Raw genomic sequence first — 55,846 nt, 5'->3', positions numbered from 1 at the left:
GTGGCGCGCGACACCATCAAGCGCATCGGCTACGACAACACCGAATACGGCATCGACTACAAAGGCTGCGCGGTGCTGGTGGCCTACGACAAGCAAAGCAACGACATCGCCCAGGGCGTGGACCACGCGAGCGACGACTACCTGAACACCGGCGCTGGCGACCAGGGCCTGATGTTCGGCTACGCCTGCGACGAAACGCCCGAACTGATGCCCGCGCCCATCTACTACGCGCACCGCATCGTGGAACGCCAGGCCCAATTGCGCAAAGACGGCCGCCTGCCCTTCCTGCGCCCGGACGCCAAGAGCCAGGTCACCATGCGCTACGTGGACGGCCGCCCGCACAGCATCGACACCATCGTGCTGAGCAGCCAGCACAGCCCCGAAATGAGCGACGGCAAGCACATGACGCCGGCCTTCATCGAGGCGTGCATTGAAGAGATCATCAAGCCGGTGCTGCCCAAAGAGTGGCTGCAAGACACCAAGTACCTGATCAACCCCACCGGGCGCTTCGTGATTGGCGGCCCGCAGGGCGATTGCGGCCTGACTGGGCGCAAGATCATCGTGGACACCTACGGCGGCGCCTGCCCGCACGGCGGTGGCGCCTTCAGCGGCAAAGACCCAACCAAGGTGGACCGTTCCGCCGCCTACGCCGCGCGCTACGTGGCCAAGAACATCGTGGCCGCCGGCCTGGCCAAGCAGTGCCAGATTCAGGTGGCGTACGCCATTGGCGTGGCCCGCCCGATGAACGTGACGGTGTACACCGAAGGCACCGGCGTGGTTCCCGACGAGCAGATCGCAAAAATAGTGAACGAGGTGTTCGACCTGCGCCCGCGCGGCATCATCCAGATGCTGGACCTGCTGCGCCCGATTTACAGCAAGACCGCCGCCTACGGCCACTTCGGCCGCGACGAACCCGAGTTCACCTGGGAGCGGACCGACAAGGTGCAGATGCTGCGGGACTTGGCGGGGCTGAAGTAAATCAATTCAGGCCGATATTGCTTTGGCGATGATCGGCCTGAACTGCTCGAAGATGTCGTGTAACGTTTGAACGGCAGCCACCGCATCGTTCAGGTACGCGGCTTTCAACGCATCGTCTTCGGGGTAGTCGTGGGCAAAATGGTTGCGTATGGCACGTACACGCTGCCAATCTGCCACGCTGGTCAACAGGCCAAGCTGTTCTAGACGATGCAGTTTGTCCAGCATGGGGCGGTCGTCGCACGGTTCCTGCAAATATGTCAACGTTGCGGGAAAAAGTCGCGTGCCCATGGTGTCCTGCCACTTGGTAAAACGCAGCAAAAATTGGTCCCAATCCTGTATCGTTTCATCATCCAGCTTTGCGATGGAGACAGCCGTTACAGGAAGGCTTGGACTCAGCGCCGCCAGCGCATGGTTCAGGTGGTGTCGGTGCTTTTCACACTGTTGCCAAGCTTCCGTCAAACGCAACATGGCAAGGCCTTGAGTCACAGCACCACCCCTTGCTCGCGGGCAATTTTCCAAATCGGTGACTGGTGGGTTCGCCCAGGAAAGTCGATCAACACGTCGATTTTTTGTTCACCCAGGCGGGCGTAAACAGCCGCCAAAAAACGGGTGTGCGCCGCAGCGATCGCCGCCGGATCGGTCATGTGTGTTTCCACCAGCAAATCGATGTCACCACCACGCCGGGCATCGTCAACGCGGGAGCCGAACAGGCGCAGCACGGCGTCATGGCCAAAAGCCGATGCAGCCGTGGTCGTGAGTACATTGCGCTCAGCTTGTGAAAGTCTCATAGGGCTTTACCGTTTACTGCTTGTTGCAGTGATGGTAATCACTTCACCGAAGTTGGGGAGCGGCTGGCCCAGGCGCTGCTGGCCAGCAGCGCGGCCATGAGGGTGAAGAAGTGGCTCTCGCGCGCGCTCCACAGCGGGGAGTTGAACAGGCTGTTCACGGCCAGCAGTGCGGTCAGGCCCAGGAGCAGGGTGCGGGCCTGCGGGTCGGTGGATCGCAACGCCACCCACGCCATGCTGACCAACAGGGCCAGGTACAGGCCCAAACCCACCATGCCGTGTTCGGCCGCCAAAAACAGGTACTGGTTGTGGGGGTGCCAACTGAAGGTGGGGCACTGCTCGGGCTTGTCCAGCACATGGCAAATTTGTGTGTGGTAGGCACCCGTGCCCCAGCCCAGCAGCGGTTTTTCGGCCACCAGTTTGGGGGTGGTCTTGTAGTTGTACAGCCGGTGGCCAATGGATGAGGTGTTGTCGCTGTCGTGTTGCTGCGCCTCGGCCACGGCTTTGTCAAAGCGCGCATGCATGGTGTCGGACGTGGCCAGCAACCCACCCAGCCCCAACAAGCCCGCCAACATGGCGGCCACCGCCACCCTGCCCTTCAGTTGCGTGAGAACGAACACGCCCACCGCCACGGCCAACAGCACATAGCCGGTGCGGCCATCGGACAAGTGGGTGATGCTCACGGCTGCCAGCACAGCCGTGGCGGCCCAGCCCCATCGCACCCAGTCCCGCCCAGCGCGCGCACGAAACAGCGCCAGCAACACGAACAGGGCCATCATCACGTTCTGGGTGATGTAGTCGCCAAACACGTGGTGGCTCACGCCCCAACCCTGGTTCTGGCTTTGCGACCACGGCAGCTGAAACCACACATTCAGCCAGGTGGATACGGCGGTGAAGGCCATGGCCGCAGCAAACGCATTCAGCGCGTGCTGGCGAATGCTGGCCACCTGCCACAACAGCGCCAGCCACACCACCATCATGGGCAGCTTGACGTATTTCTTCAAGTGCAGTTGCCAGTCGTCAGCCGGCGCGGGGGTGTAGAGCACCCCCAGCAGCATCAGCCCGTACAGGGCCAGCGCCAGCCAAGCCACGGGGTTGCGGCTGACGGCCTGCCAGCGCTCGGCCCAGTGGCCGCCCAGGCACCACAGCAACACGGCCAGCAGCATCAAGGCGTTGGCCAAACCCAAGGCTATGGGGAAGGCGCCAAAGGCGCCTACCAGGGTCCACTGGGCGGCGGCGTTGCAACGATTGGAAATGGCTGTCAATGTCATTGTTGGTTGTGGCTTTTCCGAAGGGGGTGGTCACAACGCCCACTAGCGGCGCAGCCAGGCCGGGGTCTTGAAGCGCACGATCATGAGGTACAAGCCCACGTAACCCACCACGAACAGCAGGCAAAAAGCCATCAACACCCAGGTGGATTGCCAAAACAGCACCGCCGGCACGATGGAGAAGGTGGCCAACGACACCAAGTACGGCGCCGTGCGGTTGTTGCGTGCCAGCAATGCCGCGGCTTCGTCGGGTTCCAGGATGGCGCGCACCAGGCGCCGGTACACCAGCTGGTGCAGGTGCAAGGCGTCGGCGGCGCCGGCGGAGCGCCCCCTGGCCCAGCGGCGGTAACTGGAAAACACCGTTTCCCACACCGGGTACAGCAACAGCAACAGCGCAAACCAGGGCGATACCTCGGGGTGCCGCTGCACCAACAAAATGCTGATGACCGCCACCACCGCTCCCCACAGGTAGGCCCCCCCGTCTCCGGCAAACACCAAACCACTGGGGTAGTTCCACACCAGAAAGCCCAGCGTGGCCGCGGCCAGGCACAAAGACAGCGCTGCCAGTTGCCGGTCCCCCACCTGAATGGACACATGGGCCAACGCCAACGCAATCAGCACCGTCACCGCACCGGCCAGGCCGTTGTAACCGTCGATCAGGTTGAACGCATGCGGCAACCCGGCAATGGCCAACACGGCCAGCGCCATCCCCACCAGCGGCCAATGGGCCAACACTGCGTCCACGCTGGGTATACCCAGCCGCGGCACTTGGGCACCCAGCAAAGCCACGGCCAGCACACCCGCCAACAGGCTGAGGGCCAAGCGCCAACGCACCGGCACGCGTTGCGACACGTCTTCGTACACCCCTACGCCCAGCACAATCCCTGCCACGGCCGTATAGCCCAGGGCCTCGGCCCAATTCAAGGGCACGCCCACGTTTCGGCCGAGCAAAGGCAACACGGGTATCAGCCACAAGCCCACCAACCAGCCTAAGCCTACTCCCATACCGCCCACGCGCGGCACACTGCCATGGTGGAAGCGCTGTGGCATGTTGGCCGGGTAGTGGGCCGCATGTCTCTTGAACTGCCGGCGCACCCACAGCACCGACACCAAGGCCACCAAAAAACTGAAAAAAGCCAACAAGAGCACGAATTACTTCCCTGCCAATGAACGGAACCAGTAGCGCCAGAATGTAGCCGAACACCAAAACTTCAACAGACTGGTCATGTGCCACCGCAGGTGCTTGCCTGGGCGCAAGGAATTGCGCTGCGCGTCGTGCACCACGTTAAAGGGAGCCGTCTGCATGCGCCATCCTGCCAGTTGCAGACGCAAGCACAGGTCTGCATCTTCGCAATACATGAAGTACCGCTCATCAAACCCTCCCAGGGCCTGGTACACCTGGCGCGGAAACCACATCAAGGCGCCGTTAACCCAGTCGGCGGCTTCCGCTGTGGGTGCCACTCCCGGCAAGCTTTTGGCTCCGCCCAACCGCATGGCCACGCGCGCCAGCAAACCCCAAGGGGTGATCAGTGCACGGCAATGGTCCTGCACCTTACCCGTGCGGTCCACCTGCCTGGGTACCCACACACCCACGCCAGGCGGCATGACCAAGGCTTCAGGACCTGTGTTGGCATCCAAGGGCAGAAAAGCAATGTCCGGGTTGACCACCGCAAACACATCCCCGCGCGCTTTCGCGAACGCCTGGTTGTGGTTGGCGCCAAAACCCAGCGGGGCAGCGTTCTCTGTCACCACCAGCCGAAATGGCCAATCTCGCTGCTTTACCTGCGCCTTCAGTTCTGGCTCGGGCACGTTCAGGGTCAGCAGCACTTCGGCATTGCCGCAGGCGGTGGGCAAGCCAGACGACACCAAGGACTCCAGCAGCGTCATGATGTGGGGCCCATGCCCATGGCTGACGACCGAAAAACTGATCAACATCGTATTTGCACTCACTTCGCACGTTGCAGCCAGCGCCCCCAGTGGCGGCGCTCCGTCCAAGCCCACCAGGCCATGTTCAACGCCATCAACACGCCTCCCACCAACCACACATAGGCAAACGTTTCTCGGCGTGACTGCGGCTCCCACCCCAACAGGGAAAACAACAGCATACCGAGCAAGACGGGCCAGTTCATGGCCAACACATCGCGCCAAAGCCAAGCCCAATGCACCCGCGGCATGTAGCGGGCGTGCACCAGCCACGCCCACAGCAACAGGTAGGCACCGGTCAATACGGCCCAGCCCATGGCCACGGCCAACACTCCACCCCATTCGCTCAACCACCACACCATGAGGGACCACACAACCAGGGTAATCGCGTTGCCCCATGCATGCCACTTCAGCTCACCGTGTGCGTACTGCAGGTAGTATACGAAGCCACCCATGGCCCAAAAGCCATAGCCCAAGGCATACAAGGCAAGCACTGGCCAGTATTGCATGGCCCAGTCGGCCTCTCCAGTCCAGGCTGTCAGCAGCGGTTTGGCGCAAAACGCCAAGGTCAATGCGCCGCCCATGGCCAACGCACTGGCCAAACGGCTGCCCATGCGGTAAATCTGCAAAAAATCCGTTGCATGGCCCTCTGCATGCAAACGGGCCAGGCGGGGCATCAATACGGTACTGATGGGGGCGCTCAACACCATGACCATGGTGGCCACCAGCACCGCCATGGAAAAATGCCCAAAATCGCCCAGTGGCAACCGACCCGACAGCAGCGCCCGGTCCACCTGCATCAACAACGCCCCGGTCGCGGCCGCCACAGCACCCGCCACACCCAAACGCCACATGGGCCGCAATGGCGCCAGCGACCACCCCAGTCTTTCTTCAACCTGGGGCAGCAATGTGTGGGCCTTGGCTGCCAGCCATGCCCACTCCAACAGCGCCACGCCCAGCTGAAACACAAAAAAAGTGGTCACGTTGTAGCCCCACAGGTGCATGCACAGCAAGGCACCAGGAAACCGCAGTGTGGCCATCAACGCATTGAACACCGGCAACCAGACCATGTGCTCCCCACCACTCACCGCACCCCGGTGAAAGCCACTCCACCAGCGCAGTGCCACGGCAAGACCCATCAGGGCCACTGCACGGCTTGCCGTCTCGTGCGGCAGCTCCAACACGTTCAACCAACGCCGCACCAGTGCATCAGCCAGCAGCACCACCGCCAAGGCCCCCGCTGTGGCGAGCCCCGCAAACACCATGGCAAACGCCCGCCAAATGCGCCGAAAGTCCAAAGGGGACAGCGCCTGCGCCCGCATCCGCGCAAACTCTCTTTGCACCATGGGGGTCAGGCCCAGATCGAGCACATAAAACGCCGCAAACAGCATGGAAAAAAAGGCCACCAGGCCATAGGCCTCGGCGCCCATCCGGCGCTCCAGCACCGGCACCAGCGCCACGGCCAGCAGCGTCACGTACAGCTGGCTCGCGTAGTTCAGCGCGATGCTGGTGCGCAATTGCATCAGCAATGCGCTCCAGACATCAGGCTGCCATTCGGCGGCCGTGCCACGGCCAGCAAAACATCCATCGTCTGGCTCGCTGTGTGCGCCCAAGAAAACGCCGCCGCCCGCTGACGGCCCTTCTCCGCCAATGAGGCCCGCAGGCTGTTGTCGGTCAACAACTGCACCAGCCCGGCACGGATCGAGTCCACGCTGCCTGGGTCCACCAACAGCGCCGCGTCGCCAGCCACTTCTTTGGTAGCCCCCACGTCACTGGTCAGCACCGGCAGGCCCTGGGCCATGGCCTCCACCACAGGCAAACCGAACCCCTCGTACAGCGAGGGGTACAGAAAGGCCAGTGCCCCAGCCATCCAATGCCCCAACTCCTTGTCGGTCACAGAACCCTTGAAATCCACGGTATCGGTGGTGTTGAGCCGGGCCATCCACTCGTCCACCAACCAGCCGGTGGCGCCAATCACCACCAGCCGTGTCTGGCCTCGAATGGCAGGCGGCACCGCCTGCCACGCCTGCACCAGGCGCTCCAGGTTTTTGCGGGGCTCCACCGTTCCCACAAACAACAGGTAGGGGTATTCCGGGCCGTCATGGCCATGGGCTGCTAGTGATGCTTGGTCGCCCTTCAACTGGCGCCCTGCCAAGAGCGTCACGTGCGTCTTGCCTGCACTCGCCGGCAGCAGCCGGTGCAAATCGGCCTGGGTTGAGCGAGAAATGGCCAACACCGCCTTGGCCTTGCCCACCGACGCACGAATGATGGCGGGAAAATAGTAGCGCTTGATGCGCTCATGCAACTGAGGAAACAACTGAAACGTCAGGTCGTGCACCGTGAGCACCATGGGGCACCGCGCCAACACGGGCAACACAAAACCAGTCCCCCAATGCACGTCCACCCTGTGTTGCGCCAAGCGCCAGGGCAGCACCAGCTGTTGCCACAACACCCGCCAATGGCGGTGATCCGGTGCCCTTACCCAGGTAAAGCGTTCATCCAAGCCCAAGCCCACCAGGTGCGCGCGCGCCTTGTCGGTTGCAAACACCACAAACTCATGCTTCAGGGTTTTGTCTTGCGACCAGGCAGACAAGATCTCGGCCACATACACCGCCGTGCCTGTCTTTGGGCCACCCAGGCCCGTGGCATCGATGCCGATTCTCATTTCAGGCTCCGGAACACTTCTGCCATGCGCTGGCCCTCTTCTGCCCAAGACCAGGCGGGCCCTGTAACATTGTGGTTCAGTTCACTTCCCCTGGATTGCAAGGCCTGCAAAATGCCGCTGGCAATGCCGGCCGCTTTGGGCTGCACATAAGTGGGCACGTCCCCGCCGGCCTCCCTCATTTCCGGCACGTCCGAAGCGACCACGGTGGCGCCACAGCGCACGGCCTCCAGCACCGGAATGCCAAAACCCTCGTACAGCGACGGCATCACCACCACATCGGCGGCTGCGTACAGCATCGGCAAATCGGCGTCTGGCATATGGCCCAGCTGCACAATGGGCAAGCCATGGCGCTGTGCGTCTTCCAGGTGCTTGTTCAAACCCGCATTGCGCCATCCATTCTGCCCCACCAGCACCAGGGCATGGTCCAGCAAATGGCCAGCCGCGCGCAACTGGAGCAACGCCTGGATCAAGGCCGTGAGGTTTTTTCTGGGTTCCAGCGTAGAAACCGACAGGACGAATGGCCGCTCCATGCCCGCAGGGCGCTGCCATGCTGCCCACTGCCTGGGTTGGGGTGGTGCAAACCAGGGGGCAGCGGCTGGGCGCACCACCGCGTCAGCGGTCCGCCCGTACCACTGCTGCAAGCGGTGTGCCGTGCCCTGGGAAATGGTCACCACCCGTGTGGCGCGTTGCACCGTGGGCTTGAACAAGCACTGCAACGCGAAACGGTTGTTCCGCGTCAGTGTTTCAGGGAACAAGCGGAACACGAAGTCGTACACGGTCAGCACCGAAGGCACTGCCGCAGGCAAGTCCAGTGGCAGAAAGTTGGCAGCCCCCCAGAAGACTCTTACACCGTCTTTGGCCGCCAAACGCCCTGCCCGCAGCCAGTACCACACCGAAGCGGGTAAACGGCGCCCCCACAGCGTGCGGTCCTCGCACACACTCCAACGGTTGTTGTGCACCGGCATGCGCACGGGTCGGTTGGCATAAACCCGAAAACGGGCGTCGGGCATGGCCTCGTCCAGTTGCCGGCACAGCTCGGTCACGTACCGGCCGGTACCCGCCGTCTGCCCATAAAACGGACGCCCGTCAATTCCGATCAGCATGCGCTTGATCCAGCATCCACTGCAACATTTCGCGCAGGCTGGGCTGCTTCAGCGTGATGTTTGCAGCGGCACACAACTGCTGCAGCCTGGCTGGGTTGCCACACAGGCTGTGCACTTCGTTGGCACGCACAAAGGCAGGGTTCACCTGGGCTTCTACCGCATGGCCCGCCAACTCGGCCAACGTGTCCATCACCTGCTGCAAGGTGTAGGGCTGGCCACTGCACACGTTGTATACCTCGCCGGGCTGGCCGTGGGCCAGCAAGGCCAGGTAGGCGTCGCACACCATGCGCACGTCGTTGAATTCGCGCTCCACCTGCACATTGCCCAGTTCCACCACCGGCGCGCGGCGGGCGTAATGGCTCACCAGCTTGGGAATCACGAAGTTGGGTGCCTGGCCCGGGCCGGTGTAGTTGAAGGGCCGGGTGATGACGATGGGCAGCCTGTCCATGTACGTGCGGGCCATGTGCTCCATGGCCAGCTTGCTCATGGCGTAGTGGTTGACGGGGGCTGGGGCTTGTGTCTCGGTAATGGGCGAAGACTCGCAATTGCCATAGATGTTGGCGCTGCTGGCCAGCAGCACCTTGGCGGGCCTCACCTGCAGTGCCGCCAACGCCTGCAGCAAATGGCAGGTGCCCACGGTGTTGACGGCGTAAAAGGCCGCTTCGTCGGCATGGCCGACGAAGCTGATGGCCGCCAGGTGCACCACCGCGTCGGGCTGCAGGGCAGCCACCTCTTGCATCACTGCGTTCTTGTCGGTAAGGTTGGCTTGCAGAACCGCAATGTGGTGCCCTGCAGCCAATGCTGCCTCTTTAAAAAAACGGCCGGTAAAGCCGGCCGCCCCCGTCAGCAGGATATTCATCAGAATGAGAACCCGACCTGGTTTCTGCGAAGGTCGGCCTCCACCATCATCTGGCAGAGCTGCTCCAGCGTGGTGGTGGGCTCCCAACCCAGTTTGGCCTTGGCCTTGGCGGGGTTGCCAATCAGCAACTCCACCTCTGCGGGGCGGTAGAACTTGGGGTTGATGCGCATGACCGTTTTACCGGTGGCGGTGTCCACCGCGGTTTCGTGCTCGGCGGTGCCTTTGAAGTCCACCACAATGCCCGCGCCCTTGAAGGCCATGCGCACAAAGTCGCGTACGGTCTCGGTGCGGTTGGTGGCCAGCACGTAGGTATCGGGCGTGTCCACCTGCAGCATGCGCCACATACCCTCGACGTACTCTTTGGCAAAACCCCAGTCGCGTTTGGCGTCCAGATTGCCCAGCTCCAGGCAATCGAGCTGGCCCAGCTTGATTTTGGCCACGCTGTCGGTGATTTTGCGGGTGACGAACTCACGCCCGCGCAGCGGGCTTTCGTGGTTAAAGAGGATGCCACTGCAACCGAATATGTCGTAGCTCTCGCGGTAGTTCACCGTCATCCAGTGGGCGTAGAGCTTTGCCACGCCGTAAGGGCTGCGGGGGTAGAAGGGCGTGTCTTCCACCTGCGGAATGGCTTGCACCTTGCCAAACATCTCGCTGGTGCTGGCCTGGTAGAAGCGTATCTTGGGGTTGACCAAACGAATGGCTTCCAGCAGGTTCAATGCGCCAATCCCGGTGATCTGCGCCGTGGTGGTGGGCTGGTCAAAACTGACACCCACGAAGCTCTGCGCCGCCAGGTTGTAAATCTCGGTGGGCTGGACTTTCTGCACCAGGGCAATGCTGGCACCCAGGTCGGTCAAGTCGTACTCCACCAAACGCAGGTTGGGGTGGTTCTGGATGCCCAACTCCTCAATGCGCCAGAAGTTGACCGAGCTGGTACGGCGGTAGGTGCCGTAAACAGTGTAGCCCTTGTCGAGCAGCAGCTGCGCTAGGTAAGCGCCGTCTTGACCGGTGATGCCGGTGATTATTGCTGATTTCATTTTATGCAACTTCCTTAGTTTGATCTTTAGTGGTAGACATTTGTAAGTCTGCCTGCGCGAACTCGATGGAAGCCAGCAACTGTTGTACGCTCTGTTTCCAGGTCAGGGAGGGCATGTCATCCGACTTGGGGTGCGCGTTGTTTCTGTAGAGTCCCAACCAAGATTTAATAGCTTGCGCTAGCTGCTCGGGTTTATCTGCGGTGAAGTAACAGGCATGCTCACCGGCTACCTCGCGGAACACGGCAATGTCACGCGCAAGTATCGGCAGTTTGTGTTGGGCCGCTTCGATCAGCGGCAGGCCAAAACCTTCGCATTCCGAGGCGGCAATCAGACAATCGGCCCGAGCATAGATTTTTTCAAGATACTCGTCACTGGCGCCTTCCAGCCATAGGAGATTTTTGCCGGCTTGCGGATGCTGGCGCAGCTGCTGGGCGAATTCGTCCATCTTCCAGCCCTGCTTACCCACCAGCACCAGCAGGCTGTCGTCGCCGTCGGCCCACAGCTGTTCGAACGCGGCCAGCGTCTGCGCGTGACCCTTGCGCGGCTCGATGGTGCTCACCATCAAAAAGCTCACCCTGCCGTCCATGCGGGCCAGCGTGGCCTCGGCGTCGGCCGGCAGGCCGCGCGTGGGGGTGGAGCTGTCGAGGTCGGCGCCCAGATGAAAGTGGCCAATCATCGGCAGCGGCGCGCTGGGGGCTTGCTCCCGCAGCCAAGCGGCCACGTCCTGCGCCACCGCGTCAGAAATACAAATCAGCCCGTCGGCGCAACGCGCCAGGCTGCGCAGCCAAACATCAAAAGCCTGGGTGATGCCAGCCACGGTGAACCGGGCATGGCGCAGCGGAATTATGTCGTACACCACGTAATACACCCGCGCGCCGGCCAGACGGAAAGCCGCTAGCTGTTGCTCGGCTTCGGGGAACAGGTGGGCGGCCAGGTCCAGGCCCAGAAACACATCGCTCGGCCCGACCTGCACCGGCTGGCCTTCGCGAGGCTCACCGGCACCCTTAAGGTGGAATTTGCCGGTGTAACGGAAGCCTTCGGTCTTGTCGCCGTAGACCGGGCAGATGTCGTAACCGGTCGGCGGCTGGAGAAACAGCTCGTTAAGGATGCTGCGCACCACCCGCTGAATGCCGGTGCGGGCGTCACGGTGATACAGCTCGGAGACGTCCACCAGCAATTGCTTGCGGCGCTGGGCGGTCCAACCGGCCTGCCAAGCACGCCGCGCCGGAGCGATGACGTCGGCCAGGCGGCGCTCGCGGCGCAAGGCGCCCATCACCGTTAGCAGGCGGGCTGACAGGCTATCCCAGTCACGCGCGCTCAGCCAGTCCCGCTGGCGGGCAATCTGCGCAGCAGCGGCCTCGGGCTGAGCGCTCAGCGCCTGCACTGCGCGCACGATATCGTCGGCCTCGTGGCCGTCCATCTTCCAGGTGACGTCCGGCAGGTCGGAGAAAATCTCCAGCGGGCTGACCAGCACCGGCTTGAGGGTGGAAAGACCAATGGTGACCGCGCCGCTGGCGCTTTCGCGGGTGTGCTTGTACGGAAAAACAATATAGTCGGCCGCGCCCAACAGACGCTGGCAGGTTTCAATCGGCCGGTAGTCGGTAATCCAGTGAATCTGACCGTCCACACCCAGCTGACGGGCGCGCTGCTGGTATTGCTCGATCATGCGCTCGCTGCGCTCGTCCAGAATCGAGTTAAGGGCCAGCAAGTGTACGGCGCGGCCGCTGGCCCCAGCCAGCGGCTTGATGGTTTCCACCAAGGTGTCGATGCCCTTGTGCTCCAAGGCAAAGCCGAAACAGCCCAGCACCAGCGCATCGACCGGAATGCCCAGCTCGGCGCGCACGGCTTCGGGCTGCGGGTCGGCCAGCGGCTGCACCACACCGTGATGCAGCAGCATAACATTGTCGGCCAGGCCCAGCGCCAGCATGTGATTGAGATCTTCCGGCTTGTGCACGATGATGCGGTCGATCTGCGCCAGCGCGCTTACGGCGGCGGCCGATACCCGGCATTCCACCAGCAGCGGCAGGGTGGAGTGCAGCTCCAACATCACCACGCGGCCTTGCTGGCTCAACGCGGCCAGTTGGGTGCAACAAGCGTCAGACAAGGGGAACAAGCTGGGCTGATGCTGCACCAGCACCACTTGCGCGTCGCTCTGGCCGATGCGCTCAAGCACGCCGGGCACGCTGTCGTTATGGCCCAGCGTCCAGCTGGATAGGGCATTGGCCGGCGGGATGTCGGTGCGGTCGTCGCAATACACGGTAAGCGCCACCTCGGGGGCGTCCACCATGGCGCGCAGCAGCTTGTGGCTGTATTCTGCAATGCCGCAGCGGATGGCCCAGGGGCTGAGCAGAGCCAAGCGCAGCGGGCCGGGCTCAGCCTTGGGCTGGCGCGCCAGCCAGTCGGCGCTGGCCAGCAGGCCGCGCGCGCCATTGTCCCAGCGGTAGGTGTCGCGCACATGGCGCATACCGGAGTCGCGCTGCGCTTGCAAGGCCGGGTCATCGGCCAGGATGCGCTGGCGCACCAGTTGCAGCTTGGCGGCCAGGTCGGCGCGGTCGGGCTCCAGCCAGCAGGCGTCGCTGGCGCGCACATGGCTGCGCGAAGCGGCAAAGTGGAAGTTCACCAGCGTGGCGGTGGCGTGGCTGCAAAAATCCGCCTGGGCGCTGTGGCCAGTGGTGACCACCGGCAGGGCCATGGCCAAGGCCTCGGCCGCCGGCAGGTTAAAGCCTTCGCCACGGGTGGGCAGCACCATGGCGTGGGCGCTGCGGTACAGTGCCAGCATGCCCGCGTCGTCCAGCGGCGCTTCGTCAATGATTACCCGCGCCGGTTTGTCGCGCCCGGCCGACAGCGCTTGCAGCTGCTGGTGAATCTGGTTGTGCGGGTTGGGGAAGGTCTTGATGTACAGCTCGACGGCGTCGTCGGAGCTGAAGGCGTCCAGATAGGCGGCCAGCAGCACATCGGCGCCCTTGCGTTCGAACACCGAAGACACATGCAAAAAGCGCAGGCGCTGGCCATCGGCCACGCGCAGCGCGCCCAGCGGTTCGGCATCAGCAGGAATCAGGTGATCGATGCCCATCGGAATCACGAACACCGGCGGACGGCATCCCGAGTTGAGCAAAGCGCGCTTGACTGACTCCGCTGCCACCCACACCACGTCAAAATGGGCGTTCATATGGGCAATGGTGTCGGCCGGGACGGAGGTTTCTTCCCAGAAAAACACAACGCCGCGCTGGCCGGCCGGCCGGGCGTCGGTGATGAAGGGATAGTGGTGCACCACGGAAATTGCCTCACCGACGGCATCATTCGGCACGGCACGGCGCAGCGCGGCGTGCAGCTGCGCGTCTTGCTCGGCCGGCAGCTTGGGCGCTTCGGCGTAGGGCTGGCCGTGGTAAGGCACAAAGCTCAAGCGCTGCTGGTTGATGCGCTCCAACGCGCCAGCCAGGCCACGGTTGACAATGGCCAGGCTGTAATGGCCTTCCACATGGCCGGTCAGCCGCACCCAGCGCGAGGCGGCCTTGGCGGGCTTAGCAAGCAGCAGGGTTTCCGGCAGGGTGGGAAAGGCTGGCAAAACCCGCGGATGCGGGCGCAGCTCGCCTGTAGCGGTGTACAGCTGCAATTCGCGCCGGGTCAGCGCCTTCGATTTGAGCGCCTGCAAAAAACTGTACACGCCCAGCCGTTTGGCCACTGCAATCAGCGCCTGCTTCAGCGCCGGGTGGCACTCCAGCACGGCCAGCACCGCGCCGCTGGGGCGCGACAGCCTGGCCATCAGCCTGGCGCGGGCCTGTTGCTTGTGGCGCGGCGCTTCGTCGCGCAGTTGGCGCAGCAGGCCCATCACCGCGCGCAAGGGACGGGTGAGCCGCCAGGATTTGCTGCTGTACACGCGATCCAGCTCGGCTTGCAGAGTGGCGCGGGTCTGCTCGGCCAGCGCCTGCGCCTTCTTGGCGCGCAGCCATTCGCGTTCGGTCGCCTTGTGCGCGGCGGCCAGCTCCTGGGCCAGCCGGTGCTGTTCAGCGGGGATATGGCCGTCAAACACATTGGGCGGCGCGCGAAAGGCGTCGGCCAGCCCGGCGTGTTCGCCGGCGACGTAATAGCGGTTCAGACCGTCGAAATAAACCCAGCGATAGCCGGCACCAATGATCATCGGCTCCCAATCGGCGTTGATCTGCTGCGAGTTGGGCAGGGTGGCTTCCACCAGCACGATCCACGGCCGAAAGCGCTGAAAATCCATGCCCTTGAGCACGTCGGCTTCAAAGCCTTCGACGTCGATCTTGAGAAAATGAATCTCCCGGCCGGCGGCATATTCGGCGCAGATATCGCTCAGTGGGCGCATCGGCACCACGCTGACGTGGGTGGTCAGGCCCTGGCTGGCGTGGCGTTCGGCCACTTCGGCCGAAGCGGTGGCTAGGCCACGCACCTCGGTGTTGTACAGGGTGATCTCGCCCACGCTAGCGCCAACCGCCACTTGCAGATTGATGTCGCGCAGCCGCTCGGCGCGTAGCTGTGAGATGTGCTCGTCCAGCGGTTCGATGTTCAGGCCGTGCCAGCCCAGGTCGTAAAACGCCTTGGTGACCGAATCGTCAGACGGGTGATTGGCGCCGACGTCGATATAAAAGCCGCGCTCGACGTGCTTGAGCGCGCGCCAAAGCATCACGTCTTCGCCGTTTTGGGCGTAGGAAATGAAGGTCATGAGCGAGAGATCCCGATGACCGGGTCTAGCCACGCACAACCGGCAAAGTGCGGTTTACTGAAATTGACCACGTCAAAAACCAGCGCCAGATCACGCCATTCATAGTTCTTGTCCAAGTGCGTATCCGAGCTGACCAACGCCGTTTGTACGGAGTAAGTACCAGACCCCAGATTGGCAGGAAAGGCAATCTCAAAAACATAACGTTCGCCTTGTTTTACATCCAACAAGGGCTGCTGTTTAAGGTCGGTATTCGTGCCATAAATGACCTGCCCAAGTCGATCTTTGATGCCATAGCCCAGCACAAGACGTTGCATGGCTGCATTGGCGGTCACTTCTACGCGCAAGCGGACGGGTTGGCCCACATCCACCACTTCCAATGGCTTGCCGTTGCTATCGACCAGGGAGATCGCCGAAACACAGGCTTCGCCGGTGCCGGAAATGGTCTGCACCCGGCCATTCTCGGTGGCCACTTGTTGAACGGTTTGATTCTGATGGTCAGCCAACAGGGCGTTGTAGTAGTCCATCACCGCTTCGGGCTCGCCTTGCATGGCGAGTTGTCCGGCACGGAGCAAGATGGCCCGGTCGCAAATGCTGATGATGGCCTGCTTGTCGTGGCTGACGATGAGCAGCGTTGTGCCCTGCTTGCGGAATTCGCGGATGCGGTCAAAGCTCTTGTGTTGGAAGTAGGCATCGCCTACCGAGAGGGCTTCGTCCACGATGAGAATGTCCGGCCGGATGGCCGTGGCCACGCTGAAGGCCAGGCGCATCTGCATGCCGCTGCTGTACACGCGCACCGGCTGGTCAATGTACTCGCCAATCTCAGCAAACGCTTCAATGTCCGGCATCAGGCGGGCAATGGTTTCGCTGTCCATGCCCAGCAATTGCCCCGCCATGAACGCGTTTTGCCGCCCGGTAAAGTCCGGGTGGAAGCCCATGCCCAGTTCCAACAGGGCGGCCACGCGGCCCGTCATGTGCACGCGGCCGGTGGTGGGCTGGGTGGTGCCGGTAATGAGCTTGAGCAGGGTGCTCTTGCCCGCCCCGTTGATGCCGATGATGCCCACCGCCTCACCAGGCTGAACGGTGAAGTTGATGTCTTTCAGCACCCAGTGCAGGTGGTGGCGGGGTTTGTTGCGGGGGTCCACCCATTCGGCCAGCCGCGCCCAGCGGGTGGGGTACTGCTTGTAGGCTTTGCCCAAGTTAGAAACGGTGATGGTGCCCATTACAGTTCATCCACCATTTCGCCCGCACGTTGGCGAAACACGCGCAGGCCCAGCCCACACAGCAACAGCGCCAGAGCCAACGGGTACAGCAACGAGCTCCACTGCGGCCAATCGCCCCGCACCAGCACGCCTTGTACGGCAGCCATGACACTGGCCATGGGGTTGAGTGCCATGAGGGGCTGCAGCCGCTCGGGGAGGATGGTGGGTGGGTACACGATGGGCGTGAGCCAGAACCAGAACGTGACGAAGATGCCGAAGAACTGCCCCACGTCGCGAAAAAACACGTTAAGCACGCCCAGCACCATGCCCAGCCCAATGGCAAACAGCACCAACACGGCCAGCACTGGGGCCAGCGCCAAGTAAGCCCAGCCCGGGAAGTTGCCGGTGAGCAGCAAAAAGGCTGTAAACAGCCCAAACACAATACCGAAGTTGAGCAAACCGGTGGCCACTACCGTGACGGGCAGACACAACCTTGGGAAGGTGAGTTTTTTGAGCAGGTTGGCGTTGTCCAGAAACATGTTCTGGCTGCGGGTGGTGATTTCGGCAAACAACCCCCATGTGAGGATGCCTGCGCACAGGTAAATGCTGTAGCCAAAGGTGCTGTCCACCCCCGGCAACTTGGCCCGCATGATTTGCGAGAAGATGACGGTGTACACCAGAATCATGGCCAAGGGCTGCAACACCGTCCACGCCGCGCCCAACAGGGAGTTGCGGTACTTGAGCTGGAACTCGCGCTTGACGTTGCCCAGCACAAAGCCGCGGTAGGCCCACACGGGGCGCAGCATACCCAGCATCACACCCGCCCGTAGTAGTCCTGGAAGCGGACGATGTCGTCCTCTCCCAGGTATTCGCCGCTTTGCACCTCGATCATCACCAGGTCGAGCACGCCAGGGTTTTCGAGCCGGTGCTTGTGCCCCGCCGGAATGTAGGTGGATTCGTTGGTGCCTACCATGATTTCACGCTCACCGTTGACGACCCTGGCCATGCCGCTGACGACGATCCAGTGCTCGCTACGGTGGTGGTGCATTTGCAGGCTGAGACTGGCGCCGGGCTTGACTTCGATGCGCTTGATTTTAAAGCGGGGCCCCTCTTCCAGCACGGTGTAGGTGCCCCAGGGGCGTGCCACGGTGCGATGCAACTTGTAGGCTTCGTGCCCATTGGTTTTGAGCTGGGCCACCACCTTTTTCACGTCTTGCGCCTTGTCGGGATGGGCCACCAGCAGGGCGTCTGGCGTGTCGATGATCATGAGGTCGTTCACCCCCACGGTGGCCACCAGCCGGTCTTCACTCTGCACGAAGGTGTTGCGGCTGTCGACGAAAATGGCTTCGCCCACAACACGGTTATCTGCGCCATCAGGCACCACGAGATCCTTGACCGCATTCCAGGAACCAATGTCGCTCCAGCCGAAATCGGAAGGCACCACGGCCACGCGGTTGGAGCGTTCCATGACGGCGTAGTCGATGGAGATGTCGGGCACCTGAGCAAACGCCTGGGCCGGAATGTCGAGCATGTGGCCAGTGGCGTTGGGCTGGGCATTGAGGGCTTGCCAGCAGGCTTGCACCGCAGTGGCCACGTCGGGGGCGTGCTCAGCCATTTCTTCCAGCAAGCGGCCCGCCTGGAAGCAGAACATGCCCGAATTCCAGTAGAAGTTCCCGCTGGCCAGGTAGGCCTGCGCTTTGTCGAGCGAGGGTTTTTCGACAAACCGAACCGCTTTGCGGCCTTGGACAAGGGCTTCACCGGCTTCTATGTAGCCAAACCCGGTTTCGGGCCCGGTGGGCACGATGCCGAAGGTGACCAGATAGCCTTGCTGGGCCAGGGCAGCGGCATCGGCCACGGCAGAAGTGAAGCGGGCCTGATCTTGAATGAGATGGTCCGCCGCAAGGACCAGCATCAAGGCGTCTGGGCCATGCTGTTCGGCCACCTGGTGGGCGGCCAGTGCCACGGCAGGCGCCGTATTGCGGCCAACGGGCTCAAGCAAAAACACGCCGGGATGGCGCTCGCCCAGTTGGGCGGCGGCCAGCTCGTCTTTGCTCATGAAGTAGTAGTCGCGATTGGTGACGGTGAGCACTTCACCGGCGCTGCTGCTCAAAGCATCTGCCACCGCCGCGGCACGGCGGTAAGTTTTGAAGAGCAGCGACTCCCCGTCGGCGAGCTTCATAAACGGTTTGGGGTGGCCTTCGCGAGATACGGGCCACAAGCGGGTTCCGGCACCGCCGGAGAGAATAACCGGGATGAGCATTTTTCCCTGATGTGTCTGTTAATCGCCGTATTTTGCCAGAAGGGTGGCACAGAATTGGCAGCCAGCAAAGGCTGGCTACCGGTGTTACACGTCAGGGAAACAATTCGGCTTGCCGAAATGTCAACGCTGCAACATCTTTCGCAGCCAATAGGGGCTCGCCTTGCAACGGCCAATGTATGTCCAACTGCGAGTCGCTCCACAACAGGCTGCGCTCGTGCTCCGAGTACCAGTAGTCGGTAGTTTTGTACAGGAACTCGGCCGACTCACTCAAGGTGAGAAAGCCATGCGCAAAGCCCGGGGGAATCCACATCTGCTTGTGGTTGCTGGCACTGAGCACCTCGCCCACCCACTGGCCAAAGGTGGGGCTGCTTTGGCGCAGGTCGACCGCCACGTCGAACACCTCGCCCTGCACCACCCGCACAAGCTTGCCCTGAGGGTGCTGGATTTGGTAATGCAGCCCGCGCAGCACACCCCGGGCGGATTTGCTGTGGTTGTCTTGTACGAATTGCACGCCCTGCAGGCCGGTGGCCTGTTCAAAGTCGCGCTGGTTGAAACTTTCGAAGAAGAAGCCGCGTGCATCGCCGAACACTTTGGGTTCAAGCACCAGGACTTCGGGGATGGCGGTGGGGGTGACGGTGTAGGGCATGGCTACCTTTACTTGAGCAAACCCAGCAGGTATTGCCCATAACCGCTCTTGGCCAGGGGCTGCGCGAGCTGCTGCAGTTGCTCGGCACCGATCCAGCCGTTGCGCCAGGCGATTTCTTCCGGGCAGGCAATCTTCAGGCCCTGGCGCCGCTCCAGCGTGGCGATGAACTGCCCCGCGTCGAGCAGACTGTCGTGGGTACCGGTGTCCAGCCAGGCGTAGCCCCGGCCCATGGTCTGCACGTTCAGTTGGCCTTGCTGCAGGTACGTCTGGTTGACGGTGGTAATTTCCAATTCGCCCCGCGCGCTGGGCTGGACGGCCTTGGCAATGTCCACCACCTGCGGGTCGTAAAAGTACAGGCCGGTGACGGCGTAGTTGCTCTTGGGGGCCTTGGGCTTTTCTTGAATGCTGATGGCCTGGCCCTGGGCGTTGAACTCCACCACGCCGTAGCGTTCCGGGTCTTGCACGTGGTAGGCGAACACGGTGGCGCCGGTGGTTTGCGCGTCGGCCGCTTTGAGCAGGGGCTGAAAGTCGTGCCCGTAGTAGATGTTGTCGCCCAGCACCAGAGCGCTGGGAGCGTTGCCTATGAAGGGCTCGCCAATGATGAAAGCTTGGGCCAGCCCATCGGGGCTGGGCTGCACTGCGTACTGCAGGTTCATGCCCCACTGGCTGCCGTCGCCCAGCAGTTGCTGGAAGCGCGGCGTGTCTTGCGGGGTGCTGATGACGAGCACGTCGCGCATGCCGGCCAGCATGAGGGTGCTGAGCGGGTAATAGATCATGGGCTTGTCGTACACCGGCAGCAGCTGTTTGCTGATGGCCAGTGTGGCCGGGTGCAGCCGCGTGCCGGAGCCGCCGGCGAGGATGAGGCCTTTGCGTGGGGTCATGGTGCGTGAATGGGGTTCTGCAAAAAATCAATCAGGAAAGCGTATCGATCATCCTGCACGATGGCGGCAATTTGTGCCATGTCGACGTTCATGTAGTCGTGAACGATGCGATTGCGCAAACCCACGATGGCATTCCACTGCGGCAGGTCATTCTGAGAAATCAGCTTGTGGTGAGCCATCGCTGCAAACGCGTCGTAAGCAGAGACAGGTACATCTGCTCCAGCGGCTTTGAGGCTATGCTTGGCTTTACCTATGGCGTTTTCGATCAGGATCTGCAAGGCATGCAATACGCCGCCTTGTTCAAGTGGCGTCAAGACCCGGCCCGGGGTCGCAAACAAAGCCTTGGCCTCGTTGAGCATGGCGCCGCACTCTTGCGCAATGCGCTGGCACTCCGCCTCGTAAAGCTCAAGCCGCATGTTGCCGCCTCCAATGAAAATCTTCTATTTCAGCCCACGTGGTTTGCAGGAATCGCATCCAGGGCAAGCCATTCTCGCCGGCGAGCACACGCCCTTCCTCTGCCACCAATGCACGCATGGCCAGCCGCGCCTGCACCAGATCGATCAGGTCGATCGCTTCAGGGGGACTGGCGATGGCCTGTGACAGTTGCAAGCGCAGCGACTCGGTGGCTTCCAGCCGTTGCACGGGATTCAACCCGCGCTGCCAACGGATGGCAATGTCCCAATCGCTGCCTGCCGTGGCGGTACCGTTCGCACGGCTGCCCACAAGGACAGCAAATTCCAGTTCGGGCTGGCGTTGAAGCACTTCCGCCAGCGCGGCCAAGTTGGCCTCGGCCGGTGCCTGATCGTTCATGGCAACACCTCGGCCAGCATGCGGTCCACACCTTGCTGCCAAGGCGGCAGGGTAAGCCCAAAGATGCTTTGCAGCAGCGCCGTGTTGAGCCGCGAGTTGTGCGGCCGGCGCGCGGGGGTGGGGAAGGCGGTGGTGGGCACCGGGTCGATGGACTGGACCTGCCAGCCGCCCTGGGGCTGCAGGTGCTGCGCCTGGGCGACGACGTGCCGGGCATAGCCGTGCCACGTGGTTTCGCCAGCCGCCGCCAGGTGGTAGGTGCCCTGCCCTTCGCCGGTGCGCAGCAGGTGGCGTATGCAGTGGGCGGTAACGTCGGCAATCAGCTCGGCCCCGGTAGGCGCGCCAAACTGGTCGTCGATGACGGTGAGACGTTCGCGCTCGCGCGCCAGGCGCAGCATGGTTTTGGCGAAGTTGCCGCCGCGCGCGGCGTACACCCAACTGGTGCGCAGGATGAGGTGCTGGCGGCTGGCCTGCAGGATGCGCTGCTCACCCTCGAGCTTGGTGAGGCCGTAGGCATTGAGCGGGCCGGTGGCGTCGCCTTCCTGCCAGGGGGTGTGGCCGCCGCCGTTAAAAACGTAGTCGGTGCTGTAATGCACCAGCCAGGCCCCCACGGCGTGCGCGGCCTGGGCCAGCACGCCCGGGGCCTCGGCGTTGATGCGGCGGGCCAGGGCCACGTCGGACTCGGCTTTGTCCACGGCGGTGTAGGCGGCCGCGTTGACGATGACCTGCGGGCGCACGGCATGGACCGTGCGGGCCAGGCCCGCCAGGTCGGACAGATCGCCGCACAAGGGCTGGTCCAGCGGGGGCAGGCCCTGCCACGCGGGCAGTTGGGCGGCTTGCTGGGGCGTCAAGCCGTCGCGGTCCAGCGCGATGAGCTGGCCCAGCGGTGCCAGGCTGCGTTGCAGCTCCCAACCCACCTGGCCGTTTTTGCCCAGCAGCAAAATGCGCAGCGGGCTCATGCGGCGTGGGCGGCGGCAGCGGCGCCGTACTGTTGGCTCACCCAGTCCCGGTAGCTGCCGCTTTGCACGTGCTGCACCCACTCCGGGTGATCCAGGTACCACTGCACCGTCTTGCGGATGCCGGTCTCGAAGGTTTCGGCCGGCTTCCAGCCCAGTTCGCGCTCGATCTTGCGCGCGTCGATGGCGTAGCGCCGGTCGTGGCCGGGACGGTCTTGCACATGGGTGATTTGCGCTTGGTAGCTGCTGCCGTCGGCCTTGGGGCGCAACTCATCCAGCAGCGCGCAGACGGTGTGCACGATGTCGATGTTGGGCTTTTCGTTCCAGCCGCCGACGTTGTAGGTTTCGCCCAGTTGGCCAGCCTCCAGCACGCGGCGGATGGCGCTGCAGTGGTCTTTCACGTAGAGCCAGTCGCGCACCTGCAGGCCGTCGCCATAGACCGGCAGGGGCTTGCCGGCCAGGGCGTTGACGATCATCAGCGGGATGAGCTTTTCGGGGAAGTGGTAGGGCCCGTAGTTGTTGCTGCAGTTGGTGGTGAGCACCGGCAGGCCGTAGGTGTGGTGCCAGGCACGCACCAGGTGGTCAGACGCGGCTTTGCTGGCGCTGTAGGGGCTGTTGGGTTCGTAGGGGTGGGTTTCCGCAAACGGCGGATCGTCCTTGGCCAGGGTGCCGTAGACCTCGTCGGTGCTGACGTGCAGGAAACGGAAGGCGGTTTTCTCGGCCTCGGGCAAGGCGGACCAGTAGGCGCGCACGGCTTCGAGCAGGCGGAAGGTGCCGACGATGTTGGTCTGGATGAAGTCTTCGGGGCCGTGGATGGAGCGGTCCACGTGGCTTTCGGCGGCGAAGTGCAGCACGGCGCGCGGACGGTGCTGGGCCAGCAGGGCATCCACCAGGGTGCGGTCGCCCAGGTCGCCTTGGACGAAGAAGTGGCGCGCGTCGCCCTGCAGGCTGGCCAGGTTTTCCAGGTTGCCGGCGTAGGTCAGCTTGTCGAGGTTGACGACGGGCTCGTCGCACTGGGCCAGCCAGTCGAGCACGAAGTTGCTGCCAATGAAGCCGGCGCCGCCGGTGACGAGAATCATGCCCTGGTGCTCCTACTGAAGTGAACACCCAATTATCGATGCAGCGACACCTGCGGGGCTGACCGAGCCTGCGACCGTGCGGACGCGTTGCACAATGCACGCTCGACGCAACCCATTGACGAAGGAACCCCCCCGTGTCTGACCTGAAAGCCGCTTTTGAAGCTTCTGTGGCCGCAACCAAAGACCTGACCCAGCGCCCCGACAACCAGACGCTGCTGAAGCTCTACGCGCTGTACAAGCAGGCCACCGAGGGCGACAACGCCGCCACCAAGCCCGGCTTCGGCGACCTGGTGGGCCGCGCCAAGTGGGACGCCTGGGCCGCCTTGAAAGGCACCAGCGCCGACGACGCGATGCAGCGCTACATCGACCTGATGGACACGCTGGAGTGACCCCGCGGCCGGTCGCTCAGGCCGGCGCCACCTCCACCAAACAGTCGTAAAACGTGGGCGCCCGGCCCAGGTCGGTCAGGCGCTGGCTGGTGAGTTCGTTCACGTTGGTGCCATTGAGCCCGAGCTTGCGCCACCAGATGCCCAGCCCGTTGACCACGCCGGGGCGGGCGCGCTCGGTCACCCGGGCGGCGCAAACATAGTGGCCGCGGTCGTTGAACACGCGCACGGTGCTGCCGTCGGCGATGCCGCGCGGGACGGCGTCTTGCGGGTGGATTTCCAGCAGCGGCTGGCCTTCGGCGTCGCGCAACGAGCGCACGTTGACGAAGGTGGAGTTGAGAAAGTTGCGTGCCGGCGGCGAGATCATGGCCAGCGGGTGGCGCGGGTCGCTGCCCGGAGCCTCGTGGTTGGGCAGCACCTCGGGCAGGCCGTCCAGCCCCTGCGCGGCCAGGCGTTCGCTGAAGAACTCGCACTTGCCCGACGGCGTGGGGAAGCCGCCTTGGGCGAACGGCGCCTCGGGCAGCGGCAGGGTGACGAAGCCGTCGCGCAGCAGCGCGTCGAAATCCACCGCATCGCCAAAGGCCTGGCGGCACAGGGTTTCGTCGTCGTCCTGGAAGCAGGGGTCGGTGTAACCCATGCGGCGCGCCAGTTCGCGGAAGATGTGCGTGTTGGGCCGTGCCTGCCCCACCGGAGCGATGGCCGGGCGGTTCAGCAGCACGTCGGTGTGGCCGTAGCTGGCGTGCACGTCCCAGTGTTCCAGCTGGGTGGTGGCGGGCAGCAGGTAGTCGGCGTAGTCGGCGGTGTCGGTCTGGAAGTGCTCCAGCACCACGGTGAACAGGTCGTCGCGGGCAAAGCCCTGCACCACCTGGGACGAGTCTGGCGCCACCGCCACCGGGTTGCTGTTGTACACCACCAGCGCCTCGATGCGCGGGCCCCATTCGGCCGAGGTGGGCCGCAGCAGGTCGTCGCCGATGGTGCTCATGTTGACCACGCGGGGCTGCGCTTGACCCGAGGCGGCGAACAGATCGGGCCGCTGCAACACCTGGCGCTGCACCGGAAACGCGCCGGAACTGCTGAGCAGCAGCCCCCCGGCCCGGTGGCGCCAGGCCCCCAGCACGACCGGCAGGCAGGCCACCGCCCGCACCGCATTGCCGCCGCCGCGCACCCGCTGCATGCCGTAGTTCAGCCGGATGGCCACCGGCGCCCGTTGCTCAAAGCAGGTGCCGATGTCGCGCGCCAGCGCCTCGATCTGCGCCACCGGCACGCCACAGACCTCGGCGGCGCGCGCCGGGGGCCACTGCAGCGCCCGTTCGCGCAGCTGCGGCCAGCCCACCGTGTGCTGCGCCAGGTAGGCGTGATCCACCCAGCCGTGCTGGACGCAGGCGTGGATGAGCGCGTAGGCGAGCGCCGCGTCGGTGCCCGGCCGCAGGGCGATATGTTCGTGGCACTTGTCGGCGGTTTCGCTGCGGCGCGGGTCGATGCAGACCAGCCGGGCGCCGCGGCGCTTGGCCTCCTGCGCGTGGCGCCAGAAATGCAGGTTGCTGCCCACCGAGTTGCTGCCCCAGATGAGGATGAGGCGCGATTCGGCGAAATGCTCGACCCGCATGCCCTGTTTGGTGCCCAGGGTGTACTCCAGCCCGGCCGCGCCGGCCGAGGCACAGATAGTGCGGTCCAGCCACGAGGCACCCAGGCGGTGGAAAAAGCGCGCGGCGATGCTCTCGCCTTGCACCAGCCCCATGGTGCCGGCGTAGCTGTAGGGCAGGATGGCACGCGGGTCGCGCGCGGCGATGGCCTGCAGGCGGGCGGCGATGTCGTCCAGCGCTGCGTCCCACGACACCGGCTCGAACTGCCCACTGCCCTTGGGCCCCACCCGCTTGAGCGGCGTCAGCAGCCGTTCGGGGTGGTGGGTGCGCTCGTGGTAGCGCGACACCTTGGCGCAGAGCACGCCACCGGTTTGCGGGTGATGCGGGTTGCCCTGCACCTTGACGGCCACACCGTTCTGCACGGTGGTGACGAAGGAACAGGTGTCGGGGCAGTCGTGCGGGCAGGCACCGACGACGGTGCGGACACCGGTTTCAGGGGCGGCGGGGGTGGCGGTGAAATCCATGCGGCCATTGTGCGACACGCGCGCCCACGCGAACAAAGCGGCGGGTTTTCGTTAACATGGCCGTTCCACGCGAGAGAGACCGGCCATGACCCTGAACGACTCCATCCTGGCGCACGCCGCCGAGCTGACGCAGCTGCGCCGCGACCTGCACGCCCACCCCGAGCTGTGCTTTCAGGAAGTGCGCACCGCCGACCTGGTGGCCGGCAAGCTGGCGGAATGGGGCATCGAGGTGCACCGGGGCCTGGGCCGCACCGGCGTGGTGGGCGTGGTGCACGGCCGCGACGGCGGTGCCTGCGGCCGCGCCGTGGGCCTGCGCGCCGACATGGACGCCCTGCCCATGACCGAGCTCAACACCTTCGCCCACGCCAGCCGCCACGCCGGGCGCATGCACGCCTGCGGCCACGACGGCCACACCGCCATGCTGCTGGCCGCGGCCCAGCACCTGGCCCAGCACCGCGACTTCGACGGCACCGTGGTGCTGATCTTCCAGCCGGCCGAAGAAGGCGGCGGCGGCGCTCGCGAGATGATCAAGGACGGCCTGTTCGAACGCTTCCCCGTGGAAGCGGTGTTCGGCATGCACAACTGGCCCGGCTACCCGGCCGGCAGCTTCGCCGTCAGCCCCGGGCCGGTGATGGCCTCCAGCAACGAGTTCAAGATCGTCATCCGCGGCAAGGGCAGCCACGCCGCCCTGCCGCACAACGGCATCGACCCGGTGCCCATCGCCTGCCAGATGGTGCAGGCCTTCCAGACCGTCATCACCCGCAACAAGAAGCCGGTGGACGCGGGCGTGATCAGCGTGACCATGATCCACACCGGCGAAGCCACCAACGTGGTACCCGACCACTGCGAGATCCAGGGCACGGTGCGCACCTTCACGCTGGACGTGCTGGACTTGATCGAGCGGCGCATGCGCGAGATCGCCCAGCACACCTGTGCGGCTTTCGGTGCCAGTTGCGACTTCGAGTTCGAGCGCAACTACCCACCCACGGTGAACAGCCCGGCCGAGGCCGAATTCGCCCGCCGGGTGATGTGCGACGTGGTGGGCGACGCGATGGTGCTGGCGCAGGAGCCCACCATGGGTGCGGAAGACTTTGCCTACATGCTGCAGGCCCGGCCTGGGGCCTACCTGTTCATTGGCAACGGCGACGGTGCGCACCGCGCCGGCTACGAAGGCGGCGGCCACGACGCCGGGCCCTGCACCCTGCACAACCCGCGCTACGACTTCAACGACGACCTGATCCCCCTGGGCGGCACTTACTGGGTGGAGCTGGCCACGCGCTGGCTGGCGTCGGCAAAACGGTGATGGGCGATGGCCAGCAGGCCATCGAAGATCAAGGGTTCCACCAGCTCGAACGGCACCGTCATGCTCGGGGCCATTTTCCAGCCGGCGCCGCCGGTCATGACGCACACCGGGTCCACGCCGGTGTGCTGGCGCAGGTTGTCCACCATGCGCTGCACCGCCCCGGCAATGGCAAAGGTGCCGCCGCTGGTGAGCGCGTCGCTGGTGTTGGTGGGAAAGTTGCGCACCTCGCCGGTGGGCACGTGCAGCCCGGCGGTGCCGGACTCCAGCGCCCGCAGCATGATGCCGTGCCCCGGCAAGATGATGCCGCCCAGGAACTTGCCGTCGGCGTCGATGGCCTCGACCGTGACCGCCGTGCCCACCATGACCAGCACGCAGGGCACCCGCTGGCCCCGCGCCAGCAGGCGCTGGCGCGCGCCGATCATGGCGACCCAGCGGTCGGAGCCCAGCCGCGCCGGGTGGTCGTAGCCATTGGTCAGGCCGGCCTCGGCGGCGCTGGACACCACCCATTGCGGGGCCACGTCCCACAGCTCCAGCTGCTCCTGCACCCGGCGCTTGACCGCGTCGCCGGCCACCACACAGCCCAGCACATGGGTGGGCGCGCGCAGCGTGGCCCAGTCGCCTTCGGCCAGGGCCTCGATGTTTTCCAGAAACTGCACGCCGTGCGCCAGCATGCGCGCGCCCACGCCAGGGGCCTCGTACAAGGCCCATTTCAGGCGCGTGTTACCCACATCCAGTGCCAGCAAAGTCATGGGCAGATGATAGCCGGCGCGGCGTGGGTAGAAACCCGGTGGCGGTTTGAGCAGACGCTCAGTTCTGGCGCCACGGCAGGCCATGGAAGCGCCAGCCGCCGCGCTGGCCGCGGTGGGCCTGCCCGTCGGGGTCGCCCTCGAAGCCCTCCAGGATGTTGTACGCCTCCAGCCCGAGTTCGGTGGCGCGCTTGGCCGCGGCGATGGAGCGCACCCCGCTGCGGCACAGCAGCACCAGCTTGCGCCCACCGGCGGCGGCCTGCACCCCGGCGTCAAAGCCCGGGTTCATGGCCATGCCGGGCCACTGCTTCCAGGCCAACGGCACCGCGTCGGGCACGTAGCCCACCCACTCGCGCTCGGCGTCGGTGCGCACGTCCACCAGCACCGCCTCGCCGGCCTGCACCCACTGCCAGGCCAACAGCGGCGACACGTCGCCGGCGTAACCGGCGGCCGGCCGGGGCACCTGCAGCAGCGCGCCGTCGGCGTCGTGGCGCTGGCCCGAGGTCAGGTTGGCGGGCACGGCCTCGTCGATGCGCTTGGGCCGTGGCAGGTTAAGACCGCTCATCAAGGCCACGAATTCGTCGCGCGTTTTGCCCGCCACCCGGGCGTTGCCGGCCTTTTCCTGGCCAATGCTGCTGTGGGTGCGGCCCTGGTAGTCGTGGCCGGGCCAGACGGTGGTGTCGTCGGGCAGGCGGAACAGCACCTCGGTCAGGCTGTGGTACAGCGCCTCGGCGCTGCCGGACTGGAAATCGGTGCGGCCGCAGCCGTTGATCAACAAGGTGTCGCCGGTGAACACGTGGCGCTCGCCCGCGGCCTCCCACAGGTAGGAGACGCTGCCGGCGGTGTGGCCGGGCGTGGCCAGCACGCGCAGGGTGTGGCCGCCAAAGGCCAGGGTGTCGCCGTCGTGCAGCTGGCGCAGCGCGGTGGTGATGCCGCAGCCGGCCGGCGCGGCGGTTTTGGCGCCGGCGTGCTCGGCCAGCTTGCCGGCGCTGGTGATGTGGTCGGCGTGGGCGTGGGTTTCCACCGTCCAGACCAGGCGCAAGCCGTAATCGCGCAGCACCGCCAGGTCGCGTTCCAGTTGCAGGTCCACCGGGTCGATGATGAGGGCCTCGCGCGTGGCCACATCGAACAGGACGTAGGTGTAGGTGCTGGAGTCGGGGTCGAACAACTGGAGGGGACGCATCGGCGGGCCTTTGGGGTAGAGAAAGCGGGTCTTGCGCATCATAAAGACATGTACCGGTCACGGCACAAGCTACAACCACAGCACCCCCTGTCCAGCACACAGGCGACAGCAGGGTCCGTTTTCTTTCAACGGCCCGCTTGAAGAAATTTCAAGCCGCGTGAAAGCCGAAAAAACACAAAAAAAATCAAAGACTTAGAAAATTAACCCAAAAACTGGCCGGGAAAACCCGGTCCCTGCGGCGGGCCAGCGCTCTCCACAATGGCTGGCGCCTTGTTGGGCACACAAACCTACTGGAGACAAACCATGAAAACCTTGCTGAAAGCCATTCCGCTGTGCGCGGCCCTGGTTGCCGCCGCACCGAGCACCTGGGCCCAGGAAACCGTCCGCTGGGGCATTCCCATGTCCTTTGGCTCCAACCTGACCGCCCTGGGCGACACCATGCCCTGGGTGTCCGAGCAGTTGAAGAAAGTCTCGGGCGGCACCGTCAACCTGCAGGTGTTCGAGCCGGGCAAGCTGGTGCCGGCGCTGGGGGTGTTTGACGCGGTCTCCACCGGCAAGGTGGAGGCGGGCTACAGCTTCATGGGTTACGAGCTGGGCAAGGTGCCGGTGTCGGCCATTTACGGCGCCCTGCCCTTTGGCATGGAAACGCCGCAGTTCGCCGCCTGGATGTACTACGGCGGCGGCGACGCGCTGCTGAAAGAGGCCTTCCGCCCGCACAACGTGTACCCCATCTTGTGCGGCTCCATCAGCCCCGAAGGCGCCGGCTGGTTCCGCAAGGAAATCAAGACCCCGGCCGACCTGCAGGGCCTGAAGTTCCGCGCCGCCGCACTGGGCGGCAAGATCTACCAGAAGCTGGGCGCCTCGGTGACCATGCTGCCGGGCGGCGAGCTGTACCAGGCGTTGGAAAAAGGCGTGCTGGACGGGACCGAGTTCTCGCTGCCGTCGGTGGACGACCAGCTGGGCTTTGCCAAAGTAGCCAAGCACTACTACATGCCCGGCTGGCACCAGCCGTCCACCAACCAGTACCTGTACGTGAACCTGCAGGTGTGGAACAAGCTCAAGCCGCAGACCCAGGCCCAGATCGAAACCACCTGCACCGCCGGCGTGGCGATTGCCATGGCCAAGGCCGAGGCGACCCAGGCCGCCGCGCTGGAGAAGTTCGAGAAAGAAGGCGTGAAGCTGCACCAGTTCAACAAGACCATGCTGGACGCGTTTGGCAAGGCGTCGCGCGAGGTGCTGGCCGAAGAGTCCGCCAAGGACCCGATGTTCAAGAAGACCTACGACAGCATGTCGGCCTTCATGAACAAGAACCGCAAGTGGCACGACCTGGGCTACCTGCCGCGTGACTACAAGAACTGATCCACCCACCCCCTGACCTTGAGGAGAGCACCAGCATGTCCACCGCCGTGAGTCCCGATGCCCCGTCCAACGCGGGGGCCTCGGGCATCGCCTTGCCCACCACCGCCCTGTCCCGGGGCATCGACCGGCTGATCACCGGGGTGGGCGAATTCGCCTCGGCGCTGTGGACCGTGCTGGTGCTGGTCATCGTGGTGCAGGTGGTGGCGCGCTACGCCTTCGGCAAGGGCTCCATCATGATGGAGGAGCTGCAGTGGCACCTCTACGCCATCGGCTTCATGCTGGGCCTGTCCTTCACCGAAATGCGCGAACGCAACGTGCGCATCGACGTGCTGGCCGAAAACTTCCGCCCGCGCACCCGGCTCTGGATCGAGCTGCTGGGCACGCTGCTGCTGTTCCTGCCCTTCACCCTCATCGTCATCTGGTACGGGCTGCCGTTCACGGCCACGTCGTGGAACCTGAGCGAGGTCTCGGCCGCGCCGGGCGGCCTGCCCTACCGCTGGTTCATCAAATCCTTCATCGTCAGTGCGTTCGTGCTGCTGGCGCTGGTGGGCCTGGGACGGCTGTCCCGGGTCTGGGCCGCGCTGTTTGGCGGCCGCTGAGTCACGCCCCCACTCCCACACAAAACCACAACACAGGAGCCGGGCACCATGCCTTTTTACGAATACCTGTCCATCGCCCTGATGGTGATCTTCATCGGTGCGTTGTTCACCGGCTACCCGGTGGCGTGGCTGCTGGGCGGCATTTCACTGCTGTTCGCCGCCGTTGGCATCTACCTGGGCCAGTACGCCGGGCTGGACACCTTCCTGATGACCAACTGGATGAAGTTCTCCGGGGTGGTCGACCGCTTTGACGCCATCATGTCCAACTGGGTGCTGGTGTCGCTGCCCATGTTCGTCTACATGGGTCTGATGCTGGACCGCTCCGGTGTGGCCGACATCATGATGAAGAACTTCGTCAAGGTGTTCGGCGGCATCAAGGGTGGGCTGGGTCTGACGGTGATCGTCATCGGCATCTTGCTGGCGGCGTCCACCGGCATCGTGGGCGCGTCGGTGGTGCTGCTGGCGGTGCTGTCCATGCCGGTGATGCTGCAGAACAACTATTCCAAGCGCTTGGCTTCGGGGGTGGTGGCGGCGTCGGGCACGCTGGGCATTCTCATCCCGCCGTCCATCATGCTGGTGCTGATGGCCGACCAGGTGGCCACCTCGGTGGGCGACCTGTTCATGGGCGCGCTGGTTCCGGGCGTGGCGCTGGGCCTGCTGTACATGGTGTTCCTGCTGGTGGTGGGCCTGGTGCGGCCCGACCTGGTGCCGGCGCGCGCGGCCGACGCCGAGAAGCTCACGCTCAAGCAGCTGAGCGTGGCCTTCCTGTCCACCCTACCCACCATGAGCCTGATCCTGTTGGTGCTGGGCTCCATCTTCTTCGGCATTGCCACGCCCACCGAGGCCTCGGGCCTGGGCGCTTTTGGCGCCATTTTGCTGGCCGCGGCCAACAAGCGACTGAGCTGGAGCGTGATCCGTCAGGTGGGCATCGAGACCACGCTGACCACCTGCTTCATCTTCGCCATCTTCATCGGCGCCACGGTGTTCGCCTACGTGCTGCGGCTGATCGGTGGGGACGAGCTGATCAGCGAGTTTTTCAAGAACCTGGGCCTGTCGCCCACGGGTCTGGTGCTGGTGGTGCTGCTGGTGGTGTTCATCGCCGGCTTCTTTCTCGACTGGTTCGAGATCGTGCTCATCGTGCTGCCGCTGCTGGCGCCGGTCATCAAGGCGACCGGGCTGGACATGACCTGGTTCCTGATCCTGATCGCGCTGGTGCTGCAGACCTCCTTCCTGACGCCGCCGGTGGGCTTCTCGCTGTTCTACCTCAAAGGGGCGGTGCCCAAGGGCGTGACGATCAAGGACATTTACATCGGCGTCATCCCGTTCGTGCTGCTGCAACTGCTGATGGTGGCGCTGTGCTTCGTGTTCCCGGACATCATCACCTGGCTGCCACAAAAAATGTACGGCACCCCCGGCGGCTGAGGCCACTGCGGGCAAACCCAGGGGCGCCGCGGCGCCCCTTTTTCATGGGAAAGCGATTAAGATTGACGTTTACGTAAACGTAAAGTTGGCCACCCATTCCAGAATGGCGGCTGACGCCCTGCCACAACAGCCCCCGGAGACCCGCGACATGACCGACCTGTCCGCCGAATTCAAAGCCCTGGCCGAGTACCGCCCCACCCACAAGGTCCGTTTCGTGACCGCCGCCAGCCTGTTCGACGGGCACGACGCGGCCATCAACATCATGCGCCGCATCCTGCAGGGCATGGGGGCCGAGGTGATCCACCTGGGCCACAACCGCTCGGTGGACGAGGTGGTGACGGCGGCGCTGCAGGAAGACGCGCAGGGCATCGCCATCAGCTCCTACCAGGGCGGGCACGTGGAGTACTTCAAATACATGGTGGACCTGCTCAAGGCACGGGGCGGCGCGCACATCCAGGTGTTCGGCGGCGGTGGCGGGGTGATCGTGCCCAGCGAAATCCGCGAATTGCACGACTACGGCGTGGGCCGCATCTACAGCCCCGAAGACGGCCAGCGCATGGGCCTGGCCGGCATGATCGGCGAGATGGTGATGCGCTGCGACCAGGACATTTCGGGTTACGCGCCGACGTCCATCGACGCCATCCAAGGGCAGACCGAAACCGCCTGGCGCGCCCTGGCCCAGCTCATCACCGTGCTGGAAAACGGCTCGGCCGACGCCGGCCTGGTGGACCAGCTGCGCACCCGTGCCCAGGGCCTGAAGGTGCCTGTGCTCGGCATCACAGGCACCGGCGGTGCGGGCAAATCGTCGCTCACCGACGAGCTGATCCGCCGCTTCCGGCTGGACCAGGACGACCGCCTGCGCCTCGCGGTCATCAGCATCGACCCCTCGCGGCGCAAGAGCGGCGGCGCGCTGCTGGGCGACCGCATCCGCATGAACGCCATCGGCCCCTGGCAGCAGGGCGCGCGGGTGTACATGCGCAGCCTGGCCACGCGCGACTTTGGCAGCGAAATTTCGGCCGCGCTGCCCGACGTGGTGGCGGCCTGCAAGGTGGCCGGGTTTGACCTGGTGATCGTCGAAACCTCCGGCATCGGCCAGGGCGACGCCGCCATCGTGCCGCACGTGGACGTGCCGATGTACGTGATGACGCCCGAATTCGGCGCGGCCAGCCAGCTCGAAAAAATCGACATGCTGGACTTTGCCGAGTTCGTGGCCATCAACAAGTTCGACCGCAAGGGCGCCAGCGACGCGCTGCGCGACGTGGCCAAGCAGGTGCAGCGCAACAAGGAAGCCTGGGGCACGCCGACCGAGCAGATGCCGGTGTTCGGCACCATGGCCGCGCGTTTCAACGACGACGGCGTGACCGCCCTGTACCAGGCCCTGAAGGTGCGCCTGGGCGACCTGGGCCTGTCGCTGACCGAGGGCCGACTGCCCCTCGTGAGCGTGCGCCACAGCAGCAACCAGACCCCGATCGTGCCGCCCGCGCGCACCCGCTACCTGGCCGAAATCGCCGACACCGTGCGCGGCTACAAGAAGAAAGCGCTGCAGCAGGCCCGGCTGGCGCGCGAAATCCAGCAGCTCTACGCCACCGCCGACATGCTCAAGGTGGGCAAAGCCCACCGGCCCAAAGCCGCCGAAGCCGTGGTGGACCTGGCGCAGCAACGCGAGTTCGACCAGGACCCGGCCGCCCGCAAGCTGTTGCAGCAGTGGCCCGACATGCAGCAGGCCTACGGCGGCGACGAGTACGTCGTGAAGATCCGCGACAAGGAAATCCGCACCGCGCTCACCACGAAAAGCCTGTCGGGCACCACCATCCGCAAGGTGGTGCTGCCCCAGTACGAGGACCACGGCGAAATCCTCAAATGGCTGATGCTGGACAACGTGCCCGGCAGCTTCCCCTACACCGCGGGTGTGTTCGCCTTCAAGCGCGAGGGCGAAGACCCGACCCGCATGTTCGCCGGCGAAGGCGACGCCTTCCGCACCAACCGCCGCTTCAAGATGGTGAGCGAAGGCATGCCGGCCAAGCGCCTGTCCACCGCTTTCGATTCGGTCACGCTGTACGGCGCCGACCCGGACCCGCGCCCGGACATCTACGGCAAGGTGGGCAACTCCGGCGTGAGCATCGCCACGCTGGACGACATGAAGGTGCTGTACAGCGGCTTCGACCTGTGCAACCCGACCACCAGCGTGTCGATGACCATCAACGGTCCGGCGCCGAGCATTTTGGCGATGTTCATGAACACCGCCATCGACCAGAACCTGGACAAGTTCAAGGCCGACAACGGCCGCGAGCCGACCGACACCGAGGCCGCCAAGATCCGCGAGTGGACCCTGGCGAACGTGCGCGGCACGGTGCAGGCCGACATCCTGAAGGAAGACCAGGGCCAGAACACCTGCATCTTCAGCACCGAGTTCAGCCTGAAGGTGATGGGCGACATCGCCGAGTACTTCGTGCACCACGACGTGCGCAACTTCTACTCGGTGTCCATTTCCGGCTACCACATCGCCGAGGCCGGGGCCAACCCGATTTCGCAGCTGGCGTTCACGCTGTCCAACGGCTTCACCTTTGTGGAAGCCTACCTGGCGCGTGGCATGCACATCGACGACTTCGCGCCCAACCTGAGCTTCTTCTTCAGCAACGGCATGGACCCGGAGTACACGGTGCTGGGGCGCGTGGCACGGCGCATCTGGGCGGTGACGATGCGCGACAAATACGGCGCCAACGAGCGCAGCCAGAAGCTCAAGTACCACATCCAGACCAGCGGCCGCTCGCTGCACGCGCAGGAAATCCAGTTCAACGACATCCGCACCACGCTGCAGGCGCTGATCGCGGTGTACGACAACTGCAACAGCCTGCACACCAACGCGTTTGACGAGGCCATCACCACGCCCACCGAGGAGTCGGTGCGCCGCGCCATGGCGATCCAGCTCATCATCAACCGCGAATGGGGCCTGGCCAAGAACGAGAACCCGAACCAGGGCGCCTTCGTCATCGACGAGCTGACCGAGCTGGTGGAAGAGGCCGTGCTGCGCGAGTTCGAGCGCATCGCCGAGCGCGGCGGGGTGCTGGGTGCCATGGAAACCGGCTACCAGCGTGGGCGGATTCAGGACGAATCCATGCACTACGAGATGCTCAAGCACACGGGCGAATACCCCATCATCGGCGTCAACACCTTCCGCAACCCCAAGGGCGACGAGGTGCTGGAAAGTCTGGAGCTGGCGCGTTCCACCGACGACGAAAAGCAGAGCCAGCTCACCCGCTTGGCCGACTTCCAGCGCCGCCACGCGGACCAGGCGCCGGCCATGCTGCAGCGTCTGAAGGAGGCGGTGATCGACAACCGCAACGTGTTCGAGGTGCTGATGGACGCGGTGCGCGTGTGCTCGCTGGGGCAGATCACGCAGACCCTGTTCGAGGTGGGCGGCCAGTACCGCCGCAACATGTGAGGCCTGTCGCCGGCGTGCCCGCCACGCCGGCCCGGCGCCGGCTATAGTCGGCGCCGATGACCGCCCCACCCCGCGCCCCCGGCAACCTGCGCAGCATCACCGCCATGGTCGTGGCGGTGGGGTTTTTTGCGCTCATGGACACGGTGCTCAAGCTGCTGGCGGCGCACTACCCGGCGCTGCAGGTCGCTGCCTTGCGCGGCCTGGTGGCGTTGCCCCTGGTGTTCGTGTACCTGAGCTGGCGCGGCGCCTGGGGCCGGGTCTGGCGCTTGCGCTGGCCGCTGCACCTGCTGCGCGGCGTGCTGTCGGTGGGCATGCTGGGGCTGTTCACCTATGGCGTGCGCGGCCTGCCGCTGACCAACGCCTACACGCTGTTTTTCGTGGCGCCGCTGCTCATCACGCTGCTGGCGGTGGGGTTCCTGGGCGAACGGGTGCCGCGCACCCACGGCTGGGCGGTGGCGGTCGGGCTGCTGGGGGTGCTGGTGGCGCTGCGCCCCAGTCCCGACGCCTTCCTGGGCTGGGCCGGCCTGGCGGTGCTGGGCGCGGCGGCCTGCTACGCGGCCTCGGCCGTGGCGGGGCGGCTGCTGTGCCGCACGGACGCGCCCGAAAGCCTGGTGCTCTGGTCCATGCTGCTGCTGGCGTTGTTCGCCGGGGTGCTGGCGCTGCCGGGCTGGGTGCCGCTGCGCGCCGAAGACGCCGGCCTGCTGCTGGCCCTGGCGCTCACCGGCTTTGGCGGCCAGCTGGCCATCACCGAAGCGTTCCGGCACGGCCAAGCATCGGCGGTGGCGCCGTTCGAATACACCGCCCTGGCCTGGGGCGTGGGGCTGGACTGGCTGCTGTGGTACACGCTGCCCGATGGCTACACCCTGCTGGGCGCGGCCATCATCGTGGCCAGCGGGCTGTACCTGGTGCGGCACGAGCGCATCCACGCCCAAGCCGAGGTCCACACCAGCGTCGACCACCCCTGAGCCAGCGGCTCAGGCCAGCGGCCAGACCACCCCGTTGTCGTTCAGGATCGCGTCCAGCGGCACGTCGTGCGGCTCGGGCTCCAGGTCGGGCAGGAAACCGTGGGTGTACCCCAGCCCCACGGTGAAGGGCCTGGGCCGCAGCTCGCTCAGGGTGCGGTCGTAAAAGCCGCCGCCGTAGCCCAGCCGGTAGCCGCCCGGGCCGTAGCCCACGCAGGGCACGAACAGCAGCGTCGGTTCGATGGTTTCGGTGTCCTTGGGCTTGGGGATGCCGTAGGCGTCTTCCTCCATCGGGCAACCGGGGTACCAGGTGTGGAAGGTCAGCGTTTTCGTGACCTTGTTGATCACCGGCAGGCCGATCTGGCGGCGCCGGCTGGCGCCCAGCGCGTCGGCCTCCATGCCGGCCTCCTGCCAGCGGAACAGCGCCGGCAGCGGGTCGAATTCGCCCTTGATGGGCCAGTAGGCGCCGATGACCACGTCGGGTCGGTCCACCAGCCACACACGCATCACGCGCTGCAGCGCGTCGTTGCGCGCCAGGCGGTCTTCCAGGTGCAGGCGCTCCTCGACCAGGCGTTTGCGCCATTGGGCCTTCAGTCCTCCCTGGCCCAGCTGGGCAACGGGGTGTTTGTTGTCCATAATTCCCCTATGCAATTCACACCCACGCCAAAGCGGCTGATGGCGGTGCTCACCCGCATCTTACTGCCTGTGGCCGCCGCCTTCTGTCTCCCGTCTGCCGGGGCGCAGACCGGCGCCGAACGCGCCCTGCTCGACATGCGCCAGGCCTTCCAGGCCGGCAACACCCAGCGCCTGAGCGCCCTGCTGCCCCAACTGCAGGGCCACCTGCTGGAGCCCCAGGCCGCCTACTGGGAACTGCGGGCGCGCCTCCAGACCGCGGACCCGACCGAAATCCGTGCCTTCCTGCAACGCCACGCCGGCACCTACCACGAGGACCGCCTGCGCAACGACTGGCTGCTGCAGCTGGGCAAGGCCCGCGACTGGACCACCTTCGCCCAGGAACTGCCGCACTACCGCATGCAGGACGACCGCGAGGTGCAGTGCTACGCCCTGCTGGCCCAGCGCGAACGGCCCCTGGCCAGCGTGGCCGCCGAGGCCCGCAGCCTGTGGCTGGCCCAGCGCCGCGCCGACGACGGTTGCGCCACCCTGGCCGGCCGCCTGCTGGCCAGCGGCGACCTGCCCGCCGAGGCCGCCTGGCATCGCGCCCGCTGGGCCCTGGAAAACAACCAGCCCGCCGTCGCCACCCAGGCGGTGGGCCTGCTGAACCCGGCCTGGGTACCACTGGTGCAAACGGTGCACACCGACCCGGCGCGTTACCTGGACGAAAAGGTCACCGCCATCCGCCCGCGCACCAAGGAGCTGGTGACGCTGGCGCTGATCCGCCTGGCGGTGCGCGACCCCGAGGTCGCCGCCACCGAAGCCTCGCGCCTGCGCTGGAAGGCGCAGCTCACCGACGAGGAGCTGGGCTGGGTCTGGGGCGTGATCGGCAAACGGGCCGCGCAACGCCTGTCGCCCGACGCGATGGCGCACTTTGCCCAGGCCGACAACCGCCACCTGAACGACGACCTGCTGGCCTGGAAAACCCGGGCCGCCCTGCGCGCCGGCCAGTGGCCGCAGGTGCAGGCGGCGATTCTGGCCATGGGGGCAGCACAGCGCGAGGAACCGGTCTGGCGCTACTGGCTGGCGCGGTCTTACGCTGCCCAGGGCACGCCCGAAGCCCGTACCCAGGCCCGCGCCTTGTACGAGCGCACCGCCGGCAGCGCCGGGTTTTACGAACAGCTGTCGCTGGAGGCGCTGAACCGCCCGGTGGTGACCCCACCGGCCCCGGCGCCGCTGACCGCGGCCGAAAAAGCCGCGGCGCGCCAGCACCCCGGGCTGCAGCGGGCGCTGGCCGCCATCGAGCTGGGCCTGCGCACCGAAGGTGTGCGCGAATGGCACTACAGCGTGGCCCTGCACAGCCCCGGCGGCATGCCCGAGCGCGAACTGCTGGCCGCCGCCGACCTGGCCTGCGAACGCGAGGTCTGGGACCGCTGCATCAACACCAGCAAGCGCACCCAAGGCGAGGTGGACCACGCCCAGCGTTTCCCCATGCCGTTTCGTACCGCGGTGCTGCAGCGCGCCCGCGACATCGGCCTGGACCCGGCCTATGTGTACGGTCTGATCCGCCAGGAAAGCCGCTTCATCACCCAGGCCCGCTCGCACGTGGGCGCTTCGGGGCTGATGCAGGTCATGCCCGCCACCGCCAGCTGGACGGCCAAACGCATCGGCTTGCGCGACTTCAAGCCCGAACAGATCACCGAGCGCGACACCAACATCGCCATCGGCACCGCCTACCTGAAACTGGCGCTAGACGACTTCGAGGGCTCGATGGCCATGGCCGCGGCCGCCTACAACGCCGGTCCTGGCCGACCGCGCAACTGGCGCAACGGCCCGGTGCTGGAAGCCCCGGTCTGGATCGAGAACATCCCCTTCGAGGAAACGCGCGACTACGTCAAGCGCGTGCTGGCCAACACCACCAACTACGCCGCGCTCATCAGCGGCCAGCCCCAGCGCCTGGGCGACCGGCTGGCCCCGATCGGCCCGCGCCTGGCCACCGCCCAGGCCCCGAACAACGACCTTCCCTGACCCTTCCCCCCTCCTGTTGCGCGTATTTATGAAAAAAGTCCTGGTTTTGGGCGGCACCGGCTTTGTCGGCCGCCAAGTGTGCGAACAACTCAACCGCCTTGGCATCCGGGCCACCGTGCCCACGCGCCGGCCCGTCAACGCCCAGACGGTGCAGACCCTGCCGCTGGTGGACGTGACCGTGGCCGACGTGCACGACGAAGCCGCACTGGCGCGGCTGCTGCCCGGCCACGACGCGGTGGTCAATTTGGTGGCCATCCTGCACGGCAGCGAACGGGCGTTTGAACGCGTGCACGTGACCCTGCCGCAGACCCTGGCCCGCGCCATGCAGGCCAGCGGCGTGCGCCGGCTGGTGCACGTGAGCGCCCTGGGCGCCAGCGTGGATGGGCCGTCGCGCTACCTGCGCAGCAAGGCCCGCGGCGAGGCGGTGCTGCGCGAGGCCGGCCTGGACCTCACGGTACTGCGCCCCAGCGTCATCTTTGGCGCCGGGGACCGCTTCCTCAACCTGTTCGCGCGCCTGCAGGCCAGCCTGCCGCTGGTGCCGCTGGCCGGGGCCTGCAGCCGCTTCCAGCCGGTGTGGGTGGGCGACGTGGCCCAGGCCGTGGTGCGCAGCCTGCAACAGGGCCAGGCCGTGGGCCAGACCTACGACTGCGTGGGCCCCGAGGTGTACACCCTGGCCGATCTGGTGCGCCTGTCGGGCCGGCTGTCGGGCCACCCGCGGCCGGTGTTCGGGCTGCCCCGGGCCTTGGGCTATTTCCAGGCCCTGTTCATGGAATGCCTGCCCGGCGAACCGCTGATGAGCACCGACAACCTGAGTTCCATGGAAGTGCCCAACGTGGCCAGCGGCACCGCCCCCACCCAGGCCGACCTGGGCATTGCGCCCACGGCGCTGGAGCCGGTGGCGGCCGCCTACCTGGACACGGCCGGCCTGGCCGACCCGTTGCTGCGCATCCGCCAGCGCTACACCCAACCGCGCTAAGCGGCGAATTAAAAAACCCGGCGCCTGTCCAGCGCCGGGTTCTTTGTTGTGTGTGTGACCGTGCAACGGGGTCACAGGCCAGGCTGGAGCGTCAGAACTTGCGGGCGTACTGGAAGCCGAAGCCGTTTTGTTTCATGCGGATGGTGGCCGACCCAAAAACCGGGTTGTTTTCGCCATCCAGACCCAAATAGGCCGGCCCATTCACGGCGTTGTTTTTGCCGTGCCAGACCGCAAAACTCAACTCTTCCTGGTTGTTGGGCCGATAGGTCGCTCCCAAGGTCAAATGCTTTTCAATGACACCCGGGGCCAGAATGTTGAGTTGAACATCCTGGGGGCGAATCGGGTTGTCGCCGTCGTTGTAGCCCGCACGCAGGGTCCACTGCGGGCTCATTTGCCACTGAACCCCCAGTTTGACGACGTTGATGTCTTGCCAGCCAAACCCAGGGGCATCGGCCGACCCCGGCGCACCCATGCTGTTGCTGGGATTGCCAATCGAGCGGACCTTGCTGTACTGGATACCTTGGTAATCCAGCGCCACCTGCACCGTGGGCGTCACCTGCAACGCCACACCCATGCTGTAATTCTCGGGAATGTCGAAATCGCCCTGTTCGGCGAACAGGTTGGCGTATTTGTCAAACTTGGACATGCTGATCTTGGGCGAGTAGGACGCCCCGACGCTCACCCTGTCGCTCAACTTGCCAAAGTAACCGACACGCACGCCCAAACCACGGCTGTGGTCGTTGCCCTGGTTGGGCAGACCCATGCCGTCCAGACCGTAGGCCTTGAACCGTTGGTACACCAGCAGGGGCGAGACACCGAGGGCATGGCCATCTGCCACCTTGTAAGCCACCGTGGGGGCAATGATGAGTTGCATCAGGTCCACCCCCAGTTTGCCCGTGCCGCCAAACAGGTTGGAGTTGTCCGGGAACGGGGCGTAACTGGTGTTCATGCCGCCGTTGCCATAGACCGTCAGGCCCAGAGACAGTTTGTCAGACAAGACCACGTTGGAGCCGAACTCGGGGATCAGAAATGCCTCCCGGCCGCTCTGCACCTGCGGCGTCAGACCGTCGAACCCCGCCGAGCGCTTGGGCTGAAAAATCTCCCCGCCGATTTCCCAGCGGTTGCCGGCAAACGCCGACGAGGCCGGGTTGTTGACGCCGGCAAAGCCGTCGTGCGCCAGCGCGGTGCTGGCCCCGCCCATGCCCTTGGCCTTGATGCCAAAACCGTGCGGCATGTAGCCGTTGGTGGCATGGGCGGCACCACCGCCGGCCAGTACCGCCGCGGCCACGGCCGCGTGTGTCCAGGAAATCCGTTTGCCCATCTGCTTGCTCCTCGTTCGCTGGGGGTGTGTTGGAACCAAACCGTCAGAACGCCCCTTGCGAGGCCCTCTCCATCATTTCGTGGATCGTATCGCGCACGGCCATGGCCTCCTCTTTCAGGGGCGATGGCAGCTTGCGCCCCATCTTGACCATCATGTCCATGTTCAGGGTGTACAACCACAGGCCGTCGTCGCGCTCCACCACGCTGATGCGGCAAGGCAGGTAGGCGGCCATGTGCGGGCTGAAGTCCACCATCTTGCGGGCGGTCAGCGGGCTGCAGTAAGAATAGACGGTGAGGTGCTTTTCCGGCTGGCCGGAACGCGCCTCCAGTTCCTTGGACAGGGGCAACACCCCCACGTCGCGCATGTTGCGCTCCACCGCGACCTGTTTGAGGATGTCGGCGATGTCGCTGGCACTGACCCCAGCCTTCACCTTGCGTTCCCAGGTGGTGGCCACGGCGATGTCGCCCTGGCCATCGACCCAGCGGTCCCACATCCGGCCGGCTTCGGCGGCGGCCCCGTCCTCCAGCTTGCCTATGGTGCCCAGGGTGCCGCACCCGCTGGTCGCCCCCAATACCAGGGTGGTGGCCGTGGCCAAGGCCAGGCGTTTCCATGTCTGCATCCGTGTCTCCTCGTCCGTGCTGTTGGGCACTTTGTTTGACATAAATCAAATCCCGGCGCCAACGGTAACCGGACGGCTGGACCGCCCACATCCGTATCTACCCTAGGGGGTAGGGTTTTACAGAAAACAATGACACAGACTGTCCCGCGCTTACAGACCCGCCCGCGGTTTTTTGGCACACTCCTGGTTGTTTCAGGCCATACCGAAAGGCTTTCCCCGTGCCCACCGCCAAAAAAACCGCCGCTGCGGCCCCCGCCACCACGCGCCTGCCCAACGCCTACCGCAGCGAGCACCAGCGCGACGTGATCAACCGGTTGCGGCGCATCGAGGGCCAGGTGCGCGCCTTGGCCGACATGGTGGAAAGCGGCCGCCCCTGCGAGGACATTGCCCAGCAAATGTCGGCCGCGCGCAAAGCCATGGACAAAGCCTTCTACCGGATGATGGCCTGCTCGGTGATGGAGGCCGTGACCGGCACCGAGGCCGAGGCCGACGTGGAACGCTCCACCCGCATCCTCGAAAAATACGCCTGACCCCCAGACCCCCGCACCATGCTGCAGCTCTACATCGGCAACAAAAACTACTCGTCCTGGTCGATGCGGCCGTGGGTGCTGCTGCGGCAGTTCAACCTGCCGTTTGACGAGGTGATGGTGCGCTTCGATTCGTTCGACGCCGATTCGCGCTTCAAGCAAACGCTGGCCGGCGTGAGCCCCACCGGCAAGGTGCCGGTGCTGGTGGACCACGCCGCCCCCGGCGGCCCGCTGACGGTGTGGGACACCCTGGCCATGGCCGAGTACCTGGCCGAACGTTTTGCCGACCACGCCCTGTGGCCGCGCGACCCGGCGGCCCGCGCCGTGGCCCGCAGCGCCTGCGCCGAAATGCACAGCGGCTTTGCCGCGCTGCGCAACGCCTGCCCCATGAACGTGGAAGCCCACCTGCCCGACGTGGGCGCGCTGGTCTGGCGCGACCAGCCCGGCGTGCGCGCCGACGTGGCCCGCCTGAGCGCCCTGTGGGAAGGCCTCCTGGCCCGCCACGGCGGTCCCATGCTGTTCGGCGACTTCGGCATCGCCGACGCCTACTACGCCCCGGTCTGCCTGCGGCTGCACGGCTACGCGCTGCCGGTGTCGCCCACGGTGGCCGCCTACGTGGCGCGGGTGCGCGCCCTGCCCGGCGTGCAGGCCTGGATCGACGGCGCCCTGGCCGAGCAGGACTTCCTCGACTTCGAGGAGCCCTACCGCCTGCACCGCTGACCCCAGCCGCCGCCGCGACAGCGATCCGCCCCCGCAGCGCGGCGCCGCGGCACAATCGGCCGATGGACATTTACCTTGTGGGCGGGGCCGTGCGCGACGGCCTGCTCGGCCACTACCACACCCCCCACCCGGGTGCCGACGGCACGCCGCACGCCGACCGCGACTGGGTCGTGGTCGGCGCCACGCCCGAGGCCATGGTGGCGCGCGGTTTTCTGCCGGTGGGTCGCGACTTCCCGGTGTTCCTGCACCCCATTACGCGCGAGGAATACGCGCTGGCCCGCACCGAGCGCAAAACCGCCCGCGGCTACCACGGCTTCGCCTTTCAGGCCCACCCCAACGTCACCCTGGAAGAAGACTTGGCCCGGCGCGACCTGACCGTCAACGCCATGGCCCTGCCCGCCGCGGCGCTGGACGCCGACGGCCGCTTCGACCCGCAGCACCCCGCGCTGGTGGACCCCTACGGCGGCCGGCGCGACCTGCAGGCCCGCGTGCTGCGCCACGTGACCGACGCCTTCCACGAAGACCCGGTGCGGGTGCTGCGCATGGCCCGTTTTTGCGCCCGCTGGCCCGAATTCACCGTGGCCCCCGACACCCAGGCCCTGCTGCGCCAGATGGTGGACCACGGCGAGGTGGACCACCTGGTGCCCGAACGGGTGTGGCAGGAACTGTCGCGCGGGCTGATGGAGCCGCGCCCCTCGCGCATGCTCGGCCTGCTGCGCGACTGCGGCGCCCTGAAGGTGCTGCTGCCCGAGGTGGACCGGCTCTGGGGCGTGCCGCAGCGGGCCGAATACCACCCCGAAATCGACACCGGCGTGCACCTGAACCTGGTGCTCGACATGGCCGCGCGCCTGCAAACGCCGCTGACCGTGCGCTTCGCCTGCCTGTGCCACGACCTGGGCAAAGGCACCACCCCGGCCGATGTGCTGCCGCGCCACATCGGCCACGAAGCGCGCAGCGTGAAACTGCTGCAAGCGGTGTGCGAGCGCTGGCGGGTGCCGCGCGACTGCAAGGAGCTGGCCGAGGTGGTGGCGCGCGAACACGGCCACGTCCACCAAAGCCTGGGGCTGGGTGCCGAGGCCACGCTGCGCCTGCTGGAACGCTGCGACGCGATCCGCCGCCCGCAACGCTTTGCCGAGGTGCTGCGGGCCTGCGAATGCGACGCCCGCGGCCGCCTGGGCCGCGCGGACGACGCCTACCCCCAGGCCGCGCGCCTGCACGCGGCGCTGGACGCGGCGCTGGCAGTGGACACCGCACCCATCGCGCAAGCCGTGCTGGCCCACGCCACCGACCCAGCCAAGGCTGGCCTGCAAGTGGCACGCGCCATTGCCCAGGCCCGGGCCCAGGCCGTGGCCCAGGCCCTGGGCGCCACGGTGTAGCACCATGGGTCTGAAACCCCGAGACCTGGCGCTGGCCGGGCTGATCGTGCTGGTGTGGGGCGTGAACTTCGCCATCACCAAGGTGGGGCTGGCCGGTCTGCCTCCGATGCTGCTGGGCGCCCTGCGCTTTGTGCTGGCCGCCTTCCCCGCGGTGCTGCTGGTGCGCCCGCCCCGGGTGCCCCTGCGCTGGTACCTGGCCTATGGGCTGACGATTTCGGTCGGCCAGTTCGCGCTGCTGTTCACCGCCCTGTACGTGGGCATGCCCACCGGCTTGGCCTCGCTGGTGCTGCAAGCGCAGGCGTTTTTCACGCTGCTGCTGGGCGCCTGGTGGCTGCGCGAACGCTGGCAGCGGCCGCAGCTGGTGGGCCTGGGGCTGGCGGCGCTGGGGCTGGGCTGCATCGGCAGTGCCCACGGCGCGGCCATGCCCTGGCTGGGCTTTGTCTTCACCCTGGGCGCGGCGCTGTCGTGGTCGTGCGGCAACATCGTCTCGCGCCAGATCAGCCGGCTCGGGCCCATCAACCAGTTCGCCTTCGTGGTCTGGGCCAGCCTGGTGCCGCCGCTGCCCTTTCTGGCCCTGTCGCTGTGGCTGGAAGGGCCGCAGGCCATGCACGCCGCACTGGCGGGGCTGAACCTGGCCTCGCTCGGGGCGGTGGCCTACCTGGCCTGGGGCGCCACCCTGCTGGGCTACGGGCTGTGGACCTACCTGCTGTCGCGCTACCCGGCCAACCAGGTCTCGCCGTTCACGCTGCTGGTGCCGGTGGTGGGGCTGACCACGGGCTGGCTGGCCTTCGACGAGGCCCTGCAGCCGGTGCACCTGGCCGGGGGCGCGCTGCTGATGCTGGGCCTGGGCGTCAACCTGTTCGGTGCGCGGCTGCTGCAGCGCTGGCGGGCCCGCGGCGCCTGAGCGGCACACCGGCCCCCGCCGGCTTCAGCGCCCCAGGTGCGCCCGCACCCAACGCACGATGTCGGCCTGCCCCATGGCACCGGGCTGGCGCGCGATTTCGCGCCCACCCTGGAACAGCGCCAGCGTGGGAATGCTGCGGATCTGGAACCGGGCGGCCAGTTGCTGCGCGGCTTCGGTGTTGACCTTGGCCAGGCGCACCTCGGGCTCCAACTGCGCCGCGGCCGCCTCAAACGCCGGCGCCATCGCGCGGCATGGGCCGCACCAGGGCGCCCAGAAGTCCACCAGCACCGGCAGGTCGCTGCGGCCAATGTGCTTGTCGAAATTGCCCTCGTCCAGCGCCACCGGGCGCGCGGTGAACAGCGGGCGGTGGCATTTGCCGCAGTCCGGCGCGCTGGTCAGGTGGGCCGGGGCGACGCGGTTGGTGGTGTGGCAGTGCGGGCAGACGAGGTGCAGGGGATCGGTCATGGCGAAGACTTTCGGTAACGGCTGGCCATGTATGTGCAGGCCCTGCCGGCCTTTTCAAGATACCGGCAACCGTATAGCCCGCAGGTCAGAGGAGCCGCTGGATCAGGCTGGCCGCGCCGCTGAGCAGCAGCGTGGTGGTGACGGGCAAAAACCACTCGCGCCCAAAGGCGCGAAAGCGCAGGTCGCCAGGCAGCTTGCCGAAACCCAGCTTTTGCAACAAAGGGGTGAACCAGCTGATCAGCACCAGTGCCAGAAAGATGACGATCATCCAGCGGATCATGCGGCGGCCTTCACAAGGTGTGGGTGCGGTCGCCCTGGGCAAAGCCCAGCGGCAGCCAGTCGTCGGCGCTGGCAGCCGGCGCCAACGCCAGCACCTTGAACAGCTCGCCCATTTCGTGCTCGTTCACCAGCTTGGCCAGGTGGGCGCGGTCGGTCAGCGGGGCCTCGGCGGCCAGGTCCAGCAGGCCCGCGTTCAGCAGGAAGCGCCCCTGGCTGGTGTAGCCCATCACCTGCAGGCCGGCGTCCTGTGCAGCCAGCGCCACCCCGGTGAAGTTGACGTGGGCGGTGATGTCTTTGAGCCCCAGGTCGGTCAGCGGGTCGGGGTCGCTGCGGTGGGCGCGGTGACAGATCAGCGTGCCCATGTGGCGCTGCGGGTGGTAGTACTCGGCCTCGGGGAAGCCGTAGTCGATGAAAAAGGCCGCGCCGCGCTGCCAGCGTTCGGCCAGGGTGCGCACAAAAGCCTCGGCTTGGGGGTGGATTTCGGTCAGGTAGTCGTGCGGGCCGGGCACGGCCAGCGGCGGGCGCAGGTCGGTCGGGCGGTCGGCCCAAGCCAAGGCAGCGGTGCCGTCGGCCGCCGGGGCCAGCGCCACGCCGCGTTCGTGCCATGCGCCGTTCAGGCGCACCAGCAGTTGCACCGGCATCGCGTCCAACACCTCGTTGCCCAGCAGCACGCCGTTCAGCGCCTCGGGCAGTTGGTCCACCCAGTCCACCACGTCGGCCCACTCGGCCAGGCGCGCGCGCTGGCGTTCGCGCAGGGTGCCCGACAGGTCCACGATGCGGTAGCGGTGCACGGCCACGCCTTCGGCGCGCAGTTGCTTCAGCACTTGGTGCGCCAGCGCGCCGGTGCCTGCGCCGAATTCCCACACCTCATCGGTGCCGGTGGCGCGCAGGGCTTGTGCCACCTGGCGACCCAGGGTGCGGCCGAACCAGGGCGACAGCTCGGGCGCGGTCACGAAGTCGCTGCCCCCGCCCGGCATGGTGCCGAACTTGAGGGTGTCGTTGGCGTAATAGCCCAGGCCCGGGGTGTACAAAGCCAGCGCCATGAAGCGGTCAAACGGCAGCCAGCCGCCGGCGCCGGCCAGCTCGCGGACAATATGGGCTTTCAGCCGGTCGGTTGGGGATGGTTCGCTCACGGTGGGTCGCTTCTGGGAACAAGGGGCGGTGCCATCATACGGTGGCCGCGCCCACCGGCCTTGCCCGCCGCCTCCATGTCCACTGCCTTGTACCCCGCCCCGTCTTCCCCCGCAGCGCCCGCCGTGCTCGTCACCGGCGGCGGGGTGCGGCTGGGCGCGGCCATCTGCACCGCGTTCGCGCAGGCGGGCTGGCACGTGGTCTGCCAGTACCGGCAATCGGGCGCGGCGGCGCTGGCCCTGTGCGAGCAACTGCGCGCCCAGGGCCACCAAGCCACCCCGCTGGACGGCGACCTGACCACCGACGCCGGCCGCGACGCGCTGATGGACGCGGCACGTGCCGTGGCCGGACCGCTGCGCTGCCTGGTGAACAACGCCTCGGCCTTCGAGCCCGACACCGGCGCCACCTTCGATGCCGACCTGGCCCGGCGCCAGCTGGAGGTCAACCTGATCGCCCCGCTGGCGCTGGGCCGCCGGCTGGCCGCCGACTGGCCCGCCGCCGACAACGAAGCCGCCCACGGCAGCGCCTGCGTGCTGCACGTGCTGGACCAGAAGGTCTACAACCTCAACCCCGACTATTTTTCGTACACGCTGACCAAGCTGGCCCTGGAACGCGCGGTGTCGCTGCAAGCGCAGGCGCTGGCGCCCCAGGTGCGGGTGTGCGGCGTGGCGCCGGGGCTGATGTTCCTCAGCGGCCCGCAATCGCCCGAGAATTTCGAGCGCGCCAGCCGCGTCAACCTGCTGCGCCGCCCCATCGACCCGGCCGACGTGGCCCGCACCTGCCTGTTCCTGGCCAGCACCGCCGGCCTGACCGGCACCACCCTGTGCGTGGACAACGGCCAGCACCTGGTGCCGCTGGCGCGCGACGTGATGTTCGCCGTGGACAGCGGCCACCCCCCTTTGATGCCATGAACGACCTGACCCTGCCCATGCACCACAGCCTGATGGACGACCTGGCGCTGACCTGCCGCCGTCTGTTCCTGCGCAACCACGAGGTGCAGGCCCACATCGGCGCGCACGATTTTGAAAAAGGCGTGGCCCAGCGCTTGCTTGTCAACGTGGAATTGTGGGTGCCGCTGGCGCGCTCGACGCCGTCGCTGGACCGCCTGCACGAGGTGGTGGACTACGACTTTGTGCGCACCGAGGTGGCGCTGCGGCTGGCGCAAGGCCACATCGAACTGCAGGAAACCCTGTGCGACGACCTGGCCGACCGCCTGCTGGCCCACCCGGGCGTGCGCGCGGTGCGCCTGTCCACCCGCAAGCCCGACGTCTACCCCGACTGCGAAGCGGTGGGGGTGGAAGTGTTCCGCCTCAAGCCCGACTCGCCATGAACCACCCCGCCTCCAAAGCCGGCACCCAGATCCTGACGCTGACCGGCCTGCGCTTCGACGCCAACCTGGGCATCCTCGACCACGAAAAAACCGGCCCCCAGCCCATCCAGGTGGACGCCGAGCTGAACCAGGGCACCCAGCCGCTGATGCCGCACGACGACGACATCAGCCACGTGCTGGACTACCGCAAGGTGCGCGAAATCATCATCGACGAATGCACCGCCGAACACGTCAACCTGCTGGAAAGCCTGATCGGCAAGCTGGCACACCGGCTGATGCAGCTGCCCGGCGTGATCGGTGTGCGGGTGAAAATCGCGAAACTGGAAATTTTTGACGACTGCGAGGTCGCCATCCGCATGGAAAGCGGGCAATGGTGACCCCTGAGGAATGCACATGACCCCCGACACCGCCACCCCGGCACCCCCCGCCTCCGCCGCCCAGGCGCTGAAGATCGAACGCGAAGACCACAAGCTGGAAAAGCGCCTGTGCCGCCAGGTGGGTCAGGCCATCGGCGACTACCACATGATCGAAGCCGGCGACCGGGTCATGGTCTGCCTCTCGGGCGGCAAGGACAGCTACACCCTGCTCGACATCCTGATGAAGCTGCGCCAGCGCGCCCCGATCGACTTCGAGCTGGTGGCCGTCAACCTGGACCAGAAGCAGCCCGGCTTTCCGGCGCACATCCTGCCCGAATACCTGGCCAAGCTGGGCCTGCCCTTTCACATCGAAACGCAGGACACCTACAGCGTCGTCAAAAAGGTGATTCCCGAGGGCAAGACCATGTGCAGCCTGTGCAGCCGGCTGCGCCGCGGCATTCTGTACAAGGTGGCGCGCGAGCTGGGCTGCAACAAAATCGCCCTGGGTCACCACCGCGACGACATGCTGCAGACCCTGTTCCTGAACATGTTTTTCGGCGCCAAGCTCAAGGGTATGCCGGCCAAGCTGGTCAGCGACAACGGCGAGTTCATGGTCATCCGCCCGCTGGCCTACGTGGCCGAAAAAGACATCGTCCGCTGGGCGCAGGTGCAGCAATACCCCATCATCCCCTGCACCCTGTGCGGCAGCCAGGAGAACCTGCAACGCGTGCAGGTGGGCAACCTGCTGCTCGAATGGGACAAGAAATTCCCCGGCCGACTGGACAACATGCTGCGCGCCCTGCAGAACGTGGTGCCCAGCCACCTGATGGACCGCCAGCTGTTCCCGTTCGAGACGCTGCAGACCACCGGCGTGCCCGACGACAACGGCGACACCGCCTTTGACGAGGAACCCCTGCCCGCCGCGCCGACGCCGCCAGGGGAACAGGTCATTGCCCTGACGTCCGCCGGCTGACACCGGCCTGCGCTGCCCACCATGTCCGTTGCCGTCACCGCCCCAACCGCCTCGGCCCCCGCTTCCCTGCGCGCAGGCCGGCTCGGTCGCGGCCTGCGCGGGGCCGCGCTCGGCCTGGCCTGCGCCTCGGCGCTGTGGCTGGGCGGCTGTGCCGGCGTCATCCGGCTGGACAACGACGTGCAGAGCTACCCGCGCTGGCCCGCCCAAGCGGCGCCGGCGGCGGGCGACCGCTTCCGGATCGAGCGCCTGCCGTCGCAAACCCGGGCGGCGCCGGAGCAGACCCAGTTGGAAGGCTGGGTGGCCGAACGCCTGGTGGCCGCAGGTCTGGTCCCGACCAGTGCCGACGCACCCCAGGGTGCGCGCTGGTCGGTAGAAGTGAGCGCCCGCTCACTGCAAATGCCCCATGCCCCCTGGGAACACCCGGTCGACCGTTGGCCCGGCCCCGGGCTGGCCGGGCGCGACTACGTGGTCACCGGCAGCGGTCGGCTGGTGCGCCTGCCCCCCTTCGCCGGCATGGCCCCGCCTTATTACCAGCGCGAAGTGGCGGTGCTGCTGCGCGACACCCGCACCGGCGTGGTGGCTTACGAAACCCGGGCCGCGCACGACGGCCCCTGGCACGACACCCCGGTCCTGTGGCAAGCCCTGGTGCAGGCCGCGCTGGACGGCTTCCCGCAACCGCCCACGGGTCCGCGTCGCGTCGTCATCGACGTGCCGCGTTGAGCACAGCCCCAGGCGCCCCGTCGGCCCCTGCACCGGGTGAACCGGGTCCCCAGGCCCGATCGCTGGCCTCAGGCCGGCAGGTGGTCGTAGCGCGCCAACACGGTGCGCAGCACGTCGGCCAGTTCCTTGGCCGCGAACTTGGCCACGTAGGCGTCGGCCCCGGCGCTGCGCACGTGGTTTTCGTTGGTGTCGCCGGTCAGGGACGAATGGATCACCACCGGCAACCCACGCATGCGCGGGTCTTTCTTGATGTTGCGCGTCAGGGTGAAGCCGTCCATCTCGGGCATTTCCAGGTCGGTCAGCACCACCGCCACCTTGTCGTGCACCGGAATGCCCTGGGCCTCGCAGTCGGCGGCCATCTCCAGCAACCGGTTCCAGGCCTCCTGGCCGGTCTTGGCCATCACGAAGGGCAGGTCCAGCACCTTCAGTTCCTGCTCGATCATGCTGCGCGCCACGAAGGAATCGTCGGCCGCCACCACCACGCTGCCGGTCTTGATGCGCACCACCGGCCCCACGGTTTCGGCCTTGACGTCCACTGCCTCGTTGGGCAGCACCCGCTGCAGAATCGACTCCACGTCAAGGATCTGCGCCAGCCGGGTGCTGTTCTGGTCGCCGTCCAGCCGGGCAATGCTGGTCACGTAGCCGCGCGCCACGGTGCCGTCGGCCGACAAAATCTGGTTCCAGTCCAGCCGCACGATGTCCTCCACCGACTCGGCGGCAAACGCCTGGGTGGTGCGCGCATACTCGGTCACCAGCATGATGTTCAGGCCGGTCTGGGGCGTGCAGCCCACCACCGCCGGGAGGTCGATCACCGGAATCACCTGGCCGCGCAGGTTGACCACCCCGAGCACGTGCTGGGGGGCGCCGGCCATCGCGGTCACCGGCGGCATGGCCACGATCTCGCGGATCTTGAACACGTTGATGCCAAACAGCTCGGACCGGTCACTGCCGGCCGAGGGGCCCAAGCGGAACAAGAGCATCTCGAACTTGTTGGAGCCGGTCAGGTTGGTGCGTTCGTCGATGTCCTTCTGGACGGAGGAGGCGCTCATGGGATTTCCTGGTGCGTGGCGGGCCCGCGGCCCGTCGGTTGTTACCATTCTAGGCACAACCGTTGCCCCCCGCCACGTTGGCGCGCCCGCACAAGGAGTTCGTTTGCACTGCACCCGCATCCTGGCCATCCGCCACGGCGAAACCGCCTGGAACAAGGACACCCGCATCCAGGGCCAGCTCGACATCCCGCTCAACGACACCGGCCTGTGGCAGGCGCAACGCACCGCCGAGGCCCTGCGCGGCGAGGACGTGACCGCCGTCTACGCCAGCGACCTGCAGCGCGCCGCACAAACCGCCGCGGCGATCGGCGCCGCGCTGGCGCGGCCGGTGCAGCACCACCACGGCCTGCGCGAACGGCACTTTGGCGTGTGTCAGGGATCGACCTGGGCCGAACTGGAGACCCAACACCCCGAGGTGGCCGAGCAGTGGCGCCGCCGCGTGCCCGACTTCGCCCCGCCCGGGGGCGAATCGCTGCTGGCGCTGCGCGAACGGGTGGAACGCACCTTCACCGAACTGGCTGAGCGCCACCTGGGCGAACAGATCGTGGTGGTGGCGCACGGCGGCGTGCTGGACGTGCTGTACCGCCTGAGCACCGGCCTGGCACTCCAGGCCCCGCGCACCTGGGTGCTGGGCAACGCCGCCATCAACCGCGTGCTCTGGACGCCCGATGGCCTGACCCTGGTGGGCTGGGCCGACGCGGCGCACCTGAACCTCGGCGGTCGGGACGAATTCGTCAGCTGAGCCAATTTGATAAAATGAAAACATGAATGGGTTGCGACTTCACCGCCGCACCGCCGCTTGGCTGGCCTGGCTGGCGGTGGTATGGAGCGCGCTCGCCCCGACCCTGGCGCAGGCCTGGGTGGCCCACCAGGCCCCACCCGCCTGGGTGGAGGTGTGCACCGCCACCGGCATGCTGTGGGTGCAAGCCGAGACCGGCGTGACGACCGACACCGCGCCGTCCGAACCCAGCCCCTCCAAGCACTGCCCCTGGTGCACCCCGCACGGGGACGCCGCATGCGGTCCGCCGGCCCAGACCACGCTGGCTCTGCCGGCCCGGCTGACCGACCTTCCCCCCGCTTTCTACCGCAGCGCACACGCCGCCACCGTCTGGTTGCCGGCCCAATCGCGCGCACCGCCCTGCGCCGCCTGACGCGCCTTTAAGTTCGCCCTCCGTGCCGATGGCCGAGGTCGGCTGTTGCCCCTTGGGCAGAGCCTGGCCGTGGTGCCGCACCGCGTCATCCCCGCCATGGCCCACACCGGCCCAACCTGAAGCGGCAGCACGGTGTGCCACAGCGCCACCGACCCGCCCCCAACACACGGCCCCCGCCGGGGCCCGGTACCCGATGGGTCGCGCCCGCGGCAGATGCGCCGCCGGCGGCGACTGCCCTGTTTGCAACCCCCTGGAGAAGCTCCATGCCTCACCCTGGCACCGACACGCCCGCACCCCGCCGTGCGCCCCACAGCCTCTTGCCGCTGCCCGCGGCTTTGCACCGGGCCTGCCCCTGGCTGGCCCTGCCTGTGCTCAGCCTCGCCGCGGGCGGCGCCTGCGCCCAAGTCCACGCCACGCCGACCAGCCCAGGCACCCTGGCCACGGTCACCGTCCAGGCCGACAGCCCTCCGACCCTGGGCGAAGGGCAACGCCTGAGCCCCACCGACCTGGCCGCGCAACGGGCCCACACCTCCGACACCGCCAGCCTGCTGCGGGACGTTGCGGGCGCGTCCGTCAACGCGGCCGGCGGCGTCTCCGGCCTGCCCGCGCTGCGCGGCTTGGCCGACGATCGCCTGCGCATCAAGGTGGACGGCATGGACCTCATCGCCTCCTGTCCCAACCACATGAACCCGGCGCTGTCCTACCTGGACCCCTCGGCGCTGGGCACCCTGAATGTGTACGCAGGCATTTCGCCGGTCAGCGTGGGTGGCGACAGCATCGGGGGCAGCATCGTGGCCGAATCGAAAGTCCCCCGGTTTGCCCCACCCGGCACAACCCCGCTGCAAACCGGTGAGGTGGGCGCTTTCTACCGCAGCAACAACGGCGCGCAAGGCGCCCACGTGTCGGCCACCTACGCCACCGAACGGACCAGCGTGCGCTACGACGGCTCTGTCAGCCAAGCCGACAACTACACCGCCGGCGGCGACTTCAAGACCTACGACTTCACCGGTCGACCCGGTCACACCCTGGCACGCGACGAAGTGGGCTCCACCGCCTACCTCACCCGCAACCACGCCCTGAGCGTGGCCGTGCAGCGCGAGGGGCACCTGCTGGAAGCCCGACTGAACGTGCAGGATATGCCGTACCAGCTCTACCCCAACCAGCGCATGGACCTGCTGGGCAACGACCAACAAAGCCTGAACCTGAGCTACACCGGCCAAATGGACTGGGGCCAACTGCAGGCCCGCGTGTACCACGAGACGGTGGACCACTACATGGACTTTGGGGCCGACAAGCGCTACTGGTACAGCGGCCAGTCCAACGTGCCTGGCGACCCGTTCAACGGCTACCCCTGTGCACCGATCAGCGGCGGCATGGGCGGTTGTGCCGCCGGCATGCCCATGTACACCGCAGGCACCACCACCGGCCTGACCCTGAAGGGCGACGTCCGGCTGCAAGACAACGGGGTGCTGCGCCTGGGCACCGAGTGGCAGCAGTACACCCTGAACGACTGGTGGCCGCCCTCGGGCGGCGGCATGTTCCCAGGCACGTTCTGGAACGTGAACAACGGACAACGCGACCGTGCCGCGCTTTTTGCCGAATGGGAAGGCCAACTGTCTGCCCAATGGACCGGGCTGGTGGGCGTGCGGGTGGAGCGGGTGGGCACGAACGCCGGCGAGGTGCGTGGCTACAACCCCGCCGGTGGTGGCAACCAGGGCGCCGAAGCCGCAGCCTTCAACGCCGCCGACCGCCAGCGCACCGACCACAACGTGGACCTGACCGCCATGGCCCGCTGGCAGCTGGACGACGCGCAAACGCTGGAATTCGGCTACGCCCACAAGGAACGCTCGCCCAACCTCTACGAGCGCTACGCCTGGTCGTCCTGGCAAATGGCCGCCCTGATGAACAACTTCGTGGGCGACGGCAACGGCTACGTCGGCAACCTGGCCCTGCGCCCAGAAAAGGCCGACACCCTGTCGGCCACCTACGCGTGGGCCAGCGCCGACCGGCGTTCCGCCTTCCAGGTCACGCCCCACATCACCTGGGTGGACGACTACATCGACGCAGTCCCGCTCACACCGGCGGTCAACCGGTTCGGCGTGCTGCGGTACGCCAACCAGTCGGCCCGGCTTTACGGCCTGGACCTGTCGGGCCGCATGCCGCTGGGCCAGAACGGCTGGGGGCAATGGGGCTTGCAAGGCCTGCTCAGTTACACGCATGGCCGCAACCGCGACACCGGTGACGGCCTCTACAACGTGATGCCGCTCAACGCCAAACTCACCTTGACGCACCAACAAGCCGGCTGGGACAACCGGGTGGAACTGGTGCTGGTGCAAAGCAAGACCGACGTTTCCCGCGCCCGCAACGAAATCTCCACCCCAGGCTACGCGCTGGTACACCTGCGCAGCAGCTACCGCTGGGGCAACTGGCGCGTGGACTTTGGCGTGGAAAACCTGTTCGACCGTTTGTACCTGCTGCCCACCGGCGGCGCGTACACCGGCCAAGGCACCACCATGAGCAACCCCGCCCTGCCCAACTACCCCCAGTGGGGCACCGCCGTGCCGGGCATGGGCCGCAACGTGTACCTGGGCGTGACGAAGTCGTTCTAAGCCGCCTCGAACAGCCCCCCCGCCGCGGCGGGGGGTTCGAGGCCCAGGTGCCGGAACGCCGCCA

Annotated in this window: 52 protein-coding genes and 1 pseudogene; 22 read left to right on the top strand and 31 right to left on the bottom strand. The window is 66.3% G+C overall.

The genetic code is table 11. The annotated features are described in order from the left end of the window. Positions 1-978 (top strand): methionine adenosyltransferase (gene metK, locus HA630_RS10445; protein WP_166834524.1); only part of this gene is annotated, 978 nt, incomplete at its 5' end. A gap of 6 nt (positions 979-984) precedes the next feature. On the opposite strand, the gene HA630_RS10440 is transcribed toward metK, so the two are convergent. From HA630_RS10440 to rfbB, 20 genes are all read right to left on the bottom strand, one after another. After that, a complete protein-coding gene (locus HA630_RS10440; protein WP_208300056.1) occupies positions 985-1,464 on the bottom strand; it encodes a hypothetical protein in 480 nt (159 codons plus the stop codon). Further along, the gene (locus HA630_RS10435) at positions 1,461-1,766 is read right to left on the bottom strand and encodes a nucleotidyltransferase domain-containing protein (protein ID WP_166834520.1); all 306 of its coding nucleotides are present in this window, start codon (positions 1,764-1,766) and stop codon (positions 1,461-1,463) included. Before HA630_RS10435 ends, HA630_RS10440 begins: the two co-directional genes overlap by 4 nt. Positions 1,767-1,804: 38 nt before the next feature. Beyond that, complete coding sequence (locus HA630_RS10430) at positions 1,805-3,034, bottom strand: O-antigen ligase (protein ID WP_166834518.1); 1,230 nt, start codon at positions 3,032-3,034, stop codon at positions 1,805-1,807. A gap of 42 nt (positions 3,035-3,076) precedes the next feature. After that, positions 3,077-4,180 carry a glycosyltransferase gene (locus HA630_RS10425; protein ID WP_166834516.1) on the bottom strand — a complete coding sequence of 368 codons (1,104 nt, stop codon included), beginning with the start codon at positions 4,178-4,180 and terminating at the stop codon, positions 3,077-3,079. A gap of 3 nt (positions 4,181-4,183) precedes the next feature. Next, positions 4,184-4,918: a glycosyltransferase gene (locus HA630_RS10420; RefSeq protein ID WP_166834514.1), complete on the bottom strand. Its 735-nt coding sequence runs from the start codon at positions 4,916-4,918 to the stop codon at positions 4,184-4,186. A 59-nt stretch (positions 4,919-4,977) separates the two neighbouring features. Continuing rightward, entirely contained in the window at positions 4,978-6,477 is a 1,500-nt protein-coding gene (locus HA630_RS10415) for a lipopolysaccharide biosynthesis protein (protein WP_166834512.1), read from the bottom strand. After that, complete coding sequence (locus tag HA630_RS10410) at positions 6,477-7,619, bottom strand: glycosyltransferase family 1 protein (protein ID WP_166834510.1); 1,143 nt, start codon at positions 7,617-7,619, stop codon at positions 6,477-6,479. Before HA630_RS10410 ends, HA630_RS10415 begins: the two co-directional genes overlap by 1 nt. Beyond that, on the bottom strand, positions 7,616-8,722 hold the full coding sequence (locus HA630_RS10405) for a glycosyltransferase family 1 protein (protein WP_166834508.1): 1,107 nt from the start codon (positions 8,720-8,722) through the stop codon (positions 7,616-7,618). The genes HA630_RS10410 and HA630_RS10405 overlap by 4 nt, the downstream gene beginning before the upstream one ends. Beyond that, on the bottom strand, positions 8,706-9,581 hold the full coding sequence (locus tag HA630_RS10400) for a GDP-mannose 4,6-dehydratase (protein ID WP_166834506.1): 876 nt from the start codon (positions 9,579-9,581) through the stop codon (positions 8,706-8,708). The genes HA630_RS10405 and HA630_RS10400 overlap by 17 nt, the downstream gene beginning before the upstream one ends. Continuing rightward, positions 9,581-10,615: a GDP-mannose 4,6-dehydratase gene (gene gmd, locus HA630_RS10395; RefSeq protein WP_166834504.1), complete on the bottom strand. Its 1,035-nt coding sequence runs from the start codon at positions 10,613-10,615 to the stop codon at positions 9,581-9,583. The genes HA630_RS10400 and gmd overlap by 1 nt, the downstream gene beginning before the upstream one ends. A gap of 1 nt (position 10,616) precedes the next feature. Continuing rightward, positions 10,617-15,299, bottom strand: a complete 4,683-nt coding sequence (locus tag HA630_RS10390; protein WP_166834502.1) for an FkbM family methyltransferase — start codon at positions 15,297-15,299, stop codon at positions 10,617-10,619. Continuing rightward, positions 15,296-16,519: an ABC transporter ATP-binding protein gene (locus HA630_RS10385; protein ID WP_166834500.1), complete on the bottom strand. Its 1,224-nt coding sequence runs from the start codon at positions 16,517-16,519 to the stop codon at positions 15,296-15,298. Before HA630_RS10385 ends, HA630_RS10390 begins: the two co-directional genes overlap by 4 nt. Next, entirely contained in the window at positions 16,519-17,313 is a 795-nt protein-coding gene (locus HA630_RS10380) for an ABC transporter permease (protein ID WP_166834498.1), read from the bottom strand. Before HA630_RS10380 ends, HA630_RS10385 begins: the two co-directional genes overlap by 1 nt. Further along, positions 17,313-18,758: a mannose-1-phosphate guanylyltransferase/mannose-6-phosphate isomerase gene (locus HA630_RS10375; protein WP_166834496.1), complete on the bottom strand. Its 1,446-nt coding sequence runs from the start codon at positions 18,756-18,758 to the stop codon at positions 17,313-17,315. The genes HA630_RS10380 and HA630_RS10375 overlap by 1 nt, the downstream gene beginning before the upstream one ends. 91 nt (positions 18,759-18,849) lie before the next feature. Next, entirely contained in the window at positions 18,850-19,404 is a 555-nt protein-coding gene (gene rfbC, locus HA630_RS10370; protein WP_166834494.1) for a dTDP-4-dehydrorhamnose 3,5-epimerase, read from the bottom strand. A gap of 8 nt (positions 19,405-19,412) precedes the next feature. Further along, positions 19,413-20,285 carry a glucose-1-phosphate thymidylyltransferase RfbA gene (rfbA, locus tag HA630_RS10365; RefSeq protein WP_166834492.1) on the bottom strand — a complete coding sequence of 291 codons (873 nt, stop codon included), beginning with the start codon at positions 20,283-20,285 and terminating at the stop codon, positions 19,413-19,415. Continuing rightward, the gene (gene hepT, locus HA630_RS10360; protein ID WP_166834490.1) at positions 20,282-20,701 is read right to left on the bottom strand and encodes a type VII toxin-antitoxin system HepT family RNase toxin; all 420 of its coding nucleotides are present in this window, start codon (positions 20,699-20,701) and stop codon (positions 20,282-20,284) included. Before hepT ends, rfbA begins: the two co-directional genes overlap by 4 nt. Next, positions 20,691-21,095, bottom strand: coding sequence for a type VII toxin-antitoxin system MntA family adenylyltransferase antitoxin (gene mntA / locus HA630_RS10355; protein WP_166834488.1), 405 nt, complete (start codon positions 21,093-21,095; stop codon positions 20,691-20,693). Before mntA ends, hepT begins: the two co-directional genes overlap by 11 nt. Beyond that, on the bottom strand, positions 21,092-22,042 hold the full coding sequence (gene rfbD / locus HA630_RS10350) for a dTDP-4-dehydrorhamnose reductase (RefSeq protein ID WP_166834526.1): 951 nt from the start codon (positions 22,040-22,042) through the stop codon (positions 21,092-21,094). The genes mntA and rfbD overlap by 4 nt, the downstream gene beginning before the upstream one ends. Positions 22,043-22,047: 5 nt before the next feature. Beyond that, on the bottom strand, positions 22,048-23,127 hold the full coding sequence (gene rfbB / locus HA630_RS10345) for a dTDP-glucose 4,6-dehydratase (protein WP_166834486.1): 1,080 nt from the start codon (positions 23,125-23,127) through the stop codon (positions 22,048-22,050). 134 nt (positions 23,128-23,261) lie between these two features. Between rfbB and HA630_RS10340 the strand changes: the two genes are divergently transcribed. After that, positions 23,262-23,516, top strand: coding sequence for an acyl-CoA-binding protein (locus tag HA630_RS10340; protein WP_166834453.1), 255 nt, complete (start codon positions 23,262-23,264; stop codon positions 23,514-23,516). 16 nt (positions 23,517-23,532) lie between these two features. On the opposite strand, the gene HA630_RS10335 is transcribed toward HA630_RS10340, so the two are convergent. Then, positions 23,533-25,620, bottom strand: a complete 2,088-nt coding sequence (locus tag HA630_RS10335) for a molybdopterin-dependent oxidoreductase (protein WP_166834452.1) — start codon at positions 25,618-25,620, stop codon at positions 23,533-23,535. A gap of 85 nt (positions 25,621-25,705) precedes the next feature. Between HA630_RS10335 and HA630_RS10330 the strand changes: the two genes are divergently transcribed. Continuing rightward, positions 25,706-26,923 carry a M20 aminoacylase family protein gene (locus tag HA630_RS10330; RefSeq protein ID WP_166834451.1) on the top strand — a complete coding sequence of 406 codons (1,218 nt, stop codon included), beginning with the start codon at positions 25,706-25,708 and terminating at the stop codon, positions 26,921-26,923. Here HA630_RS10330 and HA630_RS10325 read toward each other — a convergent pair. The 3 genes and pseudogenes from HA630_RS10325 to HA630_RS23620 all read right to left on the bottom strand — a co-directional run. Further along, positions 26,875-27,672 carry a type III pantothenate kinase gene (locus HA630_RS10325; protein ID WP_166834450.1) on the bottom strand — a complete coding sequence of 266 codons (798 nt, stop codon included), beginning with the start codon at positions 27,670-27,672 and terminating at the stop codon, positions 26,875-26,877. The two genes, HA630_RS10330 and HA630_RS10325, sit on opposite strands and share 49 nt — an antisense overlap. A gap of 58 nt (positions 27,673-27,730) precedes the next feature. Next, positions 27,731-28,138, bottom strand: a complete 408-nt coding sequence (locus tag HA630_RS23625; protein ID WP_243855437.1) for a rhodanese-like domain-containing protein — start codon at positions 28,136-28,138, stop codon at positions 27,731-27,733. A 21-nt stretch (positions 28,139-28,159) separates the two neighbouring features. Continuing rightward, positions 28,160-28,852, bottom strand: a pseudogene (locus HA630_RS23620) (MBL fold metallo-hydrolase); the annotation flags it as partial. A gap of 303 nt (positions 28,853-29,155) precedes the next feature. On the opposite strand from HA630_RS23620, the gene HA630_RS10315 reads away from it, so the two are divergent. The 5 genes from HA630_RS10315 to HA630_RS10295 all read left to right on the top strand — a co-directional run bounded on the left by HA630_RS10315 (position 29,156) and on the right by HA630_RS10295 (position 36,639). Beyond that, positions 29,156-30,211, top strand: coding sequence for a TRAP transporter substrate-binding protein (locus HA630_RS10315; RefSeq protein ID WP_166834448.1), 1,056 nt, complete (start codon positions 29,156-29,158; stop codon positions 30,209-30,211). Positions 30,212-30,246: 35 nt separating this feature from the next. After that, positions 30,247-30,810 (top strand): TRAP transporter small permease subunit, encoded by a 564-nt coding sequence (locus tag HA630_RS10310; protein WP_166834447.1) that lies wholly within the window; start codon positions 30,247-30,249, stop codon positions 30,808-30,810. 48 nt (positions 30,811-30,858) lie between these two features. After that, complete coding sequence (locus HA630_RS10305; protein WP_166834446.1) at positions 30,859-32,232, top strand: TRAP transporter large permease subunit; 1,374 nt, start codon at positions 30,859-30,861, stop codon at positions 32,230-32,232. Between the two features lie 148 nt (positions 32,233-32,380). Next, a complete protein-coding gene (gene icmF / locus HA630_RS10300; RefSeq protein WP_166834445.1) occupies positions 32,381-35,674 on the top strand; it encodes a fused isobutyryl-CoA mutase/GTPase IcmF in 3,294 nt (1,097 codons plus the stop codon). A gap of 56 nt (positions 35,675-35,730) precedes the next feature. After that, the gene (locus HA630_RS10295) at positions 35,731-36,639 is read left to right on the top strand and encodes a DMT family transporter (RefSeq protein WP_166834444.1); all 909 of its coding nucleotides are present in this window, start codon (positions 35,731-35,733) and stop codon (positions 36,637-36,639) included. A 9-nt stretch (positions 36,640-36,648) separates the two neighbouring features. Here HA630_RS10295 and HA630_RS10290 read toward each other — a convergent pair whose 3' ends face one another. Continuing rightward, complete coding sequence (locus tag HA630_RS10290) at positions 36,649-37,272, bottom strand: 5-formyltetrahydrofolate cyclo-ligase (RefSeq protein ID WP_166834443.1); 624 nt, start codon at positions 37,270-37,272, stop codon at positions 36,649-36,651. 9 nt (positions 37,273-37,281) lie between these two features. Here HA630_RS10290 and HA630_RS10285 point away from each other — a divergent pair, with 9 nt between their 5' ends. Beyond that, positions 37,282-39,276: a lytic transglycosylase domain-containing protein gene (locus tag HA630_RS10285; RefSeq protein ID WP_243855433.1), complete on the top strand. Its 1,995-nt coding sequence runs from the start codon at positions 37,282-37,284 to the stop codon at positions 39,274-39,276. A gap of 28 nt (positions 39,277-39,304) precedes the next feature. After that, on the top strand, positions 39,305-40,252 hold the full coding sequence (locus tag HA630_RS10280; RefSeq protein ID WP_166834442.1) for a complex I NDUFA9 subunit family protein: 948 nt from the start codon (positions 39,305-39,307) through the stop codon (positions 40,250-40,252). A 91-nt stretch (positions 40,253-40,343) separates the two neighbouring features. Here HA630_RS10280 and HA630_RS10275 read toward each other — a convergent pair whose 3' ends face one another. Together HA630_RS10275 and HA630_RS10270 are read right to left on the bottom strand one after the other, a co-directional pair. Beyond that, the gene (locus HA630_RS10275; protein ID WP_166834441.1) at positions 40,344-41,573 is read right to left on the bottom strand and encodes an OmpP1/FadL family transporter; all 1,230 of its coding nucleotides are present in this window, start codon (positions 41,571-41,573) and stop codon (positions 40,344-40,346) included. Positions 41,574-41,616: 43 nt separating this feature from the next. Beyond that, complete coding sequence (locus HA630_RS10270) at positions 41,617-42,192, bottom strand: DUF302 domain-containing protein (RefSeq protein WP_166834440.1); 576 nt, start codon at positions 42,190-42,192, stop codon at positions 41,617-41,619. A 218-nt stretch (positions 42,193-42,410) separates the two neighbouring features. Between HA630_RS10270 and HA630_RS10265 the strand changes: the two genes are divergently transcribed. The 4 genes from HA630_RS10265 to HA630_RS10250 all read left to right on the top strand — a co-directional run bounded on the left by HA630_RS10265 (position 42,411) and on the right by HA630_RS10250 (position 45,719). Next, positions 42,411-42,722, top strand: coding sequence for a metal-sensitive transcriptional regulator (locus tag HA630_RS10265; protein ID WP_166834439.1), 312 nt, complete (start codon positions 42,411-42,413; stop codon positions 42,720-42,722). Positions 42,723-42,740: 18 nt separating this feature from the next. Beyond that, complete coding sequence (locus HA630_RS10260; RefSeq protein WP_166834438.1) at positions 42,741-43,439, top strand: glutathione S-transferase family protein; 699 nt, start codon at positions 42,741-42,743, stop codon at positions 43,437-43,439. Between the two features lie 62 nt (positions 43,440-43,501). Next, complete coding sequence (locus HA630_RS10255) at positions 43,502-44,815, top strand: multifunctional CCA addition/repair protein (RefSeq protein ID WP_166834437.1); 1,314 nt, start codon at positions 43,502-43,504, stop codon at positions 44,813-44,815. Positions 44,816-44,819: 4 nt separating this feature from the next. Continuing rightward, the gene (locus tag HA630_RS10250; protein WP_166834435.1) at positions 44,820-45,719 is read left to right on the top strand and encodes an EamA family transporter; all 900 of its coding nucleotides are present in this window, start codon (positions 44,820-44,822) and stop codon (positions 45,717-45,719) included. Between the two features lie 24 nt (positions 45,720-45,743). On the opposite strand, the gene trxC is transcribed toward HA630_RS10250, so the two are convergent. The 3 genes from trxC to HA630_RS10235 form a co-directional block, all read right to left on the bottom strand. After that, positions 45,744-46,184 carry a thioredoxin TrxC gene (trxC, locus tag HA630_RS10245; protein ID WP_166834433.1) on the bottom strand — a complete coding sequence of 147 codons (441 nt, stop codon included), beginning with the start codon at positions 46,182-46,184 and terminating at the stop codon, positions 45,744-45,746. An 85-nt stretch (positions 46,185-46,269) separates the two neighbouring features. Continuing rightward, positions 46,270-46,464, bottom strand: coding sequence for a DUF2905 domain-containing protein (locus HA630_RS10240; RefSeq protein ID WP_166834431.1), 195 nt, complete (start codon positions 46,462-46,464; stop codon positions 46,270-46,272). Positions 46,465-46,474: 10 nt separating this feature from the next. Beyond that, on the bottom strand, positions 46,475-47,596 hold the full coding sequence (locus HA630_RS10235; RefSeq protein ID WP_371809237.1) for a class I SAM-dependent methyltransferase: 1,122 nt from the start codon (positions 47,594-47,596) through the stop codon (positions 46,475-46,477). Between the two features lie 75 nt (positions 47,597-47,671). Here HA630_RS10235 and HA630_RS10230 point away from each other — a divergent pair, with 75 nt between their 5' ends. Genes HA630_RS10230 through HA630_RS10210 form a run of 5 tightly spaced genes read left to right on the top strand, consistent with a single transcriptional unit; the run spans position 47,672 to position 50,973 of the window. Continuing rightward, positions 47,672-48,505, top strand: a complete 834-nt coding sequence (locus tag HA630_RS10230; protein WP_166834429.1) for an SDR family oxidoreductase — start codon at positions 47,672-47,674, stop codon at positions 48,503-48,505. Beyond that, a complete protein-coding gene (locus tag HA630_RS10225; protein WP_243855432.1) occupies positions 48,502-48,924 on the top strand; it encodes a dihydroneopterin aldolase in 423 nt (140 codons plus the stop codon). Before HA630_RS10230 ends, HA630_RS10225 begins: the two co-directional genes overlap by 4 nt. Further along, complete coding sequence (locus tag HA630_RS10220; RefSeq protein ID WP_101049103.1) at positions 48,921-49,301, top strand: dihydroneopterin aldolase; 381 nt, start codon at positions 48,921-48,923, stop codon at positions 49,299-49,301. Before HA630_RS10225 ends, HA630_RS10220 begins: the two co-directional genes overlap by 4 nt. A 10-nt stretch (positions 49,302-49,311) precedes the next feature. After that, entirely contained in the window at positions 49,312-50,253 is a 942-nt protein-coding gene (gene ttcA, locus HA630_RS10215; RefSeq protein WP_166834427.1) for a tRNA 2-thiocytidine(32) synthetase TtcA, read from the top strand. Between the two features lie 21 nt (positions 50,254-50,274). Next, positions 50,275-50,973 (top strand): hypothetical protein, encoded by a 699-nt coding sequence (locus HA630_RS10210; RefSeq protein WP_166834425.1) that lies wholly within the window; start codon positions 50,275-50,277, stop codon positions 50,971-50,973. Between the two features lie 68 nt (positions 50,974-51,041). On the opposite strand, the gene HA630_RS10205 is transcribed toward HA630_RS10210, so the two are convergent. Then, on the bottom strand, positions 51,042-52,022 hold the full coding sequence (locus HA630_RS10205) for a chemotaxis protein (protein ID WP_166834423.1): 981 nt from the start codon (positions 52,020-52,022) through the stop codon (positions 51,042-51,044). 103 nt (positions 52,023-52,125) lie between these two features. On the opposite strand from HA630_RS10205, the gene HA630_RS10200 reads away from it, so the two are divergent. The 3 genes from HA630_RS10200 (at position 52,126) to HA630_RS10190 (ending at position 55,782) form a co-directional block, all read left to right on the top strand. After that, positions 52,126-52,764, top strand: coding sequence for a histidine phosphatase family protein (locus tag HA630_RS10200; protein WP_166834421.1), 639 nt, complete (start codon positions 52,126-52,128; stop codon positions 52,762-52,764). A gap of 22 nt (positions 52,765-52,786) precedes the next feature. Further along, the gene (locus tag HA630_RS10195; protein WP_166834419.1) at positions 52,787-53,173 is read left to right on the top strand and encodes a DUF2946 domain-containing protein; all 387 of its coding nucleotides are present in this window, start codon (positions 52,787-52,789) and stop codon (positions 53,171-53,173) included. 263 nt (positions 53,174-53,436) lie between these two features. Then, positions 53,437-55,782, top strand: coding sequence for a TonB-dependent receptor (locus tag HA630_RS10190; protein WP_166834417.1), 2,346 nt, complete (start codon positions 53,437-53,439; stop codon positions 55,780-55,782). The last annotated feature ends 64 nt before the right edge of the window (positions 55,783-55,846 follow it).

This window comes from Aquabacterium sp. A08, assembly GCF_011742065.1.
Note: the sequence above shows the minus strand (reverse complement) of the source record. Positions and strands in the feature narration are given on the sequence as shown.

Bases quoted from the DNA above. Each gene is read 5' to 3' on its own strand.
- HA630_RS10435 (WP_166834520.1), bottom strand. From the start codon at position 1,766: ATGAGACTTTCACAAGCTGAGCGCAATGTACTCACGACCACGGCTGCA.
- HA630_RS10430 (WP_166834518.1), bottom strand. From the start codon at position 3,034: ATGACATTGACAGCCATTTCCAATCGTTGCAACGCCGCCGCCCAGTGG.
- HA630_RS10420 (WP_166834514.1), bottom strand. From the start codon at position 4,918: ATGACGCTGCTGGAGTCCTTGGTGTCGTCTGGCTTGCCCACCGCCTGC.
- HA630_RS10415 (WP_166834512.1), bottom strand. From the start codon at position 6,477: ATGCAATTGCGCACCAGCATCGCGCTGAACTACGCGAGCCAGCTGTAC.
- HA630_RS10410 (WP_166834510.1), bottom strand. From the start codon at position 7,619: ATGAGAATCGGCATCGATGCCACGGGCCTGGGTGGCCCAAAGACAGGC.
- HA630_RS10405 (WP_166834508.1), bottom strand. From the start codon at position 8,722: ATGCTGATCGGAATTGACGGGCGTCCGTTTTATGGGCAGACGGCGGGT.
- HA630_RS10400 (WP_166834506.1), bottom strand. From the start codon at position 9,581: ATGAATATCCTGCTGACGGGGGCGGCCGGCTTTACCGGCCGTTTTTTT.
- gmd (WP_166834504.1), bottom strand. From the start codon at position 10,615: ATGAAATCAGCAATAATCACCGGCATCACCGGTCAAGACGGCGCTTAC.
- HA630_RS10390 (WP_166834502.1), bottom strand. From the start codon at position 15,299: ATGACCTTCATTTCCTACGCCCAAAACGGCGAAGACGTGATGCTTTGG.
- HA630_RS10385 (WP_166834500.1), bottom strand. From the start codon at position 16,519: ATGGGCACCATCACCGTTTCTAACTTGGGCAAAGCCTACAAGCAGTAC.
- HA630_RS10380 (WP_166834498.1), bottom strand. From the start codon at position 17,313: ATGCTGGGTATGCTGCGCCCCGTGTGGGCCTACCGCGGCTTTGTGCTG.
- HA630_RS10375 (WP_166834496.1), bottom strand. From the start codon at position 18,758: ATGCTCATCCCGGTTATTCTCTCCGGCGGTGCCGGAACCCGCTTGTGG.
- rfbC (WP_166834494.1), bottom strand. From the start codon at position 19,404: ATGCCCTACACCGTCACCCCCACCGCCATCCCCGAAGTCCTGGTGCTT.
- rfbA (WP_166834492.1), bottom strand. From the start codon at position 20,285: ATGACCCCACGCAAAGGCCTCATCCTCGCCGGCGGCTCCGGCACGCGG.
- hepT (WP_166834490.1), bottom strand. From the start codon at position 20,701: ATGCGGCTTGAGCTTTACGAGGCGGAGTGCCAGCGCATTGCGCAAGAG.
- mntA (WP_166834488.1), bottom strand. From the start codon at position 21,095: ATGAACGATCAGGCACCGGCCGAGGCCAACTTGGCCGCGCTGGCGGAA.
- rfbB (WP_166834486.1), bottom strand. From the start codon at position 23,127: ATGATTCTCGTCACCGGCGGCGCCGGCTTCATTGGCAGCAACTTCGTG.
- HA630_RS10335 (WP_166834452.1), bottom strand. From the start codon at position 25,620: ATGGATTTCACCGCCACCCCCGCCGCCCCTGAAACCGGTGTCCGCACC.
- HA630_RS10330 (WP_166834451.1), top strand. From the start codon at position 25,706: ATGACCCTGAACGACTCCATCCTGGCGCACGCCGCCGAGCTGACGCAG.
- HA630_RS10325 (WP_166834450.1), bottom strand. From the start codon at position 27,672: ATGACTTTGCTGGCACTGGATGTGGGTAACACGCGCCTGAAATGGGCC.
- HA630_RS10315 (WP_166834448.1), top strand. From the start codon at position 29,156: ATGAAAACCTTGCTGAAAGCCATTCCGCTGTGCGCGGCCCTGGTTGCC.
- HA630_RS10310 (WP_166834447.1), top strand. From the start codon at position 30,247: ATGTCCACCGCCGTGAGTCCCGATGCCCCGTCCAACGCGGGGGCCTCG.
- HA630_RS10305 (WP_166834446.1), top strand. From the start codon at position 30,859: ATGCCTTTTTACGAATACCTGTCCATCGCCCTGATGGTGATCTTCATC.
- icmF (WP_166834445.1), top strand. From the start codon at position 32,381: ATGACCGACCTGTCCGCCGAATTCAAAGCCCTGGCCGAGTACCGCCCC.
- HA630_RS10295 (WP_166834444.1), top strand. From the start codon at position 35,731: ATGACCGCCCCACCCCGCGCCCCCGGCAACCTGCGCAGCATCACCGCC.
- HA630_RS10290 (WP_166834443.1), bottom strand. From the start codon at position 37,272: ATGGACAACAAACACCCCGTTGCCCAGCTGGGCCAGGGAGGACTGAAG.
- HA630_RS10285 (WP_243855433.1), top strand. From the start codon at position 37,282: ATGCAATTCACACCCACGCCAAAGCGGCTGATGGCGGTGCTCACCCGC.
- HA630_RS10280 (WP_166834442.1), top strand. From the start codon at position 39,305: ATGAAAAAAGTCCTGGTTTTGGGCGGCACCGGCTTTGTCGGCCGCCAA.
- HA630_RS10275 (WP_166834441.1), bottom strand. From the start codon at position 41,573: ATGGGCAAACGGATTTCCTGGACACACGCGGCCGTGGCCGCGGCGGTA.
- HA630_RS10270 (WP_166834440.1), bottom strand. From the start codon at position 42,192: ATGCAGACATGGAAACGCCTGGCCTTGGCCACGGCCACCACCCTGGTA.
- HA630_RS10260 (WP_166834438.1), top strand. From the start codon at position 42,741: ATGCTGCAGCTCTACATCGGCAACAAAAACTACTCGTCCTGGTCGATG.
- HA630_RS10255 (WP_166834437.1), top strand. From the start codon at position 43,502: ATGGACATTTACCTTGTGGGCGGGGCCGTGCGCGACGGCCTGCTCGGC.
- HA630_RS10250 (WP_166834435.1), top strand. From the start codon at position 44,820: ATGGGTCTGAAACCCCGAGACCTGGCGCTGGCCGGGCTGATCGTGCTG.
- trxC (WP_166834433.1), bottom strand. From the start codon at position 46,184: ATGACCGATCCCCTGCACCTCGTCTGCCCGCACTGCCACACCACCAAC.
- HA630_RS10240 (WP_166834431.1), bottom strand. From the start codon at position 46,464: ATGATCCGCTGGATGATCGTCATCTTTCTGGCACTGGTGCTGATCAGC.
- HA630_RS10230 (WP_166834429.1), top strand. From the start codon at position 47,672: ATGTCCACTGCCTTGTACCCCGCCCCGTCTTCCCCCGCAGCGCCCGCC.
- HA630_RS10225 (WP_243855432.1), top strand. From the start codon at position 48,502: ATGAACGACCTGACCCTGCCCATGCACCACAGCCTGATGGACGACCTG.
- HA630_RS10220 (WP_101049103.1), top strand. From the start codon at position 48,921: ATGAACCACCCCGCCTCCAAAGCCGGCACCCAGATCCTGACGCTGACC.
- ttcA (WP_166834427.1), top strand. From the start codon at position 49,312: ATGCACATGACCCCCGACACCGCCACCCCGGCACCCCCCGCCTCCGCC.
- HA630_RS10210 (WP_166834425.1), top strand. From the start codon at position 50,275: ATGTCCGTTGCCGTCACCGCCCCAACCGCCTCGGCCCCCGCTTCCCTG.
- HA630_RS10205 (WP_166834423.1), bottom strand. From the start codon at position 52,022: ATGAGCGCCTCCTCCGTCCAGAAGGACATCGACGAACGCACCAACCTG.
- HA630_RS10195 (WP_166834419.1), top strand. From the start codon at position 52,787: ATGAATGGGTTGCGACTTCACCGCCGCACCGCCGCTTGGCTGGCCTGG.
- HA630_RS10190 (WP_166834417.1), top strand. From the start codon at position 53,437: ATGCCTCACCCTGGCACCGACACGCCCGCACCCCGCCGTGCGCCCCAC.